Source organism: Limnohabitans sp. Rim8, from assembly GCF_945869175.1.
In the GTDB taxonomy this organism is placed as follows: Bacteria; Pseudomonadota; Gammaproteobacteria; order Burkholderiales; family Burkholderiaceae_C; genus Limnohabitans_A.
The window spans coordinates 1-42,596 of sequence record NZ_CAMBNZ010000013.1 but is presented as its reverse complement, the minus strand read 5'-3'; the positions used below and the strand labels follow the sequence as shown (position 1 = coordinate 42,596).

The window sequence follows — 42,596 nt, the reverse complement described above, 5'->3', positions numbered from 1 at the left end:
TTTTTACGATGCTTTTGTGGGCGAGCATTTGACCGACAAAGCCGAAAACGTGACCAACAGCTTGCTGTTTTTGGCCACTTTGATCCCGGAAACCCAGAACATCAAACTCGGCAGCGGCACCTCCAACCTGTCGCACTCACACCCAACTTTGCTGGCCTCGCAAGCGGCCATGTTTGACCACTTGGCCAAAGGCCGCTTCATCTTTGGCATCAGCCCTGGCGCATTGGCGTCTGACGCTGAAGCACTGGGTATTTTGGACCAAGACCGCAACAAGATGTTTGCCGAGGCCATCGATGTGATCCTGGCCATCTGGGAGCGTGAGCCCCCCTACAACATCGATTTTCCAGACAACCGCTTCAAAGTCACCACGCAAGTGACGTCGGTGCCATCGATTGGCCGGGGCGAATTGATGAAGCCCTATCAAAAACCTCGGCCTGAAATTGTGGGCACCGTGGTCGCCCCTTTCTCCAAAGGCGTCATCGCCATGGGTAAGCGCGACTTTCACCCCATGTCGGCCAACTTTTTGATGGGCCATTGGCTGCCGAGCCATTGGGACAACTATTGCGAAGGCAAAACCGCCGCCAACACAGTGGCCAATTCCGCCGACTGGCGTGTGGCTCGCACCATCTTTGTGAGCGACGACAGCGCCACGGCCAACCGCTATGGCCGTGCTGACGCCAACAGCCCTTACCGTTATTACTACCGACAAATGTTAACCAAGATGATGATGTCCAAGCGGCACATCATCTTCAAAAAACACGCGGACGAAGACGACAGCCATGTCACGCTGGACCGCTTGCTCGACGAGTTGGTCATCACCGGCACTGTGAACGAGGTGACCGACAAAATTCTGGCTTTGCGTGAGAAGGCCGGTCCATTTGGTGAAATCGTTTATGCCGGCATGGACTTGGTCGACCCCCAACTGGGACGCCGATCGATGGAATTGATGGCCAACGAAGTCATGCCACGCATCAACCAAGCCTTGGGGCTGGGTTCGGCCATCAACGTGGATGCGCCCCTGGAAACCGCCACGGCATGAACCCGAAAGCATTTCTGCAATTGATGCGCAAGCATCCGGCTGCGGTGAACATCATTGCCACGGGTAAAGCACCCCATCGAACCGGCATGACGGTCTCGGCCTTCATGTCTTTGACGGCGGAGCCGCCCACGGTGGTCTGCGCCATCAACCGCAATGCTTTTTCTTACGCACACATGACCGACAACCAGGTGTTCAGTGTGAATACCCTTTCGGTCGAACACGTCGATTTGGCCAAGCTGTTTGCGGGCCAGGCCCAAGTGTTTGGCGATGAACGGTTTGATGAGGCCCATTGGCAAGCCTTTGATTCTGACTCGCCCTGCCTGCGCCATGCCGTCATGAGCCTGGAATGCCGCCTGATCCGGCAAGTTCAGGAAAACACGCACTGCCTGATGATTGGTGAAGTCATTTCTGGACATTGCAACGACTCGGCCATTCCCTTGCTGTACCGTGATGGCGAGTGGGTCACCACCAGCCCACCGTTGGTACAGCAGGCTTTGCAGGCCTGAAAGCCGTCACGCAGCTTTCAGGGGCAGGCCAATCAAGGCCGCAAGCGCATCGATCTCCAAGCCCTCAACGGTATCGATCACCACCAAACCGTTGGGCGTGCAAGCCAGCGTGGCCAGATCGGTGTAGACCCTTTTGACACAACCAATGCCCGTCAGCGGATAAGTGCACGCTTGGACCAATTTGCTTTGTCCTTGTTTGGTCAGCAAGTCCATCATCACCCAGGTTTGCTTGGCCCCAATGGCCAAGTCCATGGCGCCGCCCACAGCCGGGATCGCATCGGGCTCTCCGGTGTGCCAGTTGGCCAGGTCACCCGCAGCGCTGACCTGAAAAGCGCCCAGCACGCAGATGTCCAAGTGGCCACCGCGCATCATGGCAAAGCTGTCGGCATGGTGAAAAAACGCACCGCCAGGCAGCAAGGTGACGGGCTGTTTGCCGGCGTTGATCAGGTCGAAGTCTTCTTGGCCTTTGGCCGGGGCCGGGCCCATGCCCAGGATGCCGTTTTCACTGTGCAAGAGGACTTCGCGGGAGGCGGGGATATGGTTGGCCACCAAGGTGGGTTGGCCAATGCCCAGATTCACGGTGGCCCCTTCGGGGATGTCTTGCGCCACGCGGGCGGCCAATTCGTCTTTGCTGCGTCGGTTGTAGCTCATGTCTTGATGCCTCCGGCCTGGGTGGCCACACGGTCAATTTTGACCACGGCCTGAACAAAGATCCCGGGTGTGACCACCGTCTCGGGGTCCAACTCACCAAGGCTCACCTGCTCGTGCACGGTAGCGACGGTTTTGCGCGCCGCCATCGCCATGATGGGGCCGAAGTTGCGTGCGGCTTTGCGGTACGTGAGGTTGCCCCAACGGTCACCGCGTTCGGCTTTGATGAGGGCGAGGTCGCCATGGATGGGGGTCTCGTAGACGTACATGCGGCCATGGATTTCGCGGGTTTCTTTGGCTGAACCATCGGCATTTTTGGCCAACTCGGTGCCATAGCCAGTCGGCGTGAAAAACCCGCCAATGCCCGCACCCGCAGCGCGGATGCGTTCGGCCAGATTGCCTTGAGGCACCAATTCCAACTCCAGCTTGCCGGAGCGGTACAAACCGTCAAAAACATGCGAGTCGGCTTGTCTTGGAAAACTGCAAATGATTTTGCGCACGCGGCCCGCTTTGAGCAATGCCGCCAGGCCCTGCTCGCCATTGCCGGCGTTGTTGTTGACCAAGGTGAGGTCACGCGCGCCTTGCGCGATCAGTCCCTCAATCAGCTCATCCGGAATGCCCGCTGTGCCAAAGCCACCGATCAAAACGGTGGCGCCATCGGCCGTGCCCGCCAGCGCTTGGCTGACCGTGTCGACAAACTTGTTGATCATGTGATGCATCCCCCCGTTGAAGCGTCAAGCATAGCCTGACCGTCTTGATTTGCACACCACCCCGAGCCAGACCAGAGGCACCTTGGCGTCTTTCCAAAGACCCCGCAAGCATTCAGGGGTGTCGCGCACAAGGCAGCTTGTTTTCGGCTTTTCGATCAGCATTTTGAATTGCTTGAAAAGGATCACACCATGTTGCCATTTGCCACAAAACCTGCGTCGAACACCGTTTTTTCACGCCGACGCCTGCTCAACCAGACGGTCACCGGTGCATTGGGCATGTTGCTGGCCTGGGGGGTTGCACAGGCCCAGTCAGCCTACCCTCAACGCCCCATTCTGATGGTGGTGCCACAAGCGGCTGGTGGCACCAACGACATCGTCGGACGCCTGGTCAGTCAAAAGCTCTCGGAAGTGTTGGGCTCGCCAGTCGCTGTGGAAAACCGACCTGGTGCAGGCGGCAACATCGGCACCCAGTTTGCCGCCAAAGCCCCCAAAGACGGCTACACCTTGCTCATGACCATCAGCAGCAGCCAAGCGATCAACCCGGCGCTGTACAAGAACCCGGGCTTTGACCCCGTGAAAGACTTCAAACCTGTGGCTTTGATTGGCGCCGTGCCCAACGTGCTGTTGGCGCACCCCGGCTTCAGTGGCAAATCGGTACAGGACCTGATTGCGGCAGCCAAGAGCAAACCAGGTCAGTTGCAGTACGCCTCGGCAGGCAACGGCACGCTGAACCATCTGCTGGGTGAAATGCTCAACAGCATGGCGGGCATTCAGTTGCAACATGTTCCCTACAAGGGCGTGGCCCCGGCCATGAACGACGTGCTGGGGGGGCAATTGCCCTTTGTGTTTGCCAGCCTGCCAGCCTCACTGAGCCACATCAAAGCCGGCAAACTCAAGGCCCTGGCGGTGAGCAGCCCGAAGCGCTCCCCCGCCCTGCCCGATGTGCCAGCGCTGTCAGAGACCGTACCCGGCTACGCCGGCACCTTGTGGATTGGCCTGTTCAGCCCGTCTGGCGTTCCTGCCGAGGTCTCGGCCAAGCTCAACGATGCCATGGTCAAAACCCTGGCGGCCAAAGACCTGCGCGACAAACTGGAGCAACAGGGCGTTGAGTTGGCAGCGCCCATCACCCCCGAGCAATTTGCCAGCTTGCTGAACGATGACATCGTGCGCTGGGGGCAAATCGTCAAGTCATCGGGAGCTTCAATCGACTGATCATGCCGCCCCTAGGCCAATGGATCCATCTGGATTTCTGATTTTTGCAGACCCCATCCAGCCGCACTCAAACGATGTGCAAGCCGCCGTCCACCATCAAGGTGCTGCCGGTGATGAACGATCCCTCCGAAGAGGCCATCCACAAAATGGGCCAGGCAATTTCTTCGGGTGTGGCCCAACGGCGCAGCAAGGAAGTGTCCTGACGTTCGGTCTTGAGTTGCTCGACGCTTTTGCCGATTTTTTGCGCCCGCCCCACATGAAAATCGGTCAAGGTTGAACCGGGGCACACCGCGTTGACGCGAACACCGTGCGCCGCCTCTTCAAACGCCAGTGAGCGGGTCAAGGCCAGCTGTGCGGCCTTGGTGGCGTCGTACAGGGCCATGCCTTTGCGCCCTTTGACGGCATAACAAGACGACACATTGACGATGCTGCCATGGCCCGTGCTGCGCAGGTGCGGCAAGGCGGCATGGCAGTAATTCGTGATGCCCACCAGGTTCACGCCAACGATCGCATGCCATTCGGCCGCACTCGCCTGGGCTGCTGCCGCGTATTGACGCATGGCCGCGTTGTTGACCAGAATGTCCAGCCCCCCCAGCTCATTGACGCACCTGGCCACGGCTTGCAGCGCCAGCTCGGGGTCGCTCACATCGGCCTGGGCGCAAAACACACGGGCCTCGGGCACAGCCTGCACAATGGCTTGGTGCGTGCGCTGCAGGCCCTGCGCATCGGCATCCACCAAAAAGACCGAAGCGCCTTCCTGACAAAAAATCTGCGCCGTCGCCGCACCAATGCCCGAACCCGCACCGGTGATCAGCGCCACTTGTCCTCGCAATCGTGGCTGGCCCATGCCTGTCACTCCGCCTTGGTGCCGGTGTCCTTGATCACTTTGCCCCAGCGTTTGATTTCCGAGCCAATCCAGTCGCGGAATTGATGGGGAGTGGTGGCCACAATTTCAAACTCCATGTCCAGCAAGCGTTTGGTGATTTCGGGCGAACGCACGATCTTCACAATCTCGCGGTGGTACCGCTCGATGATGGGTGCAGGTGTCCCACCGGTGGTGAGAAAGCCAATCCACGAAGTGGCTTCAAAGTCAGGATAGCCCGACTCGCTGAGGGTGGGAATGTCGGGCGTGGTCGCAAAGCGCTTGAGGCCCGAGGTGGCCAGCAATTTCAGACGACCTTCCTTGGCAAATTGCTGCACATTGCCAGGCACAAAAAATCCAGCCTGAATGTTGCCGGCAATCAGGTCACTGACCGCCGGGCCCGCCCCCCGATAAGGAATGTGCGTGATGTGAAACCCTGCGGCCGACTTGAACATTTCCATGGTCAAGTGCGAGGCACTGCCCAAGGCCACCGAGCCATAGGAATACTTGCTCGGGTTGGCTTTGGTTTTTTCGACAAAGTCCTTCACGCTGGTGATGCCCGATGCCGGGTTGACCACCAGGTATTGCGGCGCCTTGACCATCAAGGTGATCGGCGCCAGATCTTTGACCGGGTCGTAGGGCATTTTGTCGAACAAGCCCACGTTGATGGCCAATGGGCCGTTGTAGCCAATCAACAGGGTATGGCCATCCGGCGCGGCCTTGGCCACCATGTCGGCACCGATGTTGCCGCCCGCACCGGGTTTGTTTTCCACCACAAAAGGCTGCCCAAAAACTTCTTGCAGTTTGGGGGCAATGAGTCTGGCCAAGACATCGTTGGTGCTGCCGGTGATGGGCACGATGATGCGCACGGGTTTGGTCGGAGCCCATTCCTGTGCGCTCGCAGTCATCGCTGCACCCAGACCCAAACTGGCCAGGGCCCATGCAGTCCATTGCCGACGGTTGAAATTTTTCATGTTGTCTCCTGTTGTGTGTGGGGGGGAATGAGCAATCGTCAGATCGAAAAAACCGGTTCATCCAGGCCATTGGCCAGGTGCTTTTGGGCCCACACCATGGGGTCATCGCCTTTGGGCAACAACACACCAGCAGGGCGAACATGTTGTTCGGAGGCGTCCAATGCAGGCGGCTCGATGCCTTGCTCCAGCGCCACTGCTGCATCGTGCAGCATGCGACGTGCCATGGCAATGGCGCGGTCGGTTGGCAAGAGTTTTTCGGCCGCATGGTCCTGGATGGAGCCCATGCTTTCCTGCAAGGAGTAGTCTTGCGCCGAAAAACCGAACACCCCACTGTAGGCCCGTTTTTCCTGTTGGGCCTTGCGGTCCATCAGGTAGTCGTTGTCACGGTTGGCCTTGGGCACAAAACTGCCCGGGGCTGCGTATTCGACATGGATGCCTTTGCCCGCAGCCATCGCTTCATGTTCTTCGGCGCTCAGCGCTTGCTTGGGTTGCCAATTCATGCTCCAGGCCCAGCACTCGTGGTCATTGACTGGCACCCAGGCGTGGCCGCCCAAAGCATGGTGGCCAAACGGCGGAATCATGGTGAACCAAGGGAACAACCATTGGGTGATGCGCCAGTAAAAACTGTCGGGCTCGCCCATGCGACGGCCAAACAAACTCATGCCAAACGAGGTCTTTTCGATTTCAAACACCACGTTGCCATCGGCCTTGATGTAGTCGAGGGCCTTGACGCCCTGATGCATCGGGTCCGTGTCCACTTCATAGCGGTGCACATACGACACGTGGGCGGTGTCAATGCCCCCTTCCATGGCCTGCAGGTAACTGGAGTACTGAAGGCGCTTGGACACGAACACATGGCTTGGTGGCAAGGTACACCACTCGAGTTCAGGCGGCTCGGGCATTTTGTCGGGTGGCCCCATGTAGGTCCAGACAATGCCGCCGCGCTCCACGCAGGGGTAGCCCTTGATGTGCATGTGCGCACAAGCCTTGGGGTTGGAGGGCACGTCCACGCAGTGGCCATTGCCGTCAAATTTGACGCCGTGGTAGGCACAGCGGATGCCGTTTTCTTCGTTGCGGCCAAAGTAAAGCGAGACCCCGCGGTGTGAACAAAACTCGCTGATCATGCAGGCTTTGCCATCGGTGTTGCGAAAGGCCAGCAGCTTTTCACCCAGCAGTTCAATGCGCACTTGTGGCCCGTCGGCCAGCTCGATTTCGCTGGTCGTCAAAGCGGGCACCCAATAACGCCGCATCAGATTGCCCATGCGCGTGCCAGGGCCTACCCGCGTCAATGTTTCAGACATGTCCTTGTTCATGGAAAACTTCTCCTGGTCCTGAATAAGTGGCCGTCACAGTCATGCTCAACTGTGCCGCCATTCGTTAAATGATAGTGCTGTCCACGGGTACACGCTGTCACATACGCCGCGTGCAAGGTTTTCAAGGGTTGGGCATGAACACCGGCCATGACTGAGAGGTCGAAACCGGGCTCATCCACGCCGCCAATCATGGTATTTCTTCACCCAAGACAGTAACTTTTGCGGCGCATGGGCACGCTTCCATTCGCCCGCCGCGTATTTGTTGGCCTCGGACAGGGTCGGGTAGGTGTGGATGGTGGCCAAGATCTGGTTCAGACCCAAGCCGTGCTTCATGGCCAGCACGTACTCGGCCAACAAATCTGCCGCGTGTGTGCCGACAATGGTCACACCCAAAATCCTGTCTTTGCCCGGCACGGTGAGCACCTTCACAAAGCCGTGCGCCTCGCTGTCTGCGATGGCGCGGTCCAGATCGTCGATGCCGTACTTCGTCACTTCATACGGGATGTTTTTCTCTTGGGCTTCTTGCTCGTTCAGGCCCACACGCGCCACCTCGGGGTCGATGAAGGTGGCCCACGGAATCACCGAGTAATCGGCCTTGAACAGCTTCCATTCGCCAAACAAAGCGTTGACGGCTGCGTACCAAGCCTGGTGTGCGGCGGTGTGGGTGAACTGAAAAGGCCCCGCCACATCGCCTGCGGCGTAGATGTTGGGGTAGATGGTTTGCAAGTACGCGTTGGTCTGCACCGTTTGGTGTGTGGTTATGCCCAAGTTTTCCAAGCCATAACCCTGCAATCGCGCCACCCGACCCACAGCACACAGCAAGCGATCGAACACGATGCGCTTTTCAGCACCCAGATGCGCCACCACCAAAGTTTTCTCGCCATTGACCAACTCGCAACGCAAGGCCTTGCAGCCGGTCAAGACCTGGACGCCGTCGGCTTCGAGCGCCGCTTTGGCGAATGCACTCACCTCCTCGTCTTCTCGCACCATGAGACGTGCGCCCATTTCCACTTGCGTGACTTGTGAGCCCAATCGCGCAAAGCTTTGCGCCAGCTCGCAACCGATGGGGCCGCCGCCCAGCACCACCAATCGCTGGGGCATTTCGTCGAGTTGGGCAAACTCGTCCCACAAGGTGTCGCTGGTCACGTAGCCGACTGCGTCCAAACCGGGCAGGGGCGGCACGACGGGGCGGGCACCGGTGGCGATCACGATGCTGCGGGCAGTGAGTCGCTGGGTGCCGCCAGCGTTGAGCGCAATCTCCACCGTCCACGGGTTCACCAGCGTGCCGTAACCCTGCAGGACCTCCACGCCCAAGCCGGTGTAACGCTCGATGCTGTCATGCGGCTCAATGGCTTGGATCACATCGTGCACCCGCTGCATGACCGCCTTGAAACTGAAGGTGGGCGAGGTGTCGCTGAGGCCATATTGGGACGCGTGGCGCATCTGGTGGGCCAGCTTGGCGCTCTTAATCAGCGCCTTGCTCGGCACGCAGCCATAGTTCAAGCAGTCGCCGCCCATCTTGTGCGCCTCGATCAGCGTGACCTTGGCCTGCACGGCTGCGGCGATGTAGGCGCTGACCAAACCACCCGCACCGCCGCCGATGACGATCAAGTTGCGGTCAAAAGTTTGGGGGCGTTGGTCCGCCCAGCGGGCATAAACCTGGCGCTTTTGCAAAGCGGCCACAATGCGGCGCGCGATCAACGGGAAGAGGCCCAACAACACAAAACTGGCCCAGAGTGCGGGGCTCAAAATGCCCTGCAGCGATTCGAGCTGCGCCAACTGCGTGCCCGCATTCACATACACCGCCGTGCCCGCCAGCATGCCGATCTGGCTGACCCAGTAATAGGTCCACACTTTCATGCGCGTGAGGCCCATGAGCAGGTTGATCAAGAAGAACGGCACGACAGGAATCAGGCGCAAAGTGAAGAGGTAAAAACCGCCCTCGCGTTTCACGCCTGCGTTGATGTCGGCCAGGCGCTGACCAAAGCGTGCCTCTATCCAGTCGCGCAACAAAAAGCGCGACGCCAAAAACGCCAAGGTGGCACCCAAGGTGGAAGCAAACGACACCATCAACAAGCCTTGCCAAAACCCAAACACCGCGCCACCGGCCAAAGTGATGATCACGGCCCCCGGAATGGACAACGCTGTCGCCAGCACATAGACCAGGCAATACAGCGCCGCCACCGCGAGCGGCTGCGCGGCGTGCAGCAGCGCAAAACTGGCCTGACTGGCTTTGAGTTGCTCAAAGCTCAAGAAACGTCCCAGGTCCAGCGCCACAAACGAGCTGATGGCCAGCGCCAACAAAAGCAACAAAACAATTTGACGAAGGCGCATGAAAATTTCCAAAGTGCCATGTGCTTGGCAATCAGCACCTGTGCGGTGACTTGAACAATAACCGCATTTGGCCAGTTATTCGCAGAAAAGCAGCCATCAGTTCCAGACTTGGTGAAAGCACTATTTCAACCGCCGATAACCCCACCCCACCCGCATTCCCGTAGTCACCGCACACAGCGCAGCAAACCCATAAGCCAATACCGTAAAGTGTTCAGGCCAGATGCACATGGCGGCGAAGACGGTGATGGTTTCGGTGGCTTCGGTGAGACCCCCTAAAAAGTAAAAGCTTTTGCCCGGCAGGGCGGTGTCCGTCAGGCCGCGTTTTTCGGCCAGTGCGGCGAACGCCAAAAAGCTGCAGCCGGTGCCGATGAAGCTGGCGAGCAGGGCGGCGGCGGGCAGGGCGTTGGTGGTGGGGTTGGCCACCGCAAAGGCCAGGGGGATGGCGGCGTAGAACACAAAGTCGAGCGCGATGTCCAGGAAGCCGCCCGCGTCGGTGGGCTGGGTCAGGCGGGCCACGCTGCCGTCCAGGCCGTCGAGCAAGCGCGAGGCCAGCAGCAGCGCCAAGCCCCACCACAACGCTTGCAGCGCAATGGCCACGGCAGCAGCCATGCCGATGGCAAAGCCCAGCCAGGTCAGCGCATCGGCACTGACGCCTGCGCGCACCAAGCCGCGTGCGGCGGCGTTCAGCGCGGGGCGCAAGAGGGTTTGGGCGTGGCGGTCAAACATGGGCTTGGCTTTCTTCGGTGGCGCGCAAATGCACCACGCGCTGCCGGTCGGCCACGTCTTGTTCGTCGTGCGTGACCAGCACCACCGGGATACGCCGCTCGCGCACATGCGCAAACACCCACGGGCGCAGCTGGGCGCGCAAGGCGGCGTCGAGTTTGGAAAACGGCTCGTCCAGCAGCAGCGCTTGTGGCTCGGCCAACAAAGCGCGCATGAGCGCCACACGCGCACGCTGCCCGCCGGAGAGCGTGGACGGGTCGCGCTCGCCCATGCCGCTCAGCTCGGCTTCTTGCAGCGCTTGTTGCACGCGGGCTTGGCGCTGCGCTTTGGTGCTGCTCGTGCCGTTTGTGGAAATAACGGGCACGGCAAACAGCAGGTTCTCGGCCACTGTCATGTGCGGGAAGAGCAAGGCGTCTTGAAACACCAAGCCCACGCCGCGTTGATGGGTGGGCAGGTACGCAAGTTCTCGGCCATTGAGTTGCACCGAGCCTTGCAATTGCAGGGGCAACAACCCTTCGGACACGCTGGCCAGCGTGCCCGCGATGGACGCCAGCACCGAGCTTTTGCCGGAACCGCTCGGGCCCATGAGCGTGAGGATCTCACCGGGCGGCACATGCAGGTGCAAGCCGCTCACCAGCACGTTAAGCGCGCTGCCCAAGCGTTCGATGTGAACGTGCAGGCCATCTTGTGGGGTGTCGGTCATGGTGTGGCTTTCATGGGGGCGATCTTCTCAAATCGGCGCGGGCGGCCCAGCCACGCGGCCAGCGCAAAGGCGGCGATGGGCAAGAGCATTTGCAGCGCGGCGTAGGCGCTCATGAGCGAGCGTTGCGCGCCCGCGGCCAAGGTGACGGCTTCGGTGGTGACGGTGGCAAAGCGGCCCGCGCCCACGTAGAGCGTGGGCAGGTATTGCGCCACGCTGACTGCAAAGCCCACGGCCCAAGCCGAGGCGATGGCGCGTTGGAGCAATGGCCACTTCACGCGCCTTAGATACACCCAGCGGCCATGGCCCAAGCTGGCCACCAGCGCGGCTTGGCGCGGGTCCACCGCATGATACGCAGGCACCAGCGCCAGCAGCACATAGGGCAAAACCATGACCGCGTGCGCCAGGCACAAGCCCAGCCATTGGCCTTCAAGCCGGGTGTGCAGCGCCAGGCTGTACAAGCCGACCACCCACAGCACCGAAGGCAAGACCAGCGGCAACAAAAACCAGGGTTGCAAGGCTTGCTGCCAACGGCGCGGGGCCCACTCCAACCAAGCCACCGACCACAACAAACACACACTGGCCGATGCCACGCCCAGGCCCAGCGTGGTCCACACGGTGTGTGCGCTGTTGGCCACTTGTTGCCAGGCGCCCAGCGTCCACAGCTCGGGCCACACTTGGGGGAAAGACCACACGCCTGAAACACTGCCCACAGTCAGGGCGAACCAGACGGCGGCATAGGCGGTGAGGAGGGTGGTCCAGATGACGTTCGGCTGCAGGGGCAGCTTCCTACAAAAATGCAAAACCCATGTGGGGGGTTTCGGCGGGCGCTTGCCCCTGCTCGTGAATGGGCGCGTGGCCGCAAGCACTCGCAACACCAACACCGTGAGCACGCCCCCCACCAACACCGTGCCCGTCAACCACCCCGCCGCCGCCACGCCTTGCGATTGCGTAAGCAGGTCGGCTTCGCTCAGCCATTGCCAGGCCAGCACCGCCAAGGTGGGCGGTGTGGCGGGGCCGATGATGAGGGCCATGTCGACCACCGTGAGGCCATAGGCCAGCACCGCCAGCAGCGGCCAGCGCAGGCGCGGTGCCAGTTGCGGCCAAATGATTTGTGCAAACGCTTGTGCGGGGGTGCGGCCCAGGGTGTGGGCCAGCGCGTATGCGGCTTGCCAGCGGCGGCGCCGGTCTTCGCGCGGCTTTTGGGTGGCGGCCACCCACAGCAAAAACGGCAGCTCTTTGAGCCACAGCGCCAGGATCAGACCCAGGCCCCACGGGTCTTGCGTGGTGAACCAAGGCGGCGGTGCGTCAAAGCCGGTGAGACCTGGCGACACCAGCCGCAGCGCCCAGCCGCTGGGCGATAGCCACAGCACCAAACCAATGGCCATGGCCGCGTGCGGCGTGGCCAGCAAGGCCGGCAGACGCGACAGCCAACGCCCCAGTTGTTGGCGGATGAAGCCACGGGCCAACACATGCGCCAACGTGATCCACGCCAATGCGGTCGAGGCCAAACCGGTCCACAAGGTCATGCCCCAAGCGCGCCCAATTTGCGGGTCCATCCACAGGGCTTGCCAAGCTTGGGCGTCCAGCAACTGCACCAACGCGGCGGACAGCACCCACAACGTGGGCAATCCCGCCAGCGCGGCCAGCAGCACAGGCAAAAGGACCTTCACGGTCGGCATGTCACACGCCGTAGCGGCGGGTCCATTCTTTTTCGAGCGCATCGACCCAAGATGCGTGCGGCTCGGGCAAGGCCGGAGCGCTTTGGCGCACTTGCCCAGCGCGCGGGGCCGACAAAAACTTCGCGCGGTCTGCGGCGGGCAGTCGCGCCAAGTCCAGCACCGTCGGGTCGCCCCACACGTCGATGTCGGCCTTGCGCGCCTGCGCGGCAGGCGACAGCAAAAAGTTGGCCACCACTTGTGCTCCCGCTTTGCTGGGCGCGTTGTAGGGGATGGCCACAAAATGCGTGTTGCCGATTGTCCCCTTGGCAAACTGCCAGCTCTGCACCGTGGCGCTCAGGCGCTTGGCCGCGATCTCGTTGGCCGCTTCGTTGGGGTTGAAGGTGAGCGCCATCACCAGTTCACCATCGGCCATCATTTGGCGAACAGCTCCCGCATTCAGAGGAAACTGCTTGCCACCACGCCACAGATGTGGGTGCAACGCATCCAGAAAGCGCCACAGCGGCGCGGCTTGCGCTTCCAGTGAAGCTGGCGTCACGGGCTGGGCCAGCGCTTTCGCATCGGGCGCGTGCTCGATCAGGGCCTGCTTGATGAAGGTGGTGCCATGGAACTCGGGGGGGCGGGGGTAACTGATGCGTCCCGGTTGGCTGCGGGCCAAAGCCAACAACTCGGCCATGCTTTGCGGGGGCTTGGGCAGACGTTTGGCATCGGCAAAAAACGTCAGCTGGGCCATGCCCCAAGGCGATTCCAAACCCTCCGTGGGCACCGAAAAATCGACCAACGTGGTGGGCTTGCCTGCGGTGTCCACCCACTGGAAGTTGGGCAGGGATTGAGCGAACGGCGCAGACAGCAGACCCTCGCGTTTCAAGGCGGCAAAGTTTTCACCATTGACCCAGACCAGGTCCACCGTGCCTTCGGTGTCTTGGCGCCCAGCTTGCTTTTCGGCGCGCACGCGCTTGACCACATCGGCCGCATCGCTGATCTTGACGTGTTGCAGCTTGACGCCCAAGTCGCGTTGCAACTCGCCTGCGGCCCATTGCAGGTAAGCGTTGATCCGCTCACTGCCCGCCCAGGCGTTGAAGAAAACGGTCTGGCCGCGTGCGGCGTGCAGGGTGTCGGGCCAAGTGGTGTTGGCAACTTGCGCCGCCGCCGGGCGCACAGCCACCGTAGCGGGCCACACCGAAACCGCCCCACAAGCAGCCAAGGTTTGCCGACGATTCCACCGCCGCTGCGGTGTTTCGGTGGGGCAAGAAGTCTGGTGTGTCATGTCAGGCATCTCGTGTCAGGGAGGGTGCGGTGGTCCTGTAAATAGCGTCAAAGGCATCACTTGCCTTGAATGCCCAGCAACTCGACTTCGAACAACAGGGTGGCGTTGGGTGGCACCGCGTTGCCCGCACCCCGTGCACCGTAAGCGATTTCAGGCGGGCAGGTCAACTTGGCTTTGCCACCCACTTTCATGCGCTGCACGCCTTCGGTCCAACACGCGATGACGCGGTTGAGGGGAAAGTCAATGGGTTGACCCCGTTTGTAAGAACTGTCAAATTCACGCCCGTCTGGGAAGGTGCCTTTGTAGTGCACCGTGACTTTGTCGCTGGCCGTGGGGCTGGCCCCGTTGCCGTCTTTCAGGCTTCGGTAGACCAGCCCACTGGAAGTCAACACAGCGCCGTCTTCTTTGGCGGCGGCTGCGGTCACCGCGTTTTGCGCCATGGCCACTGGGGCTGACAGGACGAAGGCGAGACAGGAAAGGCGAAGGGCAAGTTTGATCATGTGCTGGATGAGTAAGAGTCAGAAAAGCCTGAGCAACAAACGCTCAAGCAGGGCGGGAAAAAGGCAAATTGAGCAGCAGATTTTGGGGCTTGAGCTTGAGCAAGCCTTGCTCGTTCATGGCCAGCCCCAAATACACCGGCTTGCCTTGCACATCGGCGCGCATGTCTTGCGGGTTGTCAAAGCGCAGTTTGAACAGGCTGACGAGCTGCTGCTGGCGTTGGGCGGTCAGTTCCTGACCCTGATACAAGTCGTTGAGCAAAGCGGTGGCTGTGGCGTCCAAACCCACATGCCAGCGCCAAGCGGGGTCATCCACTTTTTGTACCGGCTCGATCTGCACCGACGTTCCCATGAAGTGTTGCACCCAACGGGTCAGCACGGCGGCCAGGGCTTTGAGTCCCGAATGGGCATTGACCATTTTCAAAATCAGTCCATGGGGCAATTCGTTCTGGAGTTCGTGCGTCATGTCGAGCAAGAAAGCGTAGCGGCCCAGACCTTCGCGCTGCGCAAAATAACGGTTGGCATTGTCCGGGTGCAGCACCTTCACGTCCACCGCCTTGAGCGTGGCGCCGCCTTCCATCAGCAAACGCCCCATCTCACCCAAGCCTCCGGTGGCTTGCAGGGTGTCCAAGGTTTCGCTGTCCCCCGACAGCACGCGCCCGCCTTCGATGGTGATGCGTTGGCGGCGAAACAGCAACTCGGCCGCACGCCAGACCCAGGCATCGTCCACGCCCTTCAGCACATTGCACACCATGGCCTGCACCACCAGATCGATGAACAGGGGCGGCAGCTGGACATGGCCGCTCAGCATCCAAGCCATGTAGGCCGCCTCGAGCGAACCCGCGCTTTCCACGTCATCGCGAAAACGCAGAAAGAGTTTGTAATTTTCACGGACATCGTCGTCCTTGAAATATTTGTAGTCTGCAGGGGTGACCTGCATGTGGGGCGCATCCATCAAGGCGGCATGCAACCGTTTTTCAGCCTTGCAAGATTCGGCCACCAGCGCCAATTCGGGACGCTGCAACCACAGGCGCCAATAGTCGGGCGTGGCACTCACCCAGCCGCGTTCGTTGCGCGTCAGGAGTTGGTGGCCGCAGCCGGTCCAAAAAGTCTGCATGGTGTTCAGAGGTTGGGGGCCAACAAGCGCTGCAAGTCTTTCAACGCCATCCCGCTGCGTTGCGCCAAGTCTTGCACCTGGTCGTCACCGACTTTGCCCACGTTGAAATACTGCGCCTCGGTGTGCGCAATGTAGAAACCGCTCACGCTGGCCGCAGGCGTCATGGCCAAGCTTTCGGTCAGGCCCATGCCAATCTCTTCACATTGCAACAAGTCGAACATCGCCTTTTTTGCGCTGTGGTCGGGGCAAGCCGGGTAGCCCGGCGCTGGGCGGATGCCCTGGTACTTTTCGGCAATGAGGTCTTCGTTGCTCAACGCTTCGCCAGCGGCATAGCCCCACAGGTCGGTGCGCACTTTTTTGTGCAGGCATTCGGCCAGCGCCTCGGCCAAGCGGTCGGCCAGTGACTTGAGCATGATGGCGCTGTAGTCGTCGTGTTCGGCTTCAAAAGCGGCTGCGCGCTTGTCGGCCCCAATGCCTGCGGTCACAGCGAAAACGCCGACATGGTCTGGCGCGGTGCCTTGGGGTGCCACGAAGTCGGCGAGGCAACGGCTGGGGCGCATGACCCCATCGATCATGTGCTTTTCGGTCTGCTGACGCAGGCCGCGCCAGGTCATGGCCAATTTCTTTCGGGACTCATCGGCATACAAAGCGATGTCGTCGTCATTCACGCAGTTGGCCGGGTACAAGCCCAGCACGGCGTTGGCCGTGACCCAGCGGCCGTCGATGATTTTTTGCAGCATCGCTTGGCCGTCGGCCAAGACCTTGCGGGCTTGCTCGCCCACCACCTCGTCGTCGAGGATGGCGGGATAAGGTCCGGCCAGGTCCCAGGTCTGGAAGAACGGGCCCCAGTCGATGTATTGCGCGATCTCGGCCAAGTCGTAGTTTTTGAACACGCGCCGGCCAATGAACTTGGGCGCGGCGGGAACACCTTGGGCCCAGTCGATCGGCGTCTTGTTGGCGCGAACCTGTGCCAAGGTCCAAAGCGGGGTTTGTTTTTTGTTGGCGTGCTGCTCACGCACCTTGTCGTAATCGGTGTTCAAGTCGGCGATGAACTTGGTCGCTTGTTCAGACAACAGGCCTTGCGCCACACCCACGCTGCGCGAGGCGTCAGGCACATAGACCACCGGGCCGGTGTAGTGGGGCGCAATCTTCACAGCGGTGTGCACGCGGCTGCAGGTGGCGCCGCCAATGAGCAGCGGCATTTGGCGCTCGCGGAAGTACGGGTCTTTTTCCATCTCGGCCGCCACGTACTGCATCTCTTCGAGGCTGGGTGTGATCAGACCCGACAAGCCAATGATGTCGGCGTTCTCTTCTTTGGCTTTGGCCAAAATTTCGTGGCAGGGCACCATCACGCCCATGTTGACCACTTCAAAGTTGTTGCACTGCAAGACCACGGTGACGATGTTTTTGCCGATGTCGTGCACATCGCCCTTGACGGTGGCGATCACGATCTTGCCTTTGGCTTTCACGTCTTCGCCCGCGGCTTCTTGTGCGAGTTTTTCGGCCTCGATGTAGGGCAGCAAATGCGCTACGGCCTGCTTCATCACGCGGGCGCTCTTGACCACTTGCGGCAAGAACATCTTGCCCTGGCCGAACAGGTCACCGACGACGTTCATGCCGTCCATCAGCGGGCCTTCGATCACATGCAGCGGGCGACCACCCTTGGCAAGGATCTCTTGGTAGGCCTCTTCGGTGTCGTCGCTGATGAAGTCGGTGATACCGTGCACCAGCGAATGACTCAGGCGCTGCGCCACGCGCACAGGCGCATCGGGCGTGCCGCGCCAAGCCAGCTTTTGGCTGTCGTCTTTGGCCGCGCCTTTGGCCGTTTCGGCCACTTCAATCAGGCGCTCGCCCGGGGTCAGTTGCGCTTCGCCGTCTTTATATTGGGGCACGCGGTTCAGCACCACGTCTTCCACACGTTCGCGCAGAACGGGCTCGAGGTCGTCGTACACGCCCATCATGCCGGCGTTGACGATGCCCATGTCCATGCCGGCCTGGATGGCGTGGTACAGGAACACGGTGTGGATAGCTTCGCGTACCGGGTCGTTGCCTCGGAATGAAAAACTCACGTTCGACACACCGCCCGACACCTTGGCACCCGGCAGGTTTTGCTTGATCCAGCGCGTGGCGTTGATGAAGTCCACCGCGTAGTTGTCGTGCTCTTCGATGCCGGTGGCGATGGCAAAAATGTTGGGGTCAAAAATGATGTCTTCAGGCGGGAAGTCCACCTCATCGACCAGCACGCGGTAAGCGCGCTCGCAAATTTCAACCTTGCGTTCGTACGTGTCGGCCTGGCCTTTTTCGTCGAACGCCATCACCACAGCGGCCGCGCCATAGCGCTTGACCAGCTTGGCCTGGCGTTTGAACTCGTCCAAGCCCTCTTTCATGCTGATTGAGTTCACGATGCCCTTGCCCTGGATGCAGCGCAGACCGGCTTCGATCACCGTCCATTTGGACGAATCCACCATCACCGGCACACGCGCGATGTCGGGCTCACCGGCCATGAGGTTCAAAAAGCGAACCATGGCCGCCTGACTGTCAAGCATGGCTTCGTCCATGTTCACGTCGATGATCTGCGCGCCGTTTTCGACCTGCTGACGCGCCACAGCCAAAGCCTGCTCGTACTCGCCATTCAAAATCATGCGGGCAAAAGCCTTGGAGCCGGTCACGTTGGTGCGCTCGCCCACGTTGACGAACAGCGACCCGGTGCCGATGGAGACAGGCTCCAGACCGGACAACTTCATGGGGGGCACAGAAACGGTTTTAGACGCGACAACAGACACAGGCTCACCTTGGGCTTACAGGTGAGCGTCGTTGTGCAAAACAATCAGGAATTGAAGGCCCCAAGCCTGACCTGCGGCGCCTGATAGGCGGCGGGCTGCAACGCTCCTTGGGACGATTGAGATTTTAACCTTCTGAGCTGCCCTGATCCAAACCACGGGTGACCTTTTCGGTGCAAGAGCCCAAGCGCTCTTGCACCTGCGGTGTCAATACTGCTTATAAGGCAAGAACTTGCCCGACAACACCACATTCACCCGGTCACCCTTGGGGTCGGGTTGGCGCACGATGTCCATGCTGAAGTCGATGGCGCTCATGATGCCGTCGCCAAACTCTTCGTGGATCAGCTCCTTGATGGTTGTGCCGTAGACACTGACGATTTCGTACCAGCGGTAGATCAGCGGGTCGGTGGGCACTTGGCTGGGCAAAGAGCCTTTGTAGGGCACCACTTGCAGCCACTTGGTTTCGTCAGCGCTCAGGCCAAAGATCTTGCCGATGATCTTGGCTTGCTTGGCGTCAAAGGTCATCTGGCCCAGGCACCCAGCGGTGACCCATTCCTTGGACAGGCCGACTTTCTCGGCCACATCGCTCCACTTGATGCCTTTGGCCACTTTGGCGGTGATGATTTTTTCGGTGACTTCTAAACGGTTCATGAAAGACCTCTGAGGGGAGTTGAAGATAAATCGGGAAAATAGAAAGATTCAATGGGCTTTGGCGCGGGACACCAAAAAGTCGACGATGTGGTTGCGCATGTCGTAGTAACCCGGCAGATGGTGCAGTTGGGCGCGGGTGCGTTCGCGCGGCAGGGGGTTGACCACCACTTCGGCCAAGCCTCCGGGCACGTAGCTGCCACCCGATTCGTTACCGTTGCTCATGAGCAAGATGCGGTCGGACAACAAAATCGCTTCGTCCACGTCGTGGGTGATCATGAAGACCGTCTGCTGCGTCTGACGCACGATGCCCATGAGCTCATCTTGGATGGTGCCGCGCGTAAGGGCATCGAGCGCGCCAAAGGGCTCGTCGAGCAGCAGCATCTTGGGCTGGATGGCAAACGCTCGGGCAATGCCCACGCGCTGCTTCATGCCGCCCGACAACTGGCTGGGCTTCTTGTCAATGGCGTGCAACAAGCCCACCATGCCGACATGCTTTTCCACATGCACATTGACCTGTGGTGTTTTCCATTCAGGCCACTTGGATTTGACCGCAAACGCGATGTTTTGCCGCACCGTGAGCCAGGGCATGAGCGCATGGCTTTGGAACACCACACCCCGCTCCAAGCTGGGGCCTGCGATCTCGCGGCCGTCCATGAAGGCGTGTCCCTCGCTCGCGGTGTCCAGGCCCGCCAGCACGTTCAAGATGGTGGTTTTGCCGCAGCCCGAGTGGCCGATGATGCAGACAAACTCACCCTTGTCGATGGTGAAGCACACATCCGAGAAAACAGGTTTGTCGCTTTGGTAGGCCTTGCCGAGTTTTTCGATTTTGAGAAAGCCTGTCATGACACTGCCTTTGTTTTTGGATGCGAGGACGTTGATGGGCAAAGCAGCGATCAACTCGCGCTCAGTGGTGTCACTCCACATAGGTCACCGCCTTTTGCACTTGGGCAAACGCCAGGTCCAGCAACATGCCGACCACACCGATCACCAGCACCGCGAAAATCACGTTCACCAAGGACAGGTTGTTCCACTCGTTCCACACGAAATAACCCACGCCCGTGCCGCCCACCAACATTTCGGCGGCCACGATCACCAGCCACGCAATGCCCATGCTGATGCGCATGCCGGTCACGATGGTGGGCGCAGCAGCAGGCAAGATCACCATGAAGGCTTTGCGCAGAGGCCGCACCTCCAGCGTACTGGCCACGTTGAGCCATTCGCGCTTGACGGCGGCCACACCAAAGGCGGTGTTGATCAGCATGGGCCAGACCGAGCAGATGAAGATGACGAAGATGCCACTGACTTCCGAGTCTTTCAGGGTGTACAGCGCCAGGGGCATCCAGGCCAGCGGGCTGATGGGTTTGAGCACCTGAATGAAGGGGTCAAACGCCTTGCGCATCAGGGGCGACATGCCGATCATGAAACCCACCGGCAAGGCCACCAACACCGCCAAGAAAAACCCCAAGGCCACGCGCCCCAGAGAATGCGCCAGTTGGATGCCGATGCCTTTGTCGTTGGGGCCTTTGTCATAAAACGGATCGGCCAAATGGCCCATCATGGCTTTGCCCACCTCCAGCGGTGGGGGAAAACCGGTGCTTTTGACGGCGCCCGGGTCCTTGCCCATCATCTTTTGGTACTCGATCTCATCGGCCGTCATGCCGGCCTTGGCCGCGCCTGCCACCGAAGGTGCAGTGGCTGAGAGCTGCCAAGCTCCCAGAAAAACCAGGAACATGAGCAGCGAGACCATGGCCGCGCGCAAATTGAGATGCGTGGTTTTCATGTGCCTTGGCCCATCTTGTTGATCGCAAAGCTCTTGATGTATTCCTCGGGCTTGGCCGGATCAAACTCTTTGCCCATGATCTTGTGCTTGGGGTAAGGCGTGGTGGCCGCAAAGCTGTGACCCAACTCTTTCATGTGCTTGCGCGCATCGGTGATGAGGAACACCTTCTCAGCGATTTGCTTGTAATTCACATCGCCTTTCACATAACCCCAGCGTTTCATTTGGGTGAGCATCCACACCGCCATGCTCTGCCATGGCATGGGGTCGAAGTCGGCACGGTCGGGCACGTTTTGCACCTTGCCCAGCCCATCCGCAAACTTGCCGGTCAGCACTTGGGCAAGCACCGCCTCGGGTTGGTTCAGGTACTGCGCGGGTGAAATCACCTTGGCGATGAGTTCTCTGTTTTCAGGCTTGCGGGCCATGGCCGCTGCGGTGAGCACCGCGCGGTAGAGCGCAGCGAAGGTGTTGGGGTTCTTCTGGATGAATTCGGTGCTGGTGCCAAAAGCGCAGCAAGGGTGCCCGTCCCACAAGTCTTTGGTCAAGATATGGATAAAGCCGACCTCGTCGAACACGGCACGCTGGTTGAACGGATCTGGGCCGAGGAAACCGTCGATGTTGCCAGAGCGCAAATTGGCCACCATCTCCGGTGGTGGCACCACGCGGATTTGCACATCGGTGTCGGGGTTGATGCCATTCTCGGCCAAGTAATAACGCAACAAGAAGTTGTGCATCGAAAAATCGAATGGCACAGCGAATTTGAAGCCCTTCCAGTTCTTGGGGTCTCGGTTGTTCTTGTGCTTCACGGCCAGCGTGATGGCTTGCCCATTGATGTTCTGGATGGTGGCCACGTTCATGGGCGTGGCGTTGGCGCCCAGGCCCATGGAGATGGCCAAGGGCATGGGCGACAGGAAGTGCGTAGCGTCGTATTCCTTGTTGATCATCTTGTCTCGAATCAAGGCCCAGCCTGCGGTCTTGGTCACTTCGACGTTCAGGCCCTGCTTTTGGTAGAAGCCCAGCGGATCGGCCATGATGAGCGGCGTGGCGCAGGTGATCGGGATGAATCCGATCTTGAGGTTGGTTTTTTCCAAGGGGCCTTTGCTTTGCGCCAAGGCTTGCAAGCTGGCCACAGGCAGCACGCTGGCAATGGCGGCCATGGCGGTCTTTTTGCCCACTGCACGCAAGAACATGCGGCGCTCTTCATCGTGCGGGAACAGCGACTTAACCAGCGTGGCCTCGATGAACTCTTGACTGTAGGCTTCAAACTCGGCGGTCTCTGAACGGGCACGCAGTTGCGCGGCAGCGGCATCGGCCGCCACTTCAGCGTGGTGGTCGGCGGGCGAGTGGTCACGCCCGCAGCTGCACTTGAGCATCAAGGGACGGTCGGCGTTGTAGGGATCGAAAAATTCTGACATGGCAAGCTCGCAAAGTGAGTGATGCCTTTGTCATTGCAAGCTATGGGCCAGAAATGCTGGATCGCGTGCCAGCGGGGATGCCCGGCTTCATTTCGCAAGGTGTTTGTCGAGGTGGTGTAGGGCTGGCCCTACAAATGTCTTGCTGCTGTCAGAAGATTTTCAATGTCCATCAGGGCATGAACTCCCTCTCCAATTGAAAAAGGCCCGCTCAACGACCCCCACTGAGACTTTGCGCATAAAGCGCCAACTCCACATCGTTCTTGGTGCCCGTCTTTTCCAGGATGCGTGCACGGTAAGTGCTCACCGTATTGGGTGCCAAACTCAGTTGCGCACCAATTTCGGTCACGGTTTGGCCCTGCGTCAGCAAAAGGTACACCTGGTGCTCACGGTGAGACAGGACTTCGATCCCTGTTTTGGTGCGTCCCTGACCCACCCAATTGGCCAAAGCTTCGGCTGTGGCGGGTGAGACATGCATGCCGCCTTCGGCCACGCGGCGCAGCGCCGCCGTCAAGTCATCGGGGTCGGTGCTCTTGTTCAGGTAACCGGATGCGCCCAACTGAATGCAGCGCACGGCGTATTGTTTTTCGGGGTAGGTGCTGAGCATCAACACCGGCAAGCCTGGCCAGTCCCTTCGCAGGTTTTGCAGCACATCCAGACCATCCATGCCGGGCAGGGCAATGTCCAGCAGCACCACGTCCACGCCTTTCGGGCCTTGCAGGTTTTGTACCGCTTGCAGCACGGCCGGGCCCGTGTCTGCCTCGGCGACCACCTGCACGTCCGGTTCATCGGCCAACACCATTTTCAGACCTTCGCGCACGATCTTGTGGTCGTCGCCCAGCAACACACGAACGGTGGCGCTCATGGCCGCACCTCTTGCGCAGGCAAAGGCATGGACAGCCGCATGCGCGTGCCTCGGCCCGGTTGGCTGTCGATGTCGATCACGCCACCAAAGTGCCTGGCCCGCTCGCGCATCCCCATCACCCCGTAAGCCTGGGGCGACTCAAACGCCTGGGGCAAAGCCCCGCAACCGTCGTCTTCCACTGACAGGTGCAACCAGCCTTGGCGTTCCACCATGTCCACATCAACCATGCTCGCTTGGGCATGGCGTCCCACGTTGCTGAGCATTTCCTGAAAGATGCGGAACACCGCCATGGCCATGGGCTCGGGCAGCACGCGCTGCTCATCGACCTCCATGCACCACTTGAGTTCTTGCTCGGCCGACTGCACAAATTCTTGTGCCTGCCACTCCAAAGCGCCCCACAGCCCTTGGTGGTCAAGGATGCTTGGACGCAAGTCGGTGATGATGCGGCCCACATTGACCACGGCGTTCTCGATCAAACGCGCCATGTTCTGGCACTTATCTCGCATTTTTCCACGCATGTTGTTGTGCCGGCTTTGCGCCTCTTGAGCGGCCTGCTGCTCTTGTTCAGACAAGCGCTTGTCGAGCCAGCCCACGTCCATCTTGAGCGCCACGAGCAAGCTGCCCAACTCGTCGTGCACCTCGCGGGCAATGCGTGTGCGCTCTTGTTCTCGCACGGTTTCTGACCAAGCGGCCAGTTCTCGCAATTGTTGCAAGGCGGTTTCGAGCGCTTGTGTGCGCTCGGCCACACGCAGCTCCAGCTCAGTTTTGGCTTGATGCAATGCGGCTTCGGCCCGCTTTCGCTCGGTGATGTCCACAAAGGTCACCACCGCGCCACGCACCTGGCCTTGGTCAAACACCGGGGAACTGGAGTATTCCACCGGGAAGCTGCTGCCGTCTTGCCGCCAAAAAACCTCGCTGTCGATGCGGCAGGGCTGGCCCTGACGAAATGCGTTGTAGATCGGGCAATCGTCCAGCTGGTAGTGCGACCCGTCCCCGTGCGAATGGTGCGTCAGCACATGCATGTTTTGGCCCAGCACCTGTTGCGGCTCCAGGCCGATCATGCGGGCCCCTGCCGGGTTGATGAACACACACAAACCCTCCAGGTCGACCCCAAAAACCCCCTCGCCGGTAGAGGCCAACATCAAGCCCAAAGGGTCGCGCCAGGCAGGGGTTTCGGTCGGGCTGACCGCTTGAATCGGGTGGGTTTCAATGTGCATGCTCAACCCATGCAAAGCCCGTGCCATGCCACGCCTTCACCTTGATCCGACGGGGCCATGTCACTGCAGCAACAGCAGCTCAAGCGTCTGAGCACGACAATCAGACTGATGAATTCTCCCTTTGAAAATCCTGTGCGCCCCCCGTTGCCCCCCTTGCTGCAAGGTGCGTCCAACTTCCGTGATGTGGGTGGCTACCCAACGGCTGGGGGTCAGCGAGTGCGGCGGCAACAAGTGTTTCGCTCGGACCACTTGGCGGGGCTGACCGAAGCCGATATGGCCCGCCTACAAACGCTGGGGGTTAGCCACAGTTTGGACTTTCGGGGCCAAGCCGAATGCGCGGCCACACCCTATGCCATAGCCGGCATTGAACGGGTGGCGCTGTCGATCGAGCCCACCGTGATCGCCCGCATGCAATCACTTGTGGCCCAGGGGGTGGTGCCCACCACCGAAGAAACGGTCGAGCTGATGTGCGAGACCTACCGCGATTTTGTGAACCGCAACGCGGATACATATGGGCGGTTCATGAAGCATTTGCTCGAGCAGCCGACGCCCCAGGTGTTTCACTGCACGGCCGGCAAAGACCGCACGGGCTTTGCGGCGGCACTGCTGCTGTCTGCGCTGGGCGTGGAAAGGCGGATCATATTGGACGACTATTTGCTCACCAACCAGTTGTACAAGCGCGATGTGCGACTGGAGGGAACGGGGCACCCCCATGTGATGAAAGTGCTTTGGCAAGTGCAACCCGAGTTTTTGCAGGCGGCGTTTGAGGCAGTGGACACGCAGCACGGCGGCATGCAGGACTATTTGCACGGGGCCATTGGCCTGTGCCACCAAGAGCTTGCAGAGCTCCAGCGGATGCTTCTAGAAGACTGATCAGGCCGCTTCTTGGTAGAAAAACCCGCCGTGCACATTGCGCGGCGCCAGCGGGCCCACGGCCTTGCCAATAGCACCAATGTGCTCGGGCGTGGTGCCGCAGCAGCCACCCACAATGTTAACCAGGCCTTCGGCGGCAAACTCGTGCAGCAAGCGGCTGGTCACATCCGGCGTTTCGTCAAAACCGGTGTCGCTCATGGGGTTGGGCAAACCGGCGTTGGGGTAGCAGCTGATGAAGGTGTCACCCGCGACCTTGTTCAGCTCCTGAATATAGGGGCGCATCAGCGTCGCGCCCAAAGCGCAGTTCAGGCCAATGGCCAGCGGCTGCGCATGGCGCACGCTGTGCCAAAACGCGGTGACGGTCTGGCCGCTCAAAATGCGGCCCGAAGCGTCGGTCACCGTGCCACTGATGATCAAGGGCAAGCGCTGGCCACTGGCTTCGAAGAACTCTTCGATGGCAAACAGCGCAGCCTTGGCGTTGAGCGTGTCAAAAATCGTTTCGACAAGCAGCACGTCTGAGCCCCCTTCAACCAAGGCTTCGACCTGCTCGTAATAGGCGGCGCGCAGCTCTTCAAAAGTCACGTTGCGGGCACCGGCATCGTTCACATCGGGGCTGATGCTGGCGGTTTTGGGTGTGGGGCCCAAAGCGCCGACCACAAAGCGCGGCTTGTCGGGGGTGGAGAATTTGTCGCAAGCCGCGCGGGCTATTGTTGCGGACTGCAGGTTCATCTCGCGCGCCAGGTGCTGCATGTCGTAGTCGGCCTGGGCCACGGTGGTCGCACCAAAGGTGTTGGTCTCGATCAGGTCGGCGCCAGCGGCCAGGTAGCCTTCGTGGATGTCGCGGATCACATCGGGGCGCGTGAGGCTGAGCAGCTCGTTGTTGCCCTTGACGTCTTTGGGGAAGTCCTTGAAGCGCTCACCCCGGTAGTCGGCCTCAGACAACTTGAAGCGCTGGATCATGGTGCCCATGGCCCCATCCAGGATGACGATGCGGGTATTCAGGATCTCGGGCAGCGCTTGGGCGCGGGTGTAAACAAGGGATTTCATGCCCCTATTGTAAAAGTCAAGCCCCGCCCCTGGGGTTCACCGGTCTGGCGTCACCATTTCAAATGAAAAAGCCGCGCCCTGAACGGTCACCTTGACCGCACGCACATCCGACGCACCCGGAACAATCAAACGGGTCACATTGGGCAAGGTTTTTTTGAGGAGCTGAAAAGGTTGGTCGATTTTGAATTGGTGGCTGTCACCGTGCACCACCAACACAGGCTTGCCCCAGCGGCTGGCCAAAGGCAACAAGGTCTCCCCAACGCTTTTGCGAAAACCGGACCAACCAGGAAAGTCCTCCCACACCGACTTGGCCTCAAAAACGTCCGCTTGAAAAGCCAAGACCACCGCATTGGCTTTGTGCTGATGGGCTTGCTCAAACGCCGCTTCTATCCACGCCACGTTCGCGGCATCGCGCTCAAAAAACTCTTGTGTGGCGGCGGGATCGCGGCTTTCCAGGTTGTTGTTGCTGCCCACGATGTGCAGCGTGGCAAACAGCACGCCTTGGTGCATCCAGCGCTGGTTTTCAATGTAACGCGCATGTGCAGGCATGGTGGTCGACTGGTTTTGCAGCGCCAATGGCTGCTGCCCCAGCGATCGGCCCGCCGTGTAAAAAACTTGGCGCAGCGCACCCAAACGCTCCAAAGGGTTGTACCGGCCATTGTTGGCTCGGTGGCAATCGGTCCATTCGTTGTCGCCGGGGGTGTAGACCACCGCCGCTTTGAAGCGCTGAAAGTGCTCGCGCTGGTTGGCAAACTCTTCGTCACTGCACAGGGTCGAGCCGGACTTGAAGTCGCCCACATGGATGGAAAATTTCGCATCCAGCGTGTTGATGCGATCGATCAGGGCGCGGTAGGGGCCATAGGCTTTGTCGGGTGAGCCGTAAGGCAAATCACCCAAAGCCACAAATGAAAAGCCCTGCTGCGCTTGCGCCGCGCCGATGGACAGCGCAAGTCCCCAAGCCAACCCTGTCCAAAGTGCCCGCTTCACCATGTTCTTTGCTCCCTGAAAGGCTTCAGTTTGACGTAGCCCGATGAAAATTGCATGAAAACCACCCCGTTTGTCAGCGGCGAAAACGCCTATACCCCACCACCCTGAGCTGACAAGCCGGGCACTGGCCACAGCCATAACCCCAGTCATGGCGCTGGGTGCGATCGCCCAAGTAACAGGTGTGGCTGTGCTCCACGATCAAGTCCACCAGCGCCTGCCCACCGCCTGAGGCATCAACTTTTTGGCCCAGGTCGTGCGCCAATTGCCAGGTTTGCACTTTGTCGATCCACATCAGCGGGGTTTCGATCAGCAGTTTGCGGTCCATGCCCAGCGACAGGGCCACCTGCATCGCCTTCATGGTGTCGTCGCGGCAGTCGGGGTAACCCGAAAAATCGGTCTCGCACACGCCGGTGACGATGACCTGCAAACCCCGTCGGTAAGCCAATGCGGCGGCCAGCGTGAGGAACAGCAGATTGCGCCCCGGCACAAAGGTATTGGGCAGGCCCGAGCTTTCCATGGCGATCGCCGTGTCGCGGGTCAAGGAGGTTTCGCTGATCTGGCCGAGGATGCCCGCGTCCAACAGGTGGTCATCACCCATTTTGGGGGCCCAAGTCGGAAAGCGCGCTTGCATGGCGGCCAACACGTTCAGGCGGGCTTCCAACTCCACTTTGTGGCGCTGGCCGTAGTCAAAGGCCAGGGTTTCGACGCGGTCGTACTTGGACAGCGCGTGGGCCAAACACGTGGTCGAATCCTGACCACCGGAAAACAAAACAAGGGCAGAGGTGTGCATGGCGCCGATGGTAAACGGTGGCGCACAATATCGGCTGTTTTGCTCTTACACACCTCACTTTTGTCCCCCCACCTCCCTATCCTGCGCGAAGTTTTTGGCTACGACGCCTTTCGCGGTCCGCAGCAAGCCATCATTGACCATGTGGCGGCCGGCGGCGATGCGCTGGTGCTCATGCCCACGGGCGGGGGCAAGTCGCTCTGTTACCAAATCCCGGCCATTGCACGCCAACGTGCGGGCCAGGGCATCACGGTGGTGGTGTCGCCGCTGATTGCGCTGATGCACGACCAAGTGGGCGCCTTGCACGAAGCGGGCGTGAACGCCGCCTTTCTCAACTCCACCCTGACCCCCGAAGAAGCATCCGACATCGAGCGCAGATTGTTGCGCGGGGAGATCACCCTGCTGTACGCCGCGCCAGAACGGGTGACCAACGGTCGATTCTTGGCGCAAATGGACTCGCTGCTCGAACGCGGCCTGCTGAGCCTGTTTGCGATCGATGAAGCGCATTGCGTGAGCCAATGGGGCCACGACTTTCGGCCCGAATACCGGGGTCTCACCGTCCTGCACGAGCGTTACCCGAGCGTGCCACGCGTGGCACTCACCGCCACAGCCGATGCGCTGACCCGCGCCGACATCGTCGAGCGCCTGCAACTGGAAGGCGCCGAACTGTTCATCAGCAGCTTTGACCGGCCCAACATCCGCTACACCATCGTCGAGAAAAAAGACGCCAGCGCCCAGCTGCTGCGCTTCATCGAGCGCGAGCACCCCGAAGAAGCGGGCGTGGTGTATTGCCAATCGCGCAAGCGGGTCGAAGAAATAGCCGGCATGTTGGTCGAAGCAGGTGTGCGGGCACTGCCATACCACGCTGGCCTGGAGGCAGGCATGCGCCAGCGGCACCAAAATGAGTTTCTGCGCGAAGAAGGCGTGGTGATGGTCGCCACGGTGGCGTTTGGCATGGGCATCGACAAGCCCGATGTGCGCTTTGTGGCGCATTTGGACATGCCCAAAAACATCGAAGGTTACTACCAGGAAACCGGGCGCGCCGGGCGCGATGGACTGGCGTCTGACGCGTGGATGGCCTACGGCCTGCAAGACGTGGTGAACCAGCGCCGCATGATCGACGAAAGCCCGGCCGGCGAAGAGTTCAAACAAGTGATGCGCGGCAAACTCGACGCGTTGCTCGGCCTGTCGGAAGCCACCGACTGCCGGCGCGTTCGTTTGCTGAGTTACTTTGGGGAAACCTACAAGGGCCAAACCTCAGGCTCGCAAGGCGTTTACATGCCCTATTGCGGGAACTGCGACAACTGCCTCAACCCCCCCGAGGTGTGGGACGGCACCGACGCCGCACGCAAACTGCTGTCGACCGTGTACCGCTGCCACCAAAGCAGCGGCCACAGCTTTGGCGCTGGCCACACCATGGACATCGTACGCGGCAAAAAAACCGAGAAAGTGGTGCAGCGCGGCCACGAGAGCATCAGCACCTTTGGGTTAGGAGCCGAGTACAGCGAGCAGCAACTGCGCGCCGTGATGCGCCAACTGATCGCCATTGGCGCTTTGCATGTGCACACCGAAGAGGGGTTCAGCACCCTGCACCTGACCGAAGGCTCACGCGCTGTGCTCAAAGGCGATGTGCCGGTGCAACTGCGCGAAAGCACCAGCCAACGCAGCGACAAAAAAAGCCGCTCACGCAGCGCGCCTTCGCCTGCAGCGGCCAATTTGGGCCAAGACGCGATGGTGCGTTACATCAACCTCAAGGCCTGGCGCGCCGAAGTGGCCAAAGAACACAACCTGCCCGCGTACGTCATCTTCCACGACGCCACGCTGGCCGCCATCGCCGAAAGCGCCCCGCAAAGTCTGGGCGACCTGCAAGGCATCAGCGGGCTGGGCGTCAAAAAGCTCGAAGCCTACGGCCCGCAGGTGCTGCGGGTGTGCAACGGTACGGGTTGAGGCGCCTTAAACCTCTCCGTCTTGATAGCCAGCTTCGCGCTGGTGGTGAATGCGGGCCACCATGACCCGGTCCAAACTAAGCCTGCTCCGCAAGCCGCTGTTGCTCAATCCACTGAACGCCAGCGCGCAGCTTCTTGGCCAAGGGTGACTTCGGATCAATCACCCGCCAAAACGGTGCCACCTCGATCGTGGCCTTGCCAGCGCCCATCTCGTCCCAAGCTGCCTCGGCCACAGTTCGCAAAAAGATCGCCGTGGAAACGGGGCAAGTGGCGTCAGCACCGTGAAGCGAAGCAAGCTCACGGCGTACCTGCTGGATTTCTTTCGTAGTGCCGTAAGGCACATGTGTTTTCAAGTAGTCCTCCAGCTCCATCGGGCATGAGATGAGCAGTCGCGATCCGGCCGGTACACCTGCAAAGTCCTTGTCCAGCGTCACGGTGTGCGGGGGCTTCGCACGCTTCTTGTCGGCCCACGTCTTGGCAGCTCTTGGCACTTCACGCTCCTGTTTTGTTTTGCAGGGCGCGATTCTCTCGGACAACACGCTCAGTGCAAATAATCCCCGTACAAACCCCAGGTTTGGGCATGGGGCGCGGCCTGACGCAACTGCTGGGCATCAGAGGCCGGATCAGGCATTCACCGCAATCGCCCCCCGTCGAATCTGGTCGCGCTCCAGGCTTTCAAAAAGCGCTTTGAAGTTGCCTTCGCCAAAACCCTCGTCGGCTTTGCGCTGGATGAATTCAAAGAACACCGGGCCCAGCAGGGTTTGGCTGAAGATTTGCAGCAGCAAACGCTTTTCGCCATTGGCGGTCGATCCGTCCATCAAGATGCCGCGCGCCTGCAATTCGGCCACCGGCTCGCCATGGCCCGGCAGGCGTTCTTCGAGCATCTCGTAATAAATATCGTTGGGGGCGGTCATGAGCGGGATGCCCGCCATCTGCAGCGCGTCCACGCTTTTCAAGAGGTCGTCTGTCAGCAGTGCGATGTGCTGGATGCCTTCGCCGTTGAACTTCATCAAGAACTCTTCGATCTGCCCGCCGGTCTTGCCCGACTCTTCGTTCAGCGGTATGCGGATCATCCCGTCCGGGGCCATCATGGCCTGGCTGGTCAGGCCGGTGTATTCGCCCTTGATGTCAAAGTAGCGAATCTCTTTGAAGTTGAACAGCTTTTCATAAAAACCGCTCCAGTACGCCATGCGGCCTTTGTAGACGTTGTGCGTCATGTGGTCGATGCGCTTGAGGCCGTGGCCGGGCGGGTGGCGGTCCACGCCGTCGATGAATTCAAAGTCGATGTCGTAGATGCTTTTGCCGTCTTCAAACCGGTCGATCAAATACAAGGGCGCGCCGCCAATGCCTTTGATGGCGGGCAGGCGCAGCTCCATGGGGCCGGTGGGCACATCGACCGGTTGTGCGCCCAGTTCGAGGGCTCGCGCATACGCCAGGTGCGAGTCTTTCACCCGAAACGCCAGCGCGCAAGCGCACGGCCCGTGCTCGGCAGCAAAGTACCCGGCCAGGCTTTTGGGTTCGCGGTTGACGATGAAGTTGATGTCGCCCTGGCGGTAGAGCACCACGTCTTTGGAGCGGTGCTTGGCCACCAGCGAGAAGCCCATCTGCTCGAACAGCGGCTCCAGGGTGTGGGGGGTGGGGGATGCGAACTCGACGAACTCGAAGCCGCACAGGCCCATGGGGTTGTCAAACATATCGGCCATGAAAATCTCCAGTGAAAAGCAAGGCTGCGCTGCAGGGTGAGCGCGGCCCGAATTGAAATCGGTCAAGCGAAAAGAGGGGATTGCTTAAAAGCCCTGCGGCGGTGCGCAGGGCTTGCCTCGCGTGCTGCGCGCAAGGTGAATGCCGAAAATCAAAACCTGGATGGACATGGCAGGATCGTCGTCGCCTGACTGCCAAATGTCAAGCCACGAGCGACGAGGGATGGGCGATGGGCCTTATTGCGGCTCGATGCCTGCCTTCTTGACCAGTGCAGCAAAGCGCTCCATTTCGCTTCGGAAGACGCGCAGAGCTTGCTCGGGCGTGCTGATGGCGATCGTGTTGCCTTGCTTGGCCATGGTGTCCTTGACAGCCGGATCGTTGAAGGCCTGCACCAGGGCATCGTTGACCTTTTTCACATTGGCAGCGCTCATGCCCTTGGGGCCGAGCACACCAAACCAGGCATCGATCACGTAAGTGGGCAAGCCCTGCTCCACAAAAGTAGGAATGTCTGGCGCAGCAGCGCTTCGCTTGTCGCCACACATGCCCACTGCCTTGAGCGCACCACTTCGGATGTGCTGCTGTACGCTGGGCAAAGCCAAGACTGCAAAGTCAATTTGACCCCCCAACAAGTCAGTGACCATGGGACCTACGCCTTTGTAGGGGATATGGCGCGCCTTGACACCGGCTTCGTCCACAAACATCTCAGCGGCCAGGTGCAAGATCGTGCCCGTACCGCCCGAGCCAAAATTGAAACCGTCCGGCTTGGCCTTCAGTGCGGCAATGAATTCACGGCTATTGCCAGAGGGCACTTTTTGGGGATTCGCCACCAACACCAAGGGCGTGGCGCCCAGCACCGCAATCGGTGTGAAATCGCCCGGCATTTCAAAAGGCAGATTCTTGATGACGCTGGGGAAAATCACCACGTTGTTGGAGACCACCGACAGCGTGAAACCATCGGGTGGGTTCTTGGCCATGGCTTGCAAACCGATCACGCCACTGGCACCGGCTTGGTTTTCCACCACCACATTGGCCCCCAAAGCCTTGCCAATGGCGGGCGCTGCTGCGCGCGTGATCGCGTCGACACCCGAACCGGTGGCGTTGGGCAAAATGAATTTGACGGGGCGGTCCGCTTGCGCAAACGACAGACCCGGCAAGGCGGATGCGGCCGCCGATGTCAACGCAGCCAAGGCGGCGCGGCGTGTGAAGTTGTTTTTCATGATGTGTCTCTTTCTTTTCAGATGGATGGGTTATTTACAACAGGGCACCGAACGGTTCAGGCCACCGCCTTGAGCGCACGCAAATTGTCAATGTCTGCCAGGCTCAAGCCAAGCCCTTGGAGCAGTTCATCGGTATTTTCACCTTGCCTCGGCGGTTGGTGGCGTACACCCAGACGCTGGCCGTCCATGGTGAAAGGGAATAGCGCGGCCCGGGCGGTTTGGCCCGCTTTGGGGCCATCGGTCAGGCGCACATCGGCCAGGCCGCCGGTGGCGTTCAAGTGCGGGTCGTCAAACAGCTCTTCAGGCTTGACGATGGGCGCAAAGGGCAAGCCGGCTTTCTCAAAAATCGCGGTCAGCTCGGCGGCGGTGAAGGCCTGAAGGCGGCTGCGCAGCTCGGGCATCAACACATCGCGCAAAGCCACGCGGGCGTTGTTGTCGCTGTAACGGGGGTCGGCCTTGAGGTCGGCAAAGCCGAGCACATCGCAAAAAGTGGTCCACTGCGCGTCACTCACAGCGGCCAAAAAGATTTGCTCGTCGTTCTTGACGGTGAACACGTCGTACACCGCCCAGGCCGAGATGCGGTTGGGCATGGGTTCGGCCGCCTTGCCGGTGATGGCGTACTGCAGCATGTGCTGGCCCACCAGAAACACATTGTTCTCGAACAGCGCCGACTGGATCTCTTGCCCGCGCCCGGTGATGCCGCGCTGGATGAGCGCGCCCAGCACACCGATGGCGCCGAACATGCCGCCCATGATGTCGTTCACGCTGGTGCCTGCGCGCAGCGGGTCGCCCGGGCGGCCCGTCATGTAGGCCAGGCCGCCCATCATTTGCACCACTTCGTCGAGCGCGGTGCGGTGGTCGTAGGGACCAGGCAAAAAGCCCTTGAGGCTGGCGTAGATCAGCTTGGGGTTGTTGGCCGAGAGGCTGGCGTAGTCCAGACCGTACTTGGCCATGGAGCCGGGCTTGAAATTCTCGGCCACCACGTCGGCCGTGCTGCAGAGGCGGCGCGCCACCTCGGCACCTTCGGGGCTTTGCAGGTTCAGCTGAATGCTTTTCTTGTTGCGGTTGAACATGGGGAAAAAGCCCGCGCCCGAGCCCAGCAAATGCCGTGTGCGGTCGCCCTCGATGGGCTCGACCTTGATGACCTCGGCCCCCATGTCGGCCAGCACCATGCCGCAGGTGGGGCCCATGACCATGTGGGTGAACTCGACGACGCGCAGGCCTTCGAGCGGGAGTTTCTTGTCGAACGTGTTCATGCAGCCATTTCTTCAGTTCGCAGTGTCTTGGGCAAGCCCGCCTGCGCAATCGATCCGTGCAGGCATTCTCCTGCAAGCCATTGAGCCACCTGCTCGCGCAAAGCCATGAGTTTGCCGAAATCGATGCCGGTCTCGATGCCCATGCTGGCCATCAGGTACGCCAAGTCTTCTGTCGCCACATTCCCGCTGGCCCCAGGCGCATGCGGACAGCCGCCGATGCCGGCCAGGCACGCGTCAAAGCGGGTCTCGCCTGCCTGCAGTGCGGCCATGACGTTGGCCAACCCCAGGCCCCGTGTGTCGTGAAAATGCCCGCAGGCAAGCCTTTCACCGGCCACCTCTCGCGCCTTGGCAAACAACTCGCCCACCTGCCGCGGGTCGGCATAGCCAACGGTGTCGGCCAGGCCCACGCGGTCGACGCCCAAGGCCAACACCGCTTTCAAAAGGCGCAACACTTCGTCCACGGCGACCTGGCCCTGAAGCGTGCAGCCGAACGCGGTGCTCATGCCCACTTCGATGCGGATGTGGGAGCCCCGATCCCGCCGGGCCTGCACCATGGCGGCGATCTCGGTCACCACGTCGTCGGGCGCTTTGCGCAAATTGGCCAAACTGTGCGCATGGCTGACCGACAGGGGCAACAGCATCCAGTCGGCGCCACTGTCCATGGCCCGCTCGGCCCCCTTGAGGTTGGGCACCAGCACTGAGACACACAAGCCGGGCAAGGTTTTGGCAAAGGCCACCAGTTCAGCCGTGTCGGCCAACTGGGGCAGCAATTTGGGCGGCACGAAAGAGCCCACCTCGATCTCGCGGATGCCCGTCTCGTAAGCGCGCTCTATCCATTGAAACTTTTGCGCGGTGGGCAAGGTGCGGGCGATGCTCTGCAAGCCATCACGCAGGCCCACCTCGCGGATCGTCACCTGGTTGGGCCAATGAAATGCGTTCATGTCCAATATCCTTTGCATGGGTGTGCAAGGAGTTTAATGGCTCGGATCGCCCATAGAATTCAAATTGCCCTTTGCCATCGGGGAGAAGCATTCCTCACGCACACGCTCACCCTGACATGAACACCGACCACTGGAAAATTTTGTACCTCAGCCAAGACCCTGGCCTGATCAGCCGCCAGTTGGCTGGTGAACGCTTGAGCCGCACGCAAGCTGGGCCACTGCGGGACGACATCTCGACCGACGAAATCACCCCCGTCCACATCCTCAGCCATTACGACGACACGCTGGGCGAGTTTGCCCACACCGGCCTGCACTGCGGGGGCCTGAACCCGATCGGGCGTCGGGCGCTGCGCCAGGCAGGCTTTGCCGTGCTGGTGGCAGGGCGGCGGTATGGCAAGGGGTCGTCGCGCGAACACAGCCCGACCGCCGAAAAGCTGGCGGGTGTGCAATGGGTGATCGCCGAGAGCTTTGAACGCATCTACCGCCAAAACGCCGACAACATCGGTTTGTTCACTTCGACCGATTTCGGTTTGCTGGACCGCATTGAGCGCGGTGAGCACATCGCGCTGTCCGATCTGGTGAAAGGGCGGGAAGACTTGGCCGTAGCCATATTGTCGGCCGGTGGACTGCTGCGCTGGGGGCAGAAGTTTTTGAATGACAGCGCGCCTTTGCCCTCCAGGACTCAAGCTCCTGATGGAAACGCGCCCCTGCTTGGGCATACCAAACCTCAAACCCTGTTTGAAAAAATCCTGCGCCGCCACCGCTTGCCAGCGCCACACACCTCCAAAGAGCCCCGAGCCGGTGATGGCTTGTTTGTGCAAGCCGATTGGCGCTTCATCCACGAGTACTACACCGGCATGGCCGACACGCTGCTCAAAACCGCACTGGGAGAGGATTTCACGCTGCAAAGGCCCGAGCAAATCGTGGTGTTCGAAGACCACACCTCGTATGTCGATGAAAGCCCGGCACATGTGCGCGGTGGCCTGGTCTCCAACATGCACGCCATGCGTCAGGCGCAACGCGACTTTGCAAGCCGCCACGGTTTGCGCATGCACCGCACCCTGACCGATGCCGAGGTGTTGCAAGACGACGGCAGCAACGTGGCTGGCATCTCGCACGCCATGGTGGCCGAGCACTACGCCTTGCCTGGCCAGGTGGTGGTGGGCACCGATTCGCACACCCCACACAGCGGTGCTTTGGGATGTGCGGCATTTGGCGTGGGCACGACCGACATGGCGAACGCTTTTGTGACCGGCGCGGTGCGCATGAGCTGGCCCGAATCGGTGCGGGTCCAGCTGCAGGGCCAATTGAACACTGGCGTGACCGCCAAGGACCTGATGCTGCACCTGCTGGCCTTACCTTTTATCCGGGAGGGCCAGGGCGTAGGCAAGGTGTTCGAGTTTGCAGGTGAGGGCATCGCACACCTGTCGATCGATGAACGTGCCACGCTGACCAATATGTGCGCCGAATTGGGAGGACTGACGGGCATCGTGGCACCCGACCGAGAAACCGTGCAGTTTTTAAAGCAGCGCCGAGGGGTGAGCTTTGAAATCGAGGACTGGATGCACAGCGACGATGGGGCGCACTTCGTGCATCAAATCCAGGTTGACTTGCACAGCCTGAGCCCCATGGTGGCCAGGCCGGGTGACCCAGGACAGGGCTTGGCTTTGTCGGACTTGAACGAGCGCGTGCGCATCGATATCGCCTACGGCGGCTCGTGCACGGCAGGCAAGCGTGAGGACTTTGACCATTACCACGCTGTGCTGCACTGGGGTCTACAGCACGGTCTGCAGGTGGCCCAAGGGGTGCAGGTGTTTCTGCAATACGGCACGACCGCTGTTCGAGACTACTGCATCGCTCAAGGCTACGACAAAACCTTCACGGCCATGGGGGTGCGCATTTTGCAGCCCTCGTGTGGGGCCTGCGCCAATTGCGGCCCAGGTTCATCCACCGATGCGGCGCAAGTCACGGTCAGTGCCATCAACCGCAACTTCCCGGGACGCTCAGGGCCCGGTCAGGTTTGGCTGGCCAGCCCGCCCACGGTGATGGCCAGTGCCTTGGCAGGCGAGCTGCTGTCGTTTGAAGCCTTGCAACAGCGGCTACGCCCTGCTTGAAAGGCTCAGCGGTAAAACGCTTCCACGGTGCCTTTGAGCTTGATCAACAGGGGCTGACCTTTGCGGTCCAGCGTCTTGCCTGCTGGCACACGCACCCACCCTTCACTGACGCAGTATTCCTCGACATCGCTGCGGTCCTTGCCATTGAAACGGATGCCGATGTCATGCGCGAACACGGCGCGCACATGGTGTGGGCTGCGCACATCGATCGACAGGCGGTCAGGCAATTCGGGGCGGGGGCTTGCTTCAGTGGAGGTGTCGGTCATGGCATAGAACTTTTAAAACCTTCCGAATCTATACCAAAAGCAAAGGGGTTTTTCAGTTTTTGTCTGGACCAAGTGCCAAGGCCGTCTTCCATGGCCAAAGTCGCCATGGTCAAACCTAAAGAATTCCACACCCTCGCAGAAAAGCGCCAACATTTCAATCGCCGCTGCTCCGCACAGAGGCTTGGTGGCAAAATGCCCGGTCTTCACGGCCTGCCTGCAGCGACAGGCACCAGTACCGTCACCATCGCCCCTGTCCGTCTCCCCTTCATGAAGTATTCCCCCGCCGGCACGCTCGGCATTGATTTCGGCACTTCCAACTCGGCCATGGCTTGGGCCAGCCCTGAAGGTGGTGCCCAACTGATGGCCTTGGAAGGTGCGGCTTTGGCCATGCCCACGGCCGTGTTCTTCAACACCGAAGACCACCGCACCCACTTTGGGCGCGATGCCCTCAAGCATTACCTGGAAGGCACCGAAGGGCGCTTGATGCGCTCGCTCAAAAGCCTGTTGGGCAGCCCTCTTTTGCTGGAGACCACACAGATCGGTCACCAGCAGATCAGCTTTCAAGACATCATTGCCAGTTTTTTGGCCGCCTTGCGCGAACGCGCCGGCCAAAGTCTGGGCACCGCACCACGCCGTGTGGTGATGGGCCGCCCGGTGCACTTTGTGGACGATGACCCCGTGCGCGACGCGCAAGCCGAGGCTTCGCTGAGACAAGCGGTGTTGTCGGTGGGTTTTGACGAGGTCTCGTTTCAGCTGGAACCCATTGCAGCGGCGCTGGACTACGAACAACGCCTGACCCAGGAAAGCACCCTGCTGGTGGTGGACTTGGGTGGCGGCACCTCAGACTTCACGGTGGTGCGGCTGGGGCCAGATCGCATGAAACACATCGATCGGCAGCATGACATCCTGGCCACCACGGGCGTGCACATTGGCGGCACCGACTATGACCGCCAACTGAGCCTGGCGCGGGTCATGCCCGAACTGGGCTACAAACACTTGGGGCCAGAACAACGCGAAGTGCCCAGCCGCGTGTTTTTTGACCTGGCCACCTGGCACCTGATCCACTGGCAATACCAGCCCAAAGCGATCGGCCATGCCCAAACATTGCGCACCAACTACAGCAACCCCCAATTGCACGCGCGCCTGATGCGGGTGCTGACCGAGCGCCACGGTCACCACCTGGCGCATGAGGTGGAGCAAGCCAAGATCCGTTGCTCGATGGACAACGCCGACACGGCGATTGACCTGTCGGTGGTCGAGCGCGGACTGGACGCCGATTTGGGCTTGACCGACATGCAAGTGCACTTGCACGACCTGCTGGCCCGCACCGTGGCTTGTGCGCGCGAATGCGTGCAGCAAGCGGGCCTGAGCGACGCTTCGCTGGATGCGATTTACCTGACTGGGGGGTCATCTGCCTTGCGCACTTTTCAGCACGCCTTGCAAGCCGAGTTCGCGGGTGTGCAACAGGTGGAAGGCGACCTGTTTGGCGGCGTGGCTTTGGGCTTGGCCTACAGCCGCTGAGCCATCCCCCCAAAAAAAGCCACTCAGGCAGGGCCTGAGTGGCTGGGGCTCATGCTTGGTGCCGATCAGTTTTTGACCGAAGCCAAGGCAGCATTGAAGGTGGCGCTTGGGCGCATGATGGCAGCCAGCTTGGCCTGGTCAGGCATGTAGTAACCGCCGATGTCCACGGGCTTGCCCTGAACGGCCTTGAGCTCGTCAACGATCTTTTGCTCGTTCTCGGTCAACTGCTTGGCCAAAGGCGCAAACTGGGCAGCCAGCTCAGCATCTTCGTTTTGCGCGGCCAACTCTTGCGCCCAATACATGGCCAAGTAGAACTGGCTGCCACGGTTGTCCAGCTGTCCGGTTTTAGGCGATGGGTTTTTGTTGTTGTCGAGCAGTTTGCCCGTGGCAGCATCCAGCGTCTTGGACAAAACCCCGGCTTTTTTGTTGCCGGTTTTCAGGCCCAAGTCTTCGAATGACACCGCCAAGGCCAAGAACTCGCCCAAGGAATCCCAACGCAAGTGGTTTTCTTCCACCAGTTGTTGCACATGCTTGGGCGCTGAGCCGCCTGCGCCGGTTTCGTACATGCCGCCACCAGCCATCAAGGGCACGATGGACAACATTTTGGCCGAGGTGCCCAGCTCCATGATCGGGAACAAGTCGGTCAGGTAGTCGCGCAAGATGTTGCCGGTGGCGCTGATGGTGTCCAAGCCGCGCACCACGCGCTCCAGGGTGTAACGCATCGCACGCACTTGGCTCATGATCTGGATTTCCAAACCGGTCGTGTTGTGCTCGTGCAGGTACATCTTGACCTTGGTGATCAACTGCGCTTCGTGCGGACGGTACTGGTCCAGCCAGAACACCACGGGCATGCCGGAGTTGCGCGCGCGCGTGACGGCCAGTTTGACCCAATCGCGGATGGCCGCATCTTTGACTTGACACATGCGCCAAATGTCACCAACTTCCACGTTCTCAGACAAGAGCACTTCGCCCGTGTTGATGTCGGTGATGTTCGCCACGCCGTCTTCGGAGATTTCAAAGGTCTTGTCGTGCGAGCCGTATTCTTCGGCTTGCTGCGCCATCAGGCCGACGTTGGGCACGGTGCCCATGGTCTTGGGATCGAACGCGCCGTGCCATTTGCAGAAGTTGATCATCTCCATGTAAATGCGTGCAAAGGTCGACTCGGGCATCACGGCCTTGACGTCTTTCAAACGGCCGTCAGCGCCCCACATCTTGCCGCCATTGCGGATCATGGCGGGCATGGAGGCATCCACAATCACGTCGTTGGGCGAGTGGAAGTTGGTGATGCCTTTGGCCGAGTCGACCATGGCCAATTCGGGGCGGCCCTCGTGGCAAGCGTGCAGGTCACGTTTGATTTCGTCTTGCTTGGACTGAGGCAGGGATGTGATTTTGCTGTACAGATCGGCCATGCCGTTGTTCACATTCACACCCAGTTCGTCAAACAGCTTGGCGTGCTTGGTAAACGCATCTTTGTAGAAAATCTTCACGCAGTGACCGAACACGATGGGGTGCGAAACCTTCATCATGGTGGCCTTGACGTGCAAGGAGAACATCACCCCAGTTTGGTGTGCATCATCGATTTCTTTTTCATAGAACTCGAGCAAGGCTTTCTTGCTCATGAACATGCTGTCGATGACCTCACGGTCAAGCAAGGCCACTTTGGGTTTGAGCACAATGGTTTTGCCGCTCTGGGTGATCAGCTCCATCTTGACTTCACGGGGGCGGTCCAAGGTCATGGATTTTTCGCCGTGGTAAAAGTCGCCCGCGTGCATGTGCGAAACGTGTGAGCGAGACGCTTGGCTCCATTCGGCCATGCTGTGCGGGTTTTTGCGCGCAAACTCTTTGACGGCCCGGGGGGCTCGGCGGTCCGAGTTGCCTTCGCGCAACACAGGGTTCACGGCCGAGCCGGTGCACTTGTTGTAACGGGCCTTCAAGGCCAATTCTTCGTCGGTTTTGGCGTTTTCTGGGTAATCGGGCAAGGCATAGCCTTTGCCCTGCAATTCTTTGATGGCAGCAGTCAACTGACCCACGGATGCGCTGATGTTGGGCAGCTTGATGATGTTGGCGCTGGGCTTGAGCGTCAGTTTGCCCAATTCGGCCAGGTTGTTGGTCACGCGCTGATCGGCGGGCAACACATCCGAAAACTCACCCAGAATACGTGCAGCCACAGAAATGTCGCTTTCTGCCACTTCAATGCCAGCCGGGGCGGCAAAGGTGCGGATGATCGGCAAGAACGCGGCCGTGGCCAACAAAGGAGCTTCGTCCGTCAGGGTGTAAATGATCTTGGGTTTGTCTGCAGCCATGGGTACTCTCGATGTCATGAAGTAGGTGAACGTCGTTCGGCGGTATGTCGAACCGTGTCGAAAATCGCCCTTTTAAGGCAATCAAGCCAGAGACTTTATCTCAAAAGACCCCCAGTTGGACTTACTGGCGACCAGCCACCCGCGCAGGTGTCAAAGCCGTCCAACGGGGCCAACACCCGGGCGATTAAACTCATATCCCTCGACATCCGCGCCAAGCCCCAGGATTTGGTGACCAATTGACCCCGTTGACGTCCTGAATCCGTCAACCCAAATTTAGGAAATTCCCATGGGCGCGCAGTGGAAAGCAAAAGGCAAAGCACAAGCAGCGGATGCACGAGGCAAATTGTTTGGGCGTCTGGCCAAAGACATCATGATCGCGGCCCGCAACGGCGCCGACCCGGCCGCCAACTCGCGCCTGCGCTTGGTGGTCGAGCAGGCCCGCAAAGTGTCCATGCCCAAGGAAACCCTGGAACGCGCCATCAAAAAAGGCGCGGGCCTGCTGGGTGACGCCGTGAGCTTTGAACGCGTCATTTACGAAGGCTTTGCCCCGCACCAGGTGGCGGTGATGATCGAGGTGCTGACCGACAACGTGAACCGCAGCGCATCTGAAATGCGGGTGCTGTTTCGCAAAGGCCAGCAAGGCACCTCGGGTTCGGTGTCCTGGGACTTTGACCATGTGGGCATGATCGAAGCCGAGCCCGCCCAGGCGGGGGCTGACCCTGAACTGGCGGCCATCGAAGCCGGCGCACAAGACTTTGAGCCGGCCGACGAAGACGGCGTGACCGTGTTCATCACCGAATCGACCGACCTGGACCTGGTCAGCCGCGCACTGCCTGCACACGGCTTCACCGTGGTGTCGGCCAAGCTGGGCTACAAACCCAAAAATCCGGTCGACCCGGCCAATCTGAGCGCCGAACAACTCGAAGAAGTCGAAGCCTTTCTGGGCGCCATCGACAACAACGACGACGTGCAAAACGTGTTTGTGGGTTTGGCGGGTTAAGCATCTGAAAGTTCAATGATGCCCACCTCATCCCTTACCACCATGCCCCCACCCCAGTTGGAACATGTTTGCGATTTGGCCGTGACCATCGCCGCACCCGTCGAGGTGGGTCAAACGCCCGCCGGTTTACGCCGCATGATCCCGATCACGGGCGGCACGGTGTCGGGCCCCCGTTTGAACGGCCACGTGATGGCTGGGGGTGCCGACTTTCAGCTCATCTTGAATGGCGGCACACAAGCGCACCTGGATGCGCGCTATGTGATCGAGCTGGACGATGGCAGCCGGGTCTTTGTGCAAAACACGGCGCTGCGCGTGGCCTCGCTGGAAAACTCACAGCGCATCATGAACGGACAG

Annotated in this window: 38 protein-coding genes and 1 riboswitch; of the genes, 9 read left to right on the top strand and 29 right to left on the bottom strand. The window is 60.3% G+C overall.

Going from position 1 to position 42,596, the window contains the following annotated elements:
• Positions 1–1,039, top strand: a 1,039-nt coding sequence (locus tag Q0O19_RS03700; RefSeq protein ID WP_295520160.1) for an LLM class flavin-dependent oxidoreductase, incomplete at its 5' end; no start/stop codon positions are given.
• Positions 1,036–1,545: a flavin reductase family protein gene (locus tag Q0O19_RS03695; RefSeq protein ID WP_295520158.1), complete on the top strand. Its 510-nt coding sequence runs from the start codon at positions 1,036–1,038 to the stop codon at positions 1,543–1,545. The genes Q0O19_RS03700 and Q0O19_RS03695, both read left to right, overlap by 4 nt.
• A 6-nt stretch (positions 1,546–1,551) precedes the next feature.
• Here the strand turns inward: Q0O19_RS03695 and Q0O19_RS03690 are convergent, their stop codons facing one another.
• Both Q0O19_RS03690 and Q0O19_RS03685 read right to left on the bottom strand, forming a co-directional pair.
• Positions 1,552–2,196 (bottom strand): 3-oxoacid CoA-transferase subunit B, encoded by a 645-nt coding sequence (locus Q0O19_RS03690; protein WP_295520156.1) that lies wholly within the window; start codon positions 2,194–2,196, stop codon positions 1,552–1,554.
• Positions 2,193–2,903: a 3-oxoacid CoA-transferase subunit A gene (locus tag Q0O19_RS03685; RefSeq protein ID WP_295520155.1), complete on the bottom strand. Its 711-nt coding sequence runs from the start codon at positions 2,901–2,903 to the stop codon at positions 2,193–2,195. Before Q0O19_RS03685 ends, Q0O19_RS03690 begins: the two co-directional genes overlap by 4 nt.
• A gap of 276 nt (positions 2,904–3,179) precedes the next feature.
• Here Q0O19_RS03685 and Q0O19_RS03680 point away from each other — a divergent pair, with 276 nt between their 5' ends.
• Positions 3,180–4,115 carry a tripartite tricarboxylate transporter substrate binding protein gene (locus Q0O19_RS03680; protein WP_295520167.1) on the top strand — a complete coding sequence of 312 codons (936 nt, stop codon included), beginning with the start codon at positions 3,180–3,182 and terminating at the stop codon, positions 4,113–4,115.
• A 67-nt stretch (positions 4,116–4,182) separates the two neighbouring features.
• Here Q0O19_RS03680 and Q0O19_RS03675 read toward each other — a convergent pair whose 3' ends face one another.
• The 17 genes from Q0O19_RS03675 to Q0O19_RS03595 form a co-directional block, all read right to left on the bottom strand.
• Positions 4,183–4,962, bottom strand: coding sequence for an SDR family oxidoreductase (locus Q0O19_RS03675; RefSeq protein ID WP_295520154.1), 780 nt, complete (start codon positions 4,960–4,962; stop codon positions 4,183–4,185).
• A gap of 5 nt (positions 4,963–4,967) precedes the next feature.
• Positions 4,968–5,951 carry a tripartite tricarboxylate transporter substrate binding protein gene (locus Q0O19_RS03670; RefSeq protein WP_295520153.1) on the bottom strand — a complete coding sequence of 328 codons (984 nt, stop codon included), beginning with the start codon at positions 5,949–5,951 and terminating at the stop codon, positions 4,968–4,970.
• A 38-nt stretch (positions 5,952–5,989) separates the two neighbouring features.
• Positions 5,990–7,264 carry a Rieske 2Fe-2S domain-containing protein gene (locus Q0O19_RS03665; protein WP_295520151.1) on the bottom strand — a complete coding sequence of 425 codons (1,275 nt, stop codon included), beginning with the start codon at positions 7,262–7,264 and terminating at the stop codon, positions 5,990–5,992.
• Between the two features lie 171 nt (positions 7,265–7,435).
• Positions 7,436–9,598, bottom strand: a complete 2,163-nt coding sequence (locus tag Q0O19_RS03660) for an FAD-dependent oxidoreductase (protein WP_295520150.1) — start codon at positions 9,596–9,598, stop codon at positions 7,436–7,438.
• 120 nt (positions 9,599–9,718) lie between these two features.
• Positions 9,719–10,324, bottom strand: a complete 606-nt coding sequence (locus tag Q0O19_RS03655) for a CDP-alcohol phosphatidyltransferase family protein (RefSeq protein ID WP_295520148.1) — start codon at positions 10,322–10,324, stop codon at positions 9,719–9,721.
• Positions 10,317–11,024, bottom strand: a complete 708-nt coding sequence (locus Q0O19_RS03650) for an ATP-binding cassette domain-containing protein (protein WP_295520147.1) — start codon at positions 11,022–11,024, stop codon at positions 10,317–10,319. The genes Q0O19_RS03655 and Q0O19_RS03650 overlap by 8 nt, the downstream gene beginning before the upstream one ends.
• Positions 11,021–12,703 (bottom strand): ABC transporter permease, encoded by a 1,683-nt coding sequence (locus Q0O19_RS03645; RefSeq protein ID WP_295520146.1) that lies wholly within the window; start codon positions 12,701–12,703, stop codon positions 11,021–11,023. Before Q0O19_RS03645 ends, Q0O19_RS03650 begins: the two co-directional genes overlap by 4 nt.
• 1 nt (position 12,704) lies before the next feature.
• Positions 12,705–13,967, bottom strand: coding sequence for an ABC transporter substrate-binding protein (locus Q0O19_RS03640; RefSeq protein WP_295520144.1), 1,263 nt, complete (start codon positions 13,965–13,967; stop codon positions 12,705–12,707).
• 56 nt (positions 13,968–14,023) lie between these two features.
• Entirely contained in the window at positions 14,024–14,407 is a 384-nt protein-coding gene (locus tag Q0O19_RS03635) for an FKBP-type peptidyl-prolyl cis-trans isomerase (RefSeq protein WP_295520165.1), read from the bottom strand.
• Between the two features lie 103 nt (positions 14,408–14,510).
• On the bottom strand, positions 14,511–15,581 hold the full coding sequence (locus Q0O19_RS03630) for a DUF6352 family protein (RefSeq protein WP_295520143.1): 1,071 nt from the start codon (positions 15,579–15,581) through the stop codon (positions 14,511–14,513).
• A 5-nt stretch (positions 15,582–15,586) separates the two neighbouring features.
• Positions 15,587–18,325 carry a methionine synthase gene (gene metH / locus Q0O19_RS03625; RefSeq protein WP_295520141.1) on the bottom strand — a complete coding sequence of 913 codons (2,739 nt, stop codon included), beginning with the start codon at positions 18,323–18,325 and terminating at the stop codon, positions 15,587–15,589.
• A gap of 55 nt (positions 18,326–18,380) precedes the next feature.
• Positions 18,381–18,479: riboswitch (S-adenosyl-L-homocysteine riboswitch) on the bottom strand.
• Positions 18,480–18,568: 89 nt separating this feature from the next.
• On the bottom strand, positions 18,569–19,012 hold the full coding sequence (gene cynS, locus Q0O19_RS03620; RefSeq protein ID WP_295520140.1) for a cyanase: 444 nt from the start codon (positions 19,010–19,012) through the stop codon (positions 18,569–18,571).
• Between the two features lie 48 nt (positions 19,013–19,060).
• The gene (locus Q0O19_RS03615; RefSeq protein ID WP_295520138.1) at positions 19,061–19,936 is read right to left on the bottom strand and encodes an ABC transporter ATP-binding protein; all 876 of its coding nucleotides are present in this window, start codon (positions 19,934–19,936) and stop codon (positions 19,061–19,063) included.
• Positions 19,926–20,792, bottom strand: a complete 867-nt coding sequence (gene ntrB / locus Q0O19_RS03610) for a nitrate ABC transporter permease (protein WP_295520137.1) — start codon at positions 20,790–20,792, stop codon at positions 19,926–19,928. The genes Q0O19_RS03615 and ntrB overlap by 11 nt, the downstream gene beginning before the upstream one ends.
• A complete protein-coding gene (locus Q0O19_RS03605) occupies positions 20,789–22,204 on the bottom strand; it encodes a CmpA/NrtA family ABC transporter substrate-binding protein (protein WP_295520136.1) in 1,416 nt (471 codons plus the stop codon). The genes ntrB and Q0O19_RS03605 overlap by 4 nt, the downstream gene beginning before the upstream one ends.
• A gap of 208 nt (positions 22,205–22,412) precedes the next feature.
• Positions 22,413–23,066: a response regulator transcription factor gene (locus Q0O19_RS03600; RefSeq protein WP_295520134.1), complete on the bottom strand. Its 654-nt coding sequence runs from the start codon at positions 23,064–23,066 to the stop codon at positions 22,413–22,415.
• On the bottom strand, positions 23,063–24,283 hold the full coding sequence (locus tag Q0O19_RS03595) for a PAS domain-containing sensor histidine kinase (protein WP_295520164.1): 1,221 nt from the start codon (positions 24,281–24,283) through the stop codon (positions 23,063–23,065). Before Q0O19_RS03595 ends, Q0O19_RS03600 begins: the two co-directional genes overlap by 4 nt.
• 108 nt (positions 24,284–24,391) lie before the next feature.
• On the opposite strand from Q0O19_RS03595, the gene Q0O19_RS03590 reads away from it, so the two are divergent.
• Entirely contained in the window at positions 24,392–25,156 is a 765-nt protein-coding gene (locus tag Q0O19_RS03590; RefSeq protein WP_295520133.1) for a tyrosine-protein phosphatase, read from the top strand.
• Here the strand turns inward: Q0O19_RS03590 and Q0O19_RS03585 are convergent, their stop codons facing one another.
• The 3 genes from Q0O19_RS03585 to queC all read right to left on the bottom strand — a co-directional run bounded on the left by Q0O19_RS03585 (position 25,157) and on the right by queC (position 27,980).
• Positions 25,157–26,203 carry a homocysteine S-methyltransferase family protein gene (locus Q0O19_RS03585; RefSeq protein WP_295520131.1) on the bottom strand — a complete coding sequence of 349 codons (1,047 nt, stop codon included), beginning with the start codon at positions 26,201–26,203 and terminating at the stop codon, positions 25,157–25,159. It lies immediately after the preceding gene.
• Positions 26,204–26,239: 36 nt separating this feature from the next.
• Entirely contained in the window at positions 26,240–27,190 is a 951-nt protein-coding gene (locus Q0O19_RS03580; RefSeq protein WP_295520130.1) for a hypothetical protein, read from the bottom strand.
• A 73-nt stretch (positions 27,191–27,263) separates the two neighbouring features.
• Positions 27,264–27,980 (bottom strand): 7-cyano-7-deazaguanine synthase QueC, encoded by a 717-nt coding sequence (queC, locus tag Q0O19_RS03575; protein WP_295520129.1) that lies wholly within the window; start codon positions 27,978–27,980, stop codon positions 27,264–27,266.
• A gap of 60 nt (positions 27,981–28,040) precedes the next feature.
• Between queC and recQ the strand changes: the two genes are divergently transcribed.
• Positions 28,041–29,924: a DNA helicase RecQ gene (gene recQ, locus Q0O19_RS03570; protein ID WP_295520128.1), complete on the top strand. Its 1,884-nt coding sequence runs from the start codon at positions 28,041–28,043 to the stop codon at positions 29,922–29,924.
• A 76-nt stretch (positions 29,925–30,000) separates the two neighbouring features.
• Here recQ and Q0O19_RS03565 read toward each other — a convergent pair whose 3' ends face one another.
• The 5 genes from Q0O19_RS03565 to Q0O19_RS03545 form a co-directional block, all read right to left on the bottom strand.
• Positions 30,001–30,414, bottom strand: a complete 414-nt coding sequence (locus Q0O19_RS03565) for a hypothetical protein (RefSeq protein ID WP_295520126.1) — start codon at positions 30,412–30,414, stop codon at positions 30,001–30,003.
• A 132-nt stretch (positions 30,415–30,546) separates the two neighbouring features.
• Positions 30,547–31,626: a 4-hydroxyphenylpyruvate dioxygenase gene (hppD, locus tag Q0O19_RS03560; RefSeq protein WP_295520125.1), complete on the bottom strand. Its 1,080-nt coding sequence runs from the start codon at positions 31,624–31,626 to the stop codon at positions 30,547–30,549.
• Between the two features lie 234 nt (positions 31,627–31,860).
• Entirely contained in the window at positions 31,861–32,841 is a 981-nt protein-coding gene (locus Q0O19_RS03555) for a tripartite tricarboxylate transporter substrate-binding protein (protein WP_295520123.1), read from the bottom strand.
• A gap of 56 nt (positions 32,842–32,897) precedes the next feature.
• A complete protein-coding gene (locus Q0O19_RS03550; protein WP_295520122.1) occupies positions 32,898–34,097 on the bottom strand; it encodes a CaiB/BaiF CoA-transferase family protein in 1,200 nt (399 codons plus the stop codon).
• Positions 34,094–35,038 carry a hydroxymethylglutaryl-CoA lyase gene (locus Q0O19_RS03545; RefSeq protein WP_295520121.1) on the bottom strand — a complete coding sequence of 315 codons (945 nt, stop codon included), beginning with the start codon at positions 35,036–35,038 and terminating at the stop codon, positions 34,094–34,096. Before Q0O19_RS03545 ends, Q0O19_RS03550 begins: the two co-directional genes overlap by 4 nt.
• Before the next feature lie 116 nt (positions 35,039–35,154).
• Between Q0O19_RS03545 and Q0O19_RS03540 the strand changes: the two genes are divergently transcribed.
• Positions 35,155–37,152: an aconitase family protein gene (locus tag Q0O19_RS03540; protein ID WP_295520119.1), complete on the top strand. Its 1,998-nt coding sequence runs from the start codon at positions 35,155–35,157 to the stop codon at positions 37,150–37,152.
• 5 nt (positions 37,153–37,157) lie between these two features.
• Here the strand turns inward: Q0O19_RS03540 and Q0O19_RS03535 are convergent, their stop codons facing one another.
• Positions 37,158–37,418 carry a DUF3297 family protein gene (locus Q0O19_RS03535; protein WP_295520117.1) on the bottom strand — a complete coding sequence of 87 codons (261 nt, stop codon included), beginning with the start codon at positions 37,416–37,418 and terminating at the stop codon, positions 37,158–37,160.
• 267 nt (positions 37,419–37,685) lie between these two features.
• Between Q0O19_RS03535 and Q0O19_RS03530 the strand changes: the two genes are divergently transcribed.
• The gene (locus tag Q0O19_RS03530) at positions 37,686–38,939 is read left to right on the top strand and encodes an Hsp70 family protein (RefSeq protein ID WP_295520162.1); all 1,254 of its coding nucleotides are present in this window, start codon (positions 37,686–37,688) and stop codon (positions 38,937–38,939) included.
• Positions 38,940–39,004: 65 nt separating this feature from the next.
• Here Q0O19_RS03530 and Q0O19_RS03525 read toward each other — a convergent pair whose 3' ends face one another.
• A complete protein-coding gene (locus Q0O19_RS03525) occupies positions 39,005–41,242 on the bottom strand; it encodes an NADP-dependent isocitrate dehydrogenase (RefSeq protein WP_295520115.1) in 2,238 nt (745 codons plus the stop codon).
• Positions 41,243–41,528: 286 nt separating this feature from the next.
• Between Q0O19_RS03525 and Q0O19_RS03520 the strand changes: the two genes are divergently transcribed.
• Together Q0O19_RS03520 and Q0O19_RS03515 are read left to right on the top strand one after the other, a co-directional pair.
• Positions 41,529–42,242, top strand: a complete 714-nt coding sequence (locus tag Q0O19_RS03520) for a YebC/PmpR family DNA-binding transcriptional regulator (RefSeq protein ID WP_295520114.1) — start codon at positions 41,529–41,531, stop codon at positions 42,240–42,242.
• 18 nt (positions 42,243–42,260) lie between these two features.
• The coding region (locus tag Q0O19_RS03515; protein WP_295520113.1) for a DUF3237 family protein at positions 42,261–42,596 on the top strand (336 nt) is incomplete at its 3' end.

What these genes read in the sequence shown, in the direction of transcription:
- Q0O19_RS03695 (WP_295520158.1), top strand. Translation starts at nt 1,036, where the DNA reads ATGAACCCGAAAGCATTTCTGCAATTGATGCGCAAGCATCCGGCTGCG.
- Q0O19_RS03690 (WP_295520156.1), bottom strand. Translation starts at nt 2,196, where the DNA reads ATGAGCTACAACCGACGCAGCAAAGACGAATTGGCCGCCCGCGTGGCG.
- Q0O19_RS03685 (WP_295520155.1), bottom strand. Translation starts at nt 2,903, where the DNA reads ATGATCAACAAGTTTGTCGACACGGTCAGCCAAGCGCTGGCGGGCACG.
- Q0O19_RS03680 (WP_295520167.1), top strand. Translation starts at nt 3,180, where the DNA reads ATGTTGCTGGCCTGGGGGGTTGCACAGGCCCAGTCAGCCTACCCTCAA.
- Q0O19_RS03675 (WP_295520154.1), bottom strand. Translation starts at nt 4,962, where the DNA reads ATGGGCCAGCCACGATTGCGAGGACAAGTGGCGCTGATCACCGGTGCG.
- Q0O19_RS03670 (WP_295520153.1), bottom strand. Translation starts at nt 5,951, where the DNA reads ATGAAAAATTTCAACCGTCGGCAATGGACTGCATGGGCCCTGGCCAGT.
- Q0O19_RS03665 (WP_295520151.1), bottom strand. Translation starts at nt 7,264, where the DNA reads ATGAACAAGGACATGTCTGAAACATTGACGCGGGTAGGCCCTGGCACG.
- Q0O19_RS03660 (WP_295520150.1), bottom strand. Translation starts at nt 9,598, where the DNA reads ATGCGCCTTCGTCAAATTGTTTTGTTGCTTTTGTTGGCGCTGGCCATC.
- Q0O19_RS03655 (WP_295520148.1), bottom strand. Translation starts at nt 10,324, where the DNA reads ATGTTTGACCGCCACGCCCAAACCCTCTTGCGCCCCGCGCTGAACGCC.
- Q0O19_RS03650 (WP_295520147.1), bottom strand. Translation starts at nt 11,024, where the DNA reads ATGACCGACACCCCACAAGATGGCCTGCACGTTCACATCGAACGCTTG.
- Q0O19_RS03645 (WP_295520146.1), bottom strand. Translation starts at nt 12,703, where the DNA reads ATGCCGACCGTGAAGGTCCTTTTGCCTGTGCTGCTGGCCGCGCTGGCG.
- Q0O19_RS03640 (WP_295520144.1), bottom strand. Translation starts at nt 13,967, where the DNA reads ATGACACACCAGACTTCTTGCCCCACCGAAACACCGCAGCGGCGGTGG.
- Q0O19_RS03635 (WP_295520165.1), bottom strand. Translation starts at nt 14,407, where the DNA reads ATGGCGCAAAACGCGGTGACCGCAGCCGCCGCCAAAGAAGACGGCGCT.
- Q0O19_RS03630 (WP_295520143.1), bottom strand. Translation starts at nt 15,581, where the DNA reads ATGCAGACTTTTTGGACCGGCTGCGGCCACCAACTCCTGACGCGCAAC.
- metH (WP_295520141.1), bottom strand. Translation starts at nt 18,325, where the DNA reads ATGAAGTTGTCCGGTCTGGAGCCTGTCTCCATCGGCACCGGGTCGCTG.
- cynS (WP_295520140.1), bottom strand. Translation starts at nt 19,012, where the DNA reads ATGAACCGTTTAGAAGTCACCGAAAAAATCATCACCGCCAAAGTGGCC.
- Q0O19_RS03615 (WP_295520138.1), bottom strand. Translation starts at nt 19,936, where the DNA reads ATGTGGAGTGACACCACTGAGCGCGAGTTGATCGCTGCTTTGCCCATC.
- ntrB (WP_295520137.1), bottom strand. Translation starts at nt 20,792, where the DNA reads ATGAAAACCACGCATCTCAATTTGCGCGCGGCCATGGTCTCGCTGCTC.
- Q0O19_RS03605 (WP_295520136.1), bottom strand. Translation starts at nt 22,204, where the DNA reads ATGTCAGAATTTTTCGATCCCTACAACGCCGACCGTCCCTTGATGCTC.
- Q0O19_RS03600 (WP_295520134.1), bottom strand. Translation starts at nt 23,066, where the DNA reads ATGAGCGCCACCGTTCGTGTGTTGCTGGGCGACGACCACAAGATCGTG.
- Q0O19_RS03595 (WP_295520164.1), bottom strand. Translation starts at nt 24,283, where the DNA reads ATGCACATTGAAACCCACCCGATTCAAGCGGTCAGCCCGACCGAAACC.
- Q0O19_RS03590 (WP_295520133.1), top strand. Translation starts at nt 24,392, where the DNA reads ATGAATTCTCCCTTTGAAAATCCTGTGCGCCCCCCGTTGCCCCCCTTG.
- Q0O19_RS03585 (WP_295520131.1), bottom strand. Translation starts at nt 26,203, where the DNA reads ATGAAATCCCTTGTTTACACCCGCGCCCAAGCGCTGCCCGAGATCCTG.
- queC (WP_295520129.1), bottom strand. Translation starts at nt 27,980, where the DNA reads ATGCACACCTCTGCCCTTGTTTTGTTTTCCGGTGGTCAGGATTCGACC.
- hppD (WP_295520125.1), bottom strand. Translation starts at nt 31,626, where the DNA reads ATGGCCGATATGTTTGACAACCCCATGGGCCTGTGCGGCTTCGAGTTC.
- Q0O19_RS03555 (WP_295520123.1), bottom strand. Translation starts at nt 32,841, where the DNA reads ATGAAAAACAACTTCACACGCCGCGCCGCCTTGGCTGCGTTGACATCG.
- Q0O19_RS03550 (WP_295520122.1), bottom strand. Translation starts at nt 34,097, where the DNA reads ATGAACACGTTCGACAAGAAACTCCCGCTCGAAGGCCTGCGCGTCGTC.
- Q0O19_RS03545 (WP_295520121.1), bottom strand. Translation starts at nt 35,038, where the DNA reads ATGAACGCATTTCATTGGCCCAACCAGGTGACGATCCGCGAGGTGGGC.
- Q0O19_RS03540 (WP_295520119.1), top strand. Translation starts at nt 35,155, where the DNA reads ATGAACACCGACCACTGGAAAATTTTGTACCTCAGCCAAGACCCTGGC.
- Q0O19_RS03535 (WP_295520117.1), bottom strand. Translation starts at nt 37,418, where the DNA reads ATGACCGACACCTCCACTGAAGCAAGCCCCCGCCCCGAATTGCCTGAC.
- Q0O19_RS03530 (WP_295520162.1), top strand. Translation starts at nt 37,686, where the DNA reads ATGAAGTATTCCCCCGCCGGCACGCTCGGCATTGATTTCGGCACTTCC.
- Q0O19_RS03525 (WP_295520115.1), bottom strand. Translation starts at nt 41,242, where the DNA reads ATGGCTGCAGACAAACCCAAGATCATTTACACCCTGACGGACGAAGCT.
- Q0O19_RS03520 (WP_295520114.1), top strand. Translation starts at nt 41,529, where the DNA reads ATGGGCGCGCAGTGGAAAGCAAAAGGCAAAGCACAAGCAGCGGATGCA.